The organism is Pseudomonas sp. Irchel s3b2, from assembly GCF_900187445.1.
Lineage (GTDB): Bacteria > Pseudomonadota > Gammaproteobacteria > Pseudomonadales > Pseudomonadaceae > Aquipseudomonas.
Map to the genome: position 1 here is coordinate 139,995 of NZ_FYEB01000007.1, position 57,671 is coordinate 197,665.

At 58.3% G+C, this 57,671-nt stretch carries 49 protein-coding genes and 2 pseudogenes (1 of these 51 only partly in view); 33 read left to right on the forward strand and 18 right to left on the reverse strand.

Translation table 11 applies throughout. From position 1 onward, the window contains the following. Nucleotides 1-61 precede the first annotated feature (61 nt). The 3 genes from CKW20_RS17125 to CKW20_RS17135 all read right to left on the reverse strand — a co-directional run bounded on the left by CKW20_RS17125 (nt 62) and on the right by CKW20_RS17135 (nt 2,719). The gene (locus CKW20_RS17125; RefSeq protein WP_095053984.1) at nt 62-682 is read right to left on the reverse strand and encodes a LysE family translocator; all 621 of its coding nucleotides are present in this window, start codon (nt 680-682) and stop codon (nt 62-64) included. Between the two features lie 361 nt (nt 683-1,043). After that, nucleotides 1,044-1,568: a cupin domain-containing protein gene (locus CKW20_RS17130; RefSeq protein WP_095053985.1), complete on the reverse strand. Its 525-nt coding sequence runs from the start codon at nt 1,566-1,568 to the stop codon at nt 1,044-1,046. Nucleotides 1,569-1,801: 233 nt separating this feature from the next. Then, a complete protein-coding gene (locus CKW20_RS17135; RefSeq protein WP_095054061.1) occupies nt 1,802-2,719 on the reverse strand; it encodes an AraC family transcriptional regulator in 918 nt (305 codons plus the stop codon). Nucleotides 2,720-3,060: 341 nt separating this feature from the next. Here CKW20_RS17135 and CKW20_RS17140 point away from each other — a divergent pair, with 341 nt between their 5' ends. Both CKW20_RS17140 and CKW20_RS17145 read left to right on the forward strand, forming a co-directional pair. After that, nucleotides 3,061-4,020, forward strand: a complete 960-nt coding sequence (locus CKW20_RS17140; protein ID WP_371857437.1) for an alpha/beta hydrolase — start codon at nt 3,061-3,063, stop codon at nt 4,018-4,020. Nucleotides 4,021-4,106: 86 nt separating this feature from the next. Further along, nucleotides 4,107-5,306 (forward strand): MFS transporter, encoded by a 1,200-nt coding sequence (locus CKW20_RS17145; protein ID WP_095053987.1) that lies wholly within the window; start codon nt 4,107-4,109, stop codon nt 5,304-5,306. A 70-nt stretch (nt 5,307-5,376) separates the two neighbouring features. On the opposite strand, the gene CKW20_RS17150 is transcribed toward CKW20_RS17145, so the two are convergent. Next, nucleotides 5,377-6,042: an SDR family NAD(P)-dependent oxidoreductase gene (locus tag CKW20_RS17150; protein ID WP_256585067.1), complete on the reverse strand. Its 666-nt coding sequence runs from the start codon at nt 6,040-6,042 to the stop codon at nt 5,377-5,379. Here CKW20_RS17150 and CKW20_RS17155 point away from each other — a divergent pair. Next, nucleotides 6,014-6,487: pseudogene (locus CKW20_RS17155) on the forward strand (dicarboxylate/amino acid:cation symporter); the annotation flags it as partial. The gene CKW20_RS17150 and the pseudogene CKW20_RS17155 sit on opposite strands and share 29 nt — an antisense overlap. A 10-nt stretch (nt 6,488-6,497) precedes the next feature. Next, nucleotides 6,498-7,988, forward strand: a complete 1,491-nt coding sequence (locus CKW20_RS17160; protein WP_095053988.1) for an amino acid racemase — start codon at nt 6,498-6,500, stop codon at nt 7,986-7,988. A 188-nt stretch (nt 7,989-8,176) separates the two neighbouring features. Here CKW20_RS17160 and CKW20_RS17165 read toward each other — a convergent pair whose 3' ends face one another. Beyond that, a complete protein-coding gene (locus tag CKW20_RS17165; protein ID WP_095053989.1) occupies nt 8,177-8,542 on the reverse strand; it encodes a histone-like nucleoid-structuring protein, MvaT/MvaU family in 366 nt (121 codons plus the stop codon). A 305-nt stretch (nt 8,543-8,847) separates the two neighbouring features. On the opposite strand from CKW20_RS17165, the gene potE reads away from it, so the two are divergent. Further along, nucleotides 8,848-10,188 (forward strand): putrescine-ornithine antiporter, encoded by a 1,341-nt coding sequence (potE, locus tag CKW20_RS17170; RefSeq protein WP_095053990.1) that lies wholly within the window; start codon nt 8,848-8,850, stop codon nt 10,186-10,188. 48 nt (nt 10,189-10,236) lie between these two features. After that, nucleotides 10,237-11,142 carry an amino acid ABC transporter substrate-binding protein gene (locus tag CKW20_RS17175; RefSeq protein WP_095053991.1) on the forward strand — a complete coding sequence of 302 codons (906 nt, stop codon included), beginning with the start codon at nt 10,237-10,239 and terminating at the stop codon, nt 11,140-11,142. 118 nt (nt 11,143-11,260) lie between these two features. Here CKW20_RS17175 and CKW20_RS17180 read toward each other — a convergent pair whose 3' ends face one another. Both CKW20_RS17180 and CKW20_RS17185 read right to left on the reverse strand, forming a co-directional pair. After that, a complete protein-coding gene (locus CKW20_RS17180) occupies nt 11,261-11,458 on the reverse strand; it encodes a YbdD/YjiX family protein (protein ID WP_008069978.1) in 198 nt (65 codons plus the stop codon). A 15-nt stretch (nt 11,459-11,473) separates the two neighbouring features. Then, nucleotides 11,474-13,531 (reverse strand): carbon starvation CstA family protein, encoded by a 2,058-nt coding sequence (locus tag CKW20_RS17185; RefSeq protein WP_095053992.1) that lies wholly within the window; start codon nt 13,529-13,531, stop codon nt 11,474-11,476. 311 nt (nt 13,532-13,842) lie between these two features. On the opposite strand from CKW20_RS17185, the gene CKW20_RS17190 reads away from it, so the two are divergent. Continuing rightward, entirely contained in the window at nt 13,843-15,204 is a 1,362-nt protein-coding gene (locus CKW20_RS17190) for a cache domain-containing protein (protein WP_095053993.1), read from the forward strand. A gap of 33 nt (nt 15,205-15,237) precedes the next feature. Beyond that, a complete protein-coding gene (locus CKW20_RS17195) occupies nt 15,238-15,870 on the forward strand; it encodes a response regulator transcription factor (RefSeq protein WP_018925859.1) in 633 nt (210 codons plus the stop codon). A 7-nt stretch (nt 15,871-15,877) separates the two neighbouring features. Here CKW20_RS17195 and CKW20_RS17200 read toward each other — a convergent pair whose 3' ends face one another. Beyond that, on the reverse strand, nt 15,878-16,399 hold the full coding sequence (locus tag CKW20_RS17200) for a transporter suffix domain-containing protein (protein ID WP_095053994.1): 522 nt from the start codon (nt 16,397-16,399) through the stop codon (nt 15,878-15,880). Nucleotides 16,400-16,691: 292 nt separating this feature from the next. Here CKW20_RS17200 and CKW20_RS17205 point away from each other — a divergent pair, with 292 nt between their 5' ends. The 3 genes from CKW20_RS17205 to CKW20_RS17215 are packed head-to-tail and all read left to right on the forward strand — an operon-like array spanning nt 16,692 to nt 20,405. Then, complete coding sequence (locus CKW20_RS17205) at nt 16,692-18,224, forward strand: efflux transporter outer membrane subunit (RefSeq protein ID WP_095053995.1); 1,533 nt, start codon at nt 16,692-16,694, stop codon at nt 18,222-18,224. Beyond that, on the forward strand, nt 18,221-19,369 hold the full coding sequence (locus tag CKW20_RS17210) for an HlyD family secretion protein (protein ID WP_095053996.1): 1,149 nt from the start codon (nt 18,221-18,223) through the stop codon (nt 19,367-19,369). Before CKW20_RS17205 ends, CKW20_RS17210 begins: the two co-directional genes overlap by 4 nt. Next, nucleotides 19,359-20,405 carry a DUF2955 domain-containing protein gene (locus CKW20_RS17215; protein WP_095053997.1) on the forward strand — a complete coding sequence of 349 codons (1,047 nt, stop codon included), beginning with the start codon at nt 19,359-19,361 and terminating at the stop codon, nt 20,403-20,405. Before CKW20_RS17210 ends, CKW20_RS17215 begins: the two co-directional genes overlap by 11 nt. Here CKW20_RS17215 and CKW20_RS17220 read toward each other — a convergent pair. Continuing rightward, nucleotides 20,399-21,313 (reverse strand): helix-turn-helix domain-containing protein, encoded by a 915-nt coding sequence (locus CKW20_RS17220; RefSeq protein WP_095053998.1) that lies wholly within the window; start codon nt 21,311-21,313, stop codon nt 20,399-20,401. The genes CKW20_RS17215 and CKW20_RS17220 overlap by 7 nt on opposite strands. A gap of 160 nt (nt 21,314-21,473) precedes the next feature. Between CKW20_RS17220 and CKW20_RS17225 the strand changes: the two genes are divergently transcribed. From CKW20_RS17225 to CKW20_RS17255, 7 genes are all read left to right on the forward strand, one after another. After that, complete coding sequence (locus tag CKW20_RS17225; RefSeq protein WP_095053999.1) at nt 21,474-22,832, forward strand: glutamine synthetase family protein; 1,359 nt, start codon at nt 21,474-21,476, stop codon at nt 22,830-22,832. Nucleotides 22,833-22,976: 144 nt separating this feature from the next. Continuing rightward, nucleotides 22,977-24,065: a polyamine ABC transporter substrate-binding protein gene (locus CKW20_RS17230; protein ID WP_095054000.1), complete on the forward strand. Its 1,089-nt coding sequence runs from the start codon at nt 22,977-22,979 to the stop codon at nt 24,063-24,065. After that, on the forward strand, nt 24,062-25,363 hold the full coding sequence (locus tag CKW20_RS17235) for an FAD-binding oxidoreductase (RefSeq protein ID WP_095054001.1): 1,302 nt from the start codon (nt 24,062-24,064) through the stop codon (nt 25,361-25,363). The genes CKW20_RS17230 and CKW20_RS17235 overlap by 4 nt, the downstream gene beginning before the upstream one ends. A 158-nt stretch (nt 25,364-25,521) precedes the next feature. Further along, the gene (locus CKW20_RS17240) at nt 25,522-26,118 is read left to right on the forward strand and encodes a paraquat-inducible protein A (RefSeq protein ID WP_095054002.1); all 597 of its coding nucleotides are present in this window, start codon (nt 25,522-25,524) and stop codon (nt 26,116-26,118) included. Beyond that, a complete protein-coding gene (locus CKW20_RS17245) occupies nt 26,115-26,771 on the forward strand; it encodes a paraquat-inducible protein A (RefSeq protein WP_095054003.1) in 657 nt (218 codons plus the stop codon). Before CKW20_RS17240 ends, CKW20_RS17245 begins: the two co-directional genes overlap by 4 nt. Continuing rightward, complete coding sequence (locus CKW20_RS17250; RefSeq protein WP_095054004.1) at nt 26,752-28,407, forward strand: intermembrane transport protein PqiB; 1,656 nt, start codon at nt 26,752-26,754, stop codon at nt 28,405-28,407. The genes CKW20_RS17245 and CKW20_RS17250 overlap by 20 nt, the downstream gene beginning before the upstream one ends. Nucleotides 28,408-28,424: 17 nt before the next feature. Further along, complete coding sequence (locus CKW20_RS17255; protein WP_095054005.1) at nt 28,425-28,982, forward strand: membrane integrity-associated transporter subunit PqiC; 558 nt, start codon at nt 28,425-28,427, stop codon at nt 28,980-28,982. Nucleotides 28,983-29,001: 19 nt separating this feature from the next. Here CKW20_RS17255 and xerC read toward each other — a convergent pair whose 3' ends face one another. Then, nucleotides 29,002-29,940 (reverse strand): tyrosine-type recombinase/integrase, encoded by a 939-nt coding sequence (gene xerC / locus CKW20_RS17260; RefSeq protein WP_030131372.1) that lies wholly within the window; start codon nt 29,938-29,940, stop codon nt 29,002-29,004. Nucleotides 29,941-30,077: 137 nt separating this feature from the next. On the opposite strand from xerC, the pseudogene CKW20_RS29910 reads away from it, so the two are divergent. The 4 genes and pseudogenes from CKW20_RS29910 to CKW20_RS17275 form a co-directional block, all read left to right on the forward strand. After that, nucleotides 30,078-30,249: pseudogene (locus CKW20_RS29910) on the forward strand (4-amino-4-deoxy-L-arabinose lipid A transferase); the annotation flags it as partial. Beyond that, entirely contained in the window at nt 30,246-30,590 is a 345-nt protein-coding gene (gene arnE / locus CKW20_RS17265; protein WP_095054006.1) for a 4-amino-4-deoxy-L-arabinose-phosphoundecaprenol flippase subunit ArnE, read from the forward strand. The pseudogene CKW20_RS29910 and the gene arnE, both read left to right, overlap by 4 nt. Next, complete coding sequence (gene arnF, locus CKW20_RS17270) at nt 30,587-30,991, forward strand: 4-amino-4-deoxy-L-arabinose-phosphoundecaprenol flippase subunit ArnF (protein ID WP_095054007.1); 405 nt, start codon at nt 30,587-30,589, stop codon at nt 30,989-30,991. The genes arnE and arnF overlap by 4 nt, the downstream gene beginning before the upstream one ends. Further along, nucleotides 30,988-32,367, forward strand: a complete 1,380-nt coding sequence (locus CKW20_RS17275) for a UDP-glucose/GDP-mannose dehydrogenase family protein (RefSeq protein ID WP_095054008.1) — start codon at nt 30,988-30,990, stop codon at nt 32,365-32,367. The genes arnF and CKW20_RS17275 overlap by 4 nt, the downstream gene beginning before the upstream one ends. A gap of 331 nt (nt 32,368-32,698) precedes the next feature. On the opposite strand, the gene CKW20_RS17280 is transcribed toward CKW20_RS17275, so the two are convergent. After that, the gene (locus tag CKW20_RS17280) at nt 32,699-33,664 is read right to left on the reverse strand and encodes a LysR family transcriptional regulator (RefSeq protein WP_095054009.1); all 966 of its coding nucleotides are present in this window, start codon (nt 33,662-33,664) and stop codon (nt 32,699-32,701) included. Nucleotides 33,665-33,960: 296 nt separating this feature from the next. Here CKW20_RS17280 and argH point away from each other — a divergent pair, with 296 nt between their 5' ends. The 11 genes from argH (at nt 33,961) to CKW20_RS17335 (ending at nt 46,125) form a co-directional block, all read left to right on the forward strand. Continuing rightward, a complete protein-coding gene (argH, locus tag CKW20_RS17285) occupies nt 33,961-35,388 on the forward strand; it encodes an argininosuccinate lyase (protein ID WP_095054010.1) in 1,428 nt (475 codons plus the stop codon). A 150-nt stretch (nt 35,389-35,538) separates the two neighbouring features. Next, on the forward strand, nt 35,539-36,417 hold the full coding sequence (locus CKW20_RS17290; protein WP_095054011.1) for an amino acid ABC transporter permease: 879 nt from the start codon (nt 35,539-35,541) through the stop codon (nt 36,415-36,417). A gap of 10 nt (nt 36,418-36,427) precedes the next feature. Continuing rightward, a complete protein-coding gene (locus CKW20_RS17295) occupies nt 36,428-37,192 on the forward strand; it encodes an amino acid ABC transporter ATP-binding protein (RefSeq protein ID WP_007900205.1) in 765 nt (254 codons plus the stop codon). A gap of 53 nt (nt 37,193-37,245) precedes the next feature. Beyond that, complete coding sequence (locus CKW20_RS17300) at nt 37,246-38,070, forward strand: ABC transporter substrate-binding protein (RefSeq protein ID WP_095054012.1); 825 nt, start codon at nt 37,246-37,248, stop codon at nt 38,068-38,070. Between the two features lie 138 nt (nt 38,071-38,208). After that, entirely contained in the window at nt 38,209-39,057 is an 849-nt protein-coding gene (locus CKW20_RS17305; RefSeq protein ID WP_095054013.1) for a polysaccharide deacetylase, read from the forward strand. Further along, nucleotides 39,050-39,937 (forward strand): polysaccharide deacetylase, encoded by an 888-nt coding sequence (locus CKW20_RS17310; RefSeq protein WP_095054014.1) that lies wholly within the window; start codon nt 39,050-39,052, stop codon nt 39,935-39,937. Before CKW20_RS17305 ends, CKW20_RS17310 begins: the two co-directional genes overlap by 8 nt. After that, complete coding sequence (locus CKW20_RS17315; protein WP_256585069.1) at nt 39,934-41,325, forward strand: MmgE/PrpD family protein; 1,392 nt, start codon at nt 39,934-39,936, stop codon at nt 41,323-41,325. The genes CKW20_RS17310 and CKW20_RS17315 overlap by 4 nt, the downstream gene beginning before the upstream one ends. Nucleotides 41,326-41,486: 161 nt before the next feature. Beyond that, nucleotides 41,487-42,665 carry an MFS transporter gene (locus tag CKW20_RS17320; RefSeq protein WP_095054015.1) on the forward strand — a complete coding sequence of 393 codons (1,179 nt, stop codon included), beginning with the start codon at nt 41,487-41,489 and terminating at the stop codon, nt 42,663-42,665. 158 nt (nt 42,666-42,823) lie between these two features. Continuing rightward, on the forward strand, nt 42,824-43,519 hold the full coding sequence (locus CKW20_RS17325) for an HPP family protein (RefSeq protein ID WP_095054016.1): 696 nt from the start codon (nt 42,824-42,826) through the stop codon (nt 43,517-43,519). 344 nt (nt 43,520-43,863) lie between these two features. Next, the gene (locus CKW20_RS17330) at nt 43,864-44,970 is read left to right on the forward strand and encodes an enoyl-CoA hydratase/isomerase family protein (protein ID WP_095054017.1); all 1,107 of its coding nucleotides are present in this window, start codon (nt 43,864-43,866) and stop codon (nt 44,968-44,970) included. A 3-nt stretch (nt 44,971-44,973) separates the two neighbouring features. Further along, a complete protein-coding gene (locus tag CKW20_RS17335; protein ID WP_095054018.1) occupies nt 44,974-46,125 on the forward strand; it encodes an acyl-CoA dehydrogenase family protein in 1,152 nt (383 codons plus the stop codon). A 56-nt stretch (nt 46,126-46,181) separates the two neighbouring features. Here the strand turns inward: CKW20_RS17335 and CKW20_RS17340 are convergent, their stop codons facing one another. From CKW20_RS17340 to CKW20_RS17370, 7 genes are all read right to left on the reverse strand, one after another. Beyond that, complete coding sequence (locus CKW20_RS17340; protein ID WP_052966350.1) at nt 46,182-46,955, reverse strand: enoyl-CoA hydratase; 774 nt, start codon at nt 46,953-46,955, stop codon at nt 46,182-46,184. 14 nt (nt 46,956-46,969) lie between these two features. Continuing rightward, nucleotides 46,970-48,097: an acyl-CoA dehydrogenase gene (locus CKW20_RS17345; protein WP_095054019.1), complete on the reverse strand. Its 1,128-nt coding sequence runs from the start codon at nt 48,095-48,097 to the stop codon at nt 46,970-46,972. A 134-nt stretch (nt 48,098-48,231) separates the two neighbouring features. Further along, on the reverse strand, nt 48,232-49,425 hold the full coding sequence (locus CKW20_RS17350) for an acetyl-CoA C-acyltransferase (RefSeq protein WP_095054020.1): 1,194 nt from the start codon (nt 49,423-49,425) through the stop codon (nt 48,232-48,234). Nucleotides 49,426-49,437: 12 nt separating this feature from the next. Further along, entirely contained in the window at nt 49,438-50,199 is a 762-nt protein-coding gene (locus CKW20_RS17355; protein ID WP_095054021.1) for an SDR family NAD(P)-dependent oxidoreductase, read from the reverse strand. Between the two features lie 16 nt (nt 50,200-50,215). Then, nucleotides 50,216-51,880 (reverse strand): AMP-binding protein, encoded by a 1,665-nt coding sequence (locus CKW20_RS17360; protein WP_095054022.1) that lies wholly within the window; start codon nt 51,878-51,880, stop codon nt 50,216-50,218. A 167-nt stretch (nt 51,881-52,047) separates the two neighbouring features. After that, nucleotides 52,048-53,064, reverse strand: a complete 1,017-nt coding sequence (locus CKW20_RS17365; RefSeq protein ID WP_095054023.1) for an AraC family transcriptional regulator — start codon at nt 53,062-53,064, stop codon at nt 52,048-52,050. A 75-nt stretch (nt 53,065-53,139) separates the two neighbouring features. Beyond that, on the reverse strand, nt 53,140-57,671 hold the 3' portion of the coding sequence (locus CKW20_RS17370) for a hypothetical protein (protein ID WP_141228958.1). It continues 778 nt past the right edge of the window; the window shows 4,532 of its 5,310 coding nt (coding positions 779-5,310); its start codon lies off the right edge, out of view — the gene reads right to left on this strand; the stop codon is at nt 53,140-53,142.

Below are 57,671 nucleotides of genomic sequence, written 5' to 3' on the forward strand. Positions count from 1 at the left end.
TGCCTCGGCAGGTATCACCCCAATCACTGATGGAAATGTGAAAGCAGGGGAGATGCCGTTCTCAACGCTTGCTGAACGCCAGCCGAGTGGCAAACAGAACAAAGACCATACCGGTGGTGCGATCCATCCACTTGGTCACATTTTCACGCCGCAAAATGCCAGCCAGTGGTTGAGTGGCGCTAATCAACATTAACGACCACAGTAAACCGAGCGCCACGTGGATGCTGACCAAGCCAAATGTCCAGGCAATCAAGGAGTGCCCTTGGGGAATGAACTGAGGGAGAAAAGAGACGTAGAAAATGCCAACCTTGGGATTAAGGACGTTCCCCATCATTCCCTTCAGAAACCAGTTTGCATTTGGCTTTCCGTCGGTTTCAGTGGGCGACAGTGAGGTACGTGGATGCAAAAGCATATTCAAACCAAGCCAGGCTAGGTAAGCGGCGCCACAGTATTTCAAGAGATTGAATGCCAGCTCAGAGACTGCAATCAACGCACCCAGACCAAAGGCGACGGCGGCGCCCCACAACAGGCAGCCAGCATTGATGCCCAACGCAGCTCGGAATGCCTGTTGTTTACCTTCCACAGTTGCGGTTCTCAAGACCAATGCGGTATCGAGGCCTGGCGTCAGCGTTAGTAGTGTGGCGGCGAAGGTAAACGCTAATAGATTTTCGGCGACGGACATGGGACTTAGAGGCTGCTAAGTGAACACTCGCGCACGTTAGCACATGATGCGGAGACCTACAGCGTCAGGTCCATAATGGCAGCCTCAAGTGCGATCTGGTTTTGATTGATCTTGAAGAGTAGGGAAGAGAGTAGGTCTGCATTCGACATCTTAGCGTGACTCTGAAGAGGGTTGTCTAATCTCATGAAAAACCAGTCAACACAGGTTCGTGAAAAAACCGACACAGAATCGCGGAAATGAACAGTTAGAGAAGTTCCATCCAGACACCTCGTTTAACATAATATACATTACACGTAACAATATATTTCAAGATTAGACCGGTTGTACGCAGATTTTGAAGCCCTGGATTCACCCAAGCCTCTCATCCTTGCGTCAGCTTTCCAAACAGCTCCGCATGCTCGGGAAACTGCTCTCTAAGCTGCTGCCGATCACCCAGCTCCATATCTGCAAAATCAAACCCTGGTGAAACCGCTTCACTGATCAAACCGTATTCAGCCAAACCATTCATTAGCTGCGAAGCTTTCCAGACACCACCAGGTACATGCAGCTGCAAACATTGCCCTGCGATAACGTCGCTGCCCATCACCACAGTATTCAACGTGCCGTCTGGAAAAATCAGTCTGTACTGAATCGGGTTTCCCAAATGGTAGTAATGAACGATGTCCGATTGATTCAGGTGGAAATGACCGATCGGCGAATCCTTGGTCAGCAAGTAATAAATTGAAGTCATCAAGTGACGTTGACCGCCATTGATCTCGACCATAGCGTGGAGATCAGATTGAAAGGTTCTTCGGTAGAAACCGCCTTCCATATGAGGCTCCAGAGCCAATGCGGCGATTACTGCTTCAGCGTTGGGAATTTGAATGTTGAGCTCACTGTTGGTCATATGGATTGCCCTCCTCAAAATACTATGGCTATTATTAAAATCGAATCGATAGATTATAACTATGCTAAATGGTTGTTTAGTCGTTTTATCTCAAAAGTGTTTAAAAGCGTGAGCAAGTGACCGCGCGCCAGTGCGAGAAATCATTACGCCTATGGAGCCTAATCTTGAAGAACCATCAGACCTCGATAAAAAGGCTCGTAATGAAGCCTGGATTCGTCGGCTTGACTCTATAGCTACCCCTGCCCTCGCAACACCGCAATATCCCGCTTGGGGGGGACGCCAAACAGACGGCTGTATTCGCGGCTGAACTGGGACGGGCTTTCATATCCGACCTTATAAGCCGCACTGGATACGTCCTGATGTTCATTGAGCATCAATCGCCTCGCCTCGTTCAGTCGCAGCCATTTTTGGTACTGCAATGGGCTCATTGTGGTGAGTTGGCGGAAGTGGTGGTGAAAGGTCGGAGTGCTCATCTGCACTCGGGCCGCAAGTTCATCGACGCGAAGCGCTGAGGTGTAATTCAACTTTAGCCAATCGATGGCTTTGGCGATCCGATAACCTTGGCCATCGACAGAAGTTATTTGTCGTAGCCGACTCGCCTGATCACTTTGCAAGAGACGGTAGTGAATCTCGCGTTGAATCAAGGGGGCCAGAACAGGAATGGACTCCGGCTCATCGAGCAGTGCCAATAAGCGCTCGAATGACGCCAGCATTGCAGGGGTCACTGAACCAATTCCTACCCCCTTCGCAACTGAGCGATCACGGGTTGGCGGCAGGTCACTTTGTGCTATCAGCTCAGCCAGCATGCGCAGATCGAGCTTCAAAGTCAGTCCCAGGCATGGCTGTTCCGGGCTTGCCGCCAGCACTTCTGAATTGGCAGGCAAGTCCAATGAGGTGATCAGAAATCGCGACGTGTCATACGGGTAGCCTTCGCCGCCTACCCAGAGCTGTTTCTCACCCCGGGCGACGAGGATGATGCTTGGCTCGACCATGCAGACGACGGGCGGCGATGGATGTTCGCGCCTGAAGAAGCCGAGGCCCGTAATGGGCGTTCCGTAATCACCTGGTTTCGGAATCTGCGCGCTGATGATCTGCGCAAGCGTTTCTTGCGGCGATGTCTGTTGAGGCGCGGTGTTGTGTTTGATCGTCATGATCGTCATGTTCGTCTTGTACCTCTTCGCTGAACTCTAACTCGCCAGTTCACGACCGTCCTGCAAAAAAACAGAGACTCATAGAATCAGGCAAGTAATCCAGCGGAATGCACTACAGGGAGTATGGGCAGAGCCGGAGAATGTTGATCCGACACACCCATTGAGGAATCTCCCATGACGTCAAGTATCGCTTCCTGATCGACAACGCCATGTTGGCTGATTAAGCACTTGGGTCAAAACACTCCAGCAAACTACAACTCAATCGAAAGGACTATCCGGTGAAAGGAATTTTTCTTGCCCTGGGGCTTCTCGTTACCTCTTTTTCTTCAATGGGAGCCGATATGTCAAACGGCGCGGACAACTTCTATAAAAGCGAGAAAGTGACCGTTGAAAAGGTCACCTTCAAAAATCAATACGGTATGAAGGTGGCGGGCAACCTGTTCACCCCGAAAGACCTCGCCCCCAAATCCAGGAACGCCGCCATCATCGTCGGCCATCCAATGGGGGCGGTGAAGGAGCAGAGTGCGAACTTGTACGCTACCAAAATGGCCGAACAAGGATTTGTCACACTGTCCCTGGATTTGTCCTTCTGGGGCGAGAGCGAGGGCACGCCTCGCCAGGCCGTCTCGCCCGATATTTACGCAGAAGACTTCAGTGCCGCCGTGGACTTTCTCGGCACTCACCCAATTGTCGATCCTGAGCGAATCGGCGTCCTCGGCATCTGCGGCAGTGGCAGCTTCGCTATCAGTGCGGCCAAGATTGATCCGCGCATGAAAGCCATCGCTACCGTCAGCATGTACGACATGGGTGCGGCCAACCGTAACGGTCTCAAACACGCAGTGACTGCGGAACAACGCCAGCAGATCATTCGCGACGCCACCGAACAGCGCTATGCCGAGTTCCAGGGTGGCGAAATCCGCTACACCGGCGGCACGCCGCTCAAACTGACCGGCAATGCCGTGGGTGACGAGTTCTACGATTTCTATCGCACCCACCGAGGTGAAGTCACTCCGGCCGGCGCATCACCGCAGACAACCACCATGCCGACGCTGACCAGCAACGTGAAGTTCATGAACTTCTATCCGTTCAATGACATCGAGACTATCCCCCCTCGCCCGCTGCTGTTTATTGCCGGCGCCCAGGCACATTCACGCGAGTTCAGTGAGGACGCCTACAAGCGGGCTGCCGAGCCTAAAGAGTTGCTCATTATTCCAGATGCCGGACACGTCGATCTCTACGACCGGGTCAACCTCATTCCATTCGCCAAGTTGACCACGTTCTTCAAAAGCAACCTGAAGTAGCCTGATCGGTGCCCTGGCCGGGCATCACTTCTCTCGTAGCCTCGTCCTCGGGGCTACGACGCTTCGCGCAATGCAGGATCCAACCAATGACTGATCACCTCCTCCCGGTGCCCCATAAATCATGGGGCGCCGTATTCGCCATGTCGCTCGCCGCCTTCGTGCTGGTGGCATCGGAGTTCATGCCCGTCAGCCTGCTGACACCGATTGCCGCAGATCTACACGTCACCGAGGGACAAGCCGGCCAGGGAATCTCCGTTTCGGGGCTGTTTGCCTTGTTCACCAGTCTTCTGATCGCATCGGTGGCTGCGCGGGTCGACCGCAAACCGCTGCTCCTTTCACTCGCACTGTTGATGATCCTTTCTGGAACAGTCGTCGCGTTCGCCCCGAACTACTGGGTGTTCATGATCGGCCGCGCGCTGATCGGTATTGCGATAGGTGGCTTCTGGTCATTGTCGGCGGCAACCGCCATGCGCCTGGTGCCTGACGACCAGATCACTCGCGCAATGGCAATCGTCAACGGCGGCAACGCTTTGGCGACGGTTATTGCTGCGCCATTGGGTAGTTTTCTTGGCGCCCTGATTGGCTGGCGCGGTGCATTCTTGTGCGTCATCCCAGTCGCGATAGTCGCTTGTATATGGCTGTTGTTAAGCCTTCCACCGATGAAATCGCAAAGCGGTTCAGGCACTGGCAACGTCTTCAAATTGATGAAAACCACGCCGGTCGCGTTAGGTATGGTGGCGGTCAGCGTGTTTTTCATGGGCCAGTTCATGCTGTTTACCTATTTGCGCCCGTTCCTTGAAACGGTCACGCACGTCAGTGTTTCCATGCTGTCGTTGATGTTGCTCGTCCTGGGTATTGCGGGCCTCGCAGGAACCTTCCTGATTGAAGCCTTCTTGAAAAATGGACTGCATCGAACCCTCATCGTCATCCCGATCTTGATGGCGGTGATTGCACTGGCGCTTGTTTCATTCGGTAGCTCGGCGGCCACCACGACTGTCTTGCTTGGCCTCTGGGGACTGGTTGCGACTGCAGCGCCCGTGGGATGGTGGACATGGCTGGCGAGAACGTTGCCAGACGCTGCCGAAGCGGGAGGCGGCTTAATGGTAGCGATCATCCAACTGGCAATCGCATCTGGCGCAACCGTTGGCGGGCTGGTCTTTGACTTGAGCGGCTATCGAGCGACCTTCGAGTTGAGCGCCGCTGTGCTGGGCGTGGCGGCCGTTCTTGCCTTCCTGGCTGCACGCGCAGCCTCGCGGGAGCCTCTTGCCGCGGCGAACATCGCTTGATAACCACAAGACACGCCAAGGCATATCTTGTGGTTCGGGGGAGCATGCGCACGCAGGTTGGACGTGACGATCACCGTGCGCTGTCGATGATTTGGCCACCGTCCGGCGTCAGGCTGTAACCCGTCAGGAGTTGTGCATCCTTGCTGGCGAGGAATAGCACGACCGGCGCAATGTCCTCTTCGGGTGATCCATAACGGCCAAGTACGTTAGTGGGTGCGGGCGCATTGGCCGCAGTACCCCAAGTGTCTGCAACCGGCATGACATTGTTTACCGTGATCTTGTCAGCGCCCCACTCCCTTGCCGCCGAGCGAGTCAAGGCGCGCACCGCCTCCTTCGCCATGTTGTAAGGGGCGTATCCCTGCAGGCCGATGACACCGGCCAGCGAGGCAAAGTTGATGACCCTCCCCTCTCCGCTGGCTTTGAGGTGTGGGTAGCAGGCTTGCATCGTCCGTAGATAGGCAATCGGCCCCATTTCTAAATTGCGTTGCAATTGCTCGGTCGACAGATCGAGAACCGATGAAAAGACAACCGAGGGGTCGAAGGCATTGTTCACAAGAATATCGATCCGCCCATACATAGCCACGACCTTTTCTACAGCAGCTTTGATCTGATCCGGATCGGCGATATCACAGACTACTCCGAGGGCGATGCCGCCCGCCGCCTGGATCTCAGCGACGACACCCGCGACATTTTCAGCCGTGCGTGAAAGTAGCGAGTCCGCGTATCCGAAAACCATGGAGGCACTGGAGAAGTTTGGTGCGCCGAAGCGCGTATCCAGCTTCGTTCTACCGCTGGGTTACTCATTCAACCTTGATGGTTCAATGATGTATCAAGCGTTCGCCATCATGTTCATTGCTCAGGCCTACAACGTTGACTTGAGCTTCACACAGCAACTGCTCATCTTGCTGACGCTGATGATTACCAGCAAGGGAATGGCCGGTGTAGCCCGAGCATCGGTGGTTGTGGTGGCGGCTACGTTACCCATGTTCAATCTTCCCGAAGCCGGTATTTTGCTAATCCTTGGCATTGACCAATTCCTTGATATGGCCAGGACTGCCACCAACGTAGTTGGCAATAGCATCGCGACGGCTGTGGTTGCCAAATCAGAACCACATGAAGAAGTTGAAGAAGCGCCCGGCACGAAATCTCCGCTCCCGATTCATACTGCAGCCACCGCCTGAGAACCTGAACATGAAAGGTAAATCGAAGCCGTCCAGCGGGTCATCGTTTGCTCGCAAACTAGGTATCGTCGGCGGACTTGGCTCACTGGCCGGCGGCGATCTTTTCTACAAATTGGTGAAGTCCAGAGCTGTTTTGGAGGATCAAGGTCGCTATCACTTTCTGTTTGAGCAGCACCCCTTCAAAGACGTCCTGATGCCCCTGGACCGGGGCGCTAACATGACCTCCAGGAAGTTCTACGTTTTTCAGGTTTGTCAGACATTCGAGGCAAGCGAAGTAAATGCCGTTTTACTACCTTGCTTTGCCAGTCACACCTTTCGGGAGGAAATTCAGGAGGAAATAGGCATACCCGTCCTGGATATGATGGCTGCGTTAAGCAAGCATATTGATCACGTCGCTGAACGCGGCAGTACGTTGGGAATTATCGCGTCCGACTATGTTCGGCACTCCGGGCTGTTTGAGCGCTATTTCGGCAATGACTTCAAACTCGTGTATCCAGATGATAGCGAGCAGTCCGGATTGATGGACGCGATGTATGGCGTCAACGGCATCAAAGACGGGTACCTCGACGGGGTGCCGCTAGAGTGTGCTTATCAGGCGTGCCTTTCGCTTCAGGATCAGGGAGCCACAGTCATATTGCCGGGTATGACTGAGTTCTCATTGATCTGTGGTGATCTGCAACGGCGAGGCATCACAGCTCTGGACATCAACGAGATTTATGCCGGTTTCGCGACGTCGCAAAGCGGGCAGTTGACTCGTCCGCCGTTCAAATTAGGGATAGTTGGCGGAGTTGGGCCGGCAGCAACAGTCGACTTCATGGGTAAAGTTGTTGCGCATACACCGGCAGGCCGAGATCAAGAGCACATTAAAATGGTGGTCGAACAAAACCCGCAGATTCCTGATCGCACAGCCAACCTGCTGTATGACGACACCGACCCGACAATGGCGATGTATGCAACATGCAAACGTCTTGAAAGCGCTGGAGCCAATGCCATTGCGATTCCGTGCAACACGGCTCACGCCTTCGTCGAGCGCATCCAGGCGCACCTGCGTGTACCCATAGTGAATATGTTGACCGAGACAGTTGAGGCTATCGTTCAGCGATACGGTGCTGGCAAAACCATAGGGCTGCTAGCGACGTCCGGCACAATCAAAAGTCAGGTCTATCACGAGGCAGCCCGGCGAGCAGGACTTCACGTCATCACCCCTGGCGTGGATTACCAAGTGTTGGTCATGGAGTCGATTTATGGGGATCATGGCGTTAAAGCGGGTTTCACTGAGGGCATATGCAAAGACCAGCTTCTAACCGCCGCAGAGCACTTATGTGAGCTGGGCGCTGATGTGCTGATCTTGGGATGTACAGAGTTGCCTCTGGTGCTCGAACATAGCGAAGCTTACAAGATAAAAAAACATACAGTGGCGTTGATCGACCCGACAACTATTTTGGCAATGAAGTGTATTGAGCTTGCCCGTGAAAATACGGTCAAGCCTCACAGGCACTAGCCCGTATGAGCTACAAAAAGCAATGCCAGTCAGTTAAGGGCAAATCGGACTTCGTAGGAGCCAGGCTTGCCGGCGAAGGCGTCCTTAAGAGCGCTTTCGCCGGCAAGCCTGGCTCCTACGAAAAGCGGTTTACTCGCTTAACTGACTGGCATTGCCCTCCTCGGGCCTTTTTTGTACTCAAATCAAACTCACTTGGTAAGCCAGGACTCGACAGTGGCGGAGCCGAATTTAGATTTCCATTCCCTCAGTGTCTTCTGGTTGCCGCCCTTGGTCTCGACGACTTCGCCAGTGTTTGGATTTTTGTAGATCTTCACCTGGCGCGGCTTGCGCGTGCCGGATTTCGGCGCGGTTGCTGATGCGCGACGGCCAGTTTGTGGCTCAAGAAGATTGATCACGTCTTTCAGGCTATAGCCGTATTTGGCTAGCAAATCACGCAGCTTCTTTTCGAAATCAATTTCCTTTTGAAGGCCTGCATCACCTTTTAGTGCTTCGAGCGCCTGGAGCTGTTTAGCCAGATGTTTTTCGAGTTGACGGAACTCTGCGAGCTTGGACATGTAAACCTCATATGTGTTTTGTATGTATGTACATGTGACAGAGCCAGCTAAGAAAAAGTCCCCCTGCAATGACCGTTGATTGATCTAAATCAGATGATTGAACAGCAAACAAAGTCAGCTTGTTGTCTCAAGTCTCCTGCTTTGGAGTCATACCATGTCGGCCATTTTTTTTTGCTGTTCAGAACCCCAAAAGCCATCTTCGATGAGCCTACCTGGCGATAAAACTGTTCGATGGGCACTTTCCGGACCTTGAGCATGACAATCAGGGCTATGGTCAATGTGTTGAGCAGATCAAGGGGTTTCCGATGGCCGACTCAAGCAAGAAAATGAGCCTCATGGGGCTTACCACACTGGTGACGGTGAACATGATGGGGTCGGGCATCATCATGTTGCCGACGAGCATGGCCCAACTCGGGGCTGTTTCGTTGCTGTCATGGGTCGTCACTGCCGTCGGTTCCATGGCCATCGCGTACTGCTTTTCCCAGTGCGGCATCTACTGTCTGCGCTCAGGCGGGTTGTCTGCCTACACCGAAGAGGCGCATGCCAAATCAGGCTTCTTCCTCTGTTCGTATCTGTACTTCCTCTCGCTGGGCATCGCCAACGTGGCCGTCGCCATCTCCGCGGTGGGCTACATGACATCGTTCGTGCCCTGGCTGGGCAGTGGCGCCATTCCTCTGTTCATCGGTACGGTTGGCCTGCTCTGGTTGACCACCGCGGCCAACTTCGGTGGCCCCGGTATCACCGGCAAGATCGGTGCGATTACCGTGTGGGGTGTGATCATCCCGGTGGCTGGCTTGAGCATCATCGGTTGGTTCTGGTTCAAGCCCGATGTGCTGATTGCCGCCTGGAATCCCAACGACCTGCCGATCTCCGACGCGATCAGTAAGGCGATTCCCCTGACCTTGTGGGCGTTCCTCGGCATGGAGTCGGCGGCGCAGGCCTCCGATGCCGTGGAAGATCCCAAGCGCACCGTACCGTTGGCCTGCCTGTTCGGCACGCTGGGTGCGGCAGTGGTCTATGTGCTGTCGACTACGGTCATTCAAGGCATCATACCCAATGCCGAACTGGCCAACTCTTCGGCCCCCTTCGCGCTCGTCTATGCACATATGTTCAACCCCACAGTCGGCAACATCGTCATGGCGCTGGCAGTGATGGCCTGTGTTGGTTCGCTACTGGGCTGGCAGTTCACCCTGGCGCAAACGGCCAAGATGACCGCTGACCAAGGGATGTTTCCGAAATTGTTCAGCAAGGTCAGCGCACAGGATGCGCCCATTGTCGGCATGCTCGTCTGCGGCGTCTTGCAGACCTTGATGGCGCTGTCGACCATCTCGCCCAATGCCAGCGCCCAGTTCGGAAAGCTCGTCAGCCTGGCGGCAGTGACCAACCTGATCCCATACGTGACAGCCGCCACCGGCCTGCTGGTCATGATGTACAAAGCCAAAGTCAGCGCAGGGGTCTACACCCGCAACACGACGCTATTGCTGATCGCCGTAGCCTATTCGTTGTACGCCCTTTATGCCTGCGGCAAGGATGCCGTATTCGGTGGCCTCATTGTCCTTACATTCGGCTACCTGCTCTATGGTTTCCTCTCCAAGCGTTTTGTCGATGCGTCTCCAACCGCTCAGACCAGGGCCGGCAATCCTTAGCTGTAATCTTCAGGACAGCACAGACATCCGAATGCGGGGCGCCAGGATATGAACGTACAACTGACCAAAGCCACTAACTTGCTGTTCGTCTGCCTGCTCACAATGGTGCCGGTACTGGCCGGTGCCAATACCCTTGAACGTGTGCGGGCGAGCAATACCTTCACCCTCGGTTATCTGCCGGACTTCGCACCTTTTAGCGTCCAGGAAGGCGACAAAGCCAGCGGTTATGCGATCGAGCTTTGTCTGAAGGTCGCCGACAAGATCAAGACCGAGCTGGGTTTGCCCGCGTTGCAGGTACGTTACCGCCCCGTCTCCATCAACGACGAGATGAGTGCCGTGAGCTCGGGCGAGATCGACATCCTCTGTACGCCGACGCCACCCACATTGGAGCGTCGCAAGCGTGTGAGTTTTTCGGTGCCGATCTACACGGCCGGCCTCTCGGCAGTGGTGCGCCAGGAAGCACCAGAAGCGTTGCTCAATGTACTAAACGGCAAAGTAGCCCATACCGGACCGACCTGGCGTGCGACCGTCAACCATGGGCTGTCCAACCAAACCTATGCTGCCACCGCTGGCGGAGTCACCGAGGCATGGATCCGTCAGAAAATGCGATTACTCGGCGTGGTGGCCACCCTGGTCACAGTCGAGAACACTGAAGCAGGCCTCAAACTGGTCGCCGAAGGCAAAGCCGATGCCTTCTTCGCCGAGCGCATGATGCTGAAAAATCTCCTCGCCAATAACCATTCCGCAGGAAATCTGGTCCTTCTGGATCGAGTTTTTGAGTACTCGCCGACTGCAATGGCGGTGGATCGAGACGATGAAGATTTTCGTTTGCTGGTCGACACCGCGCTGAGTGAAATGTATCGATCGGGCGAGATCGAGCAGGCATACGGCACCTACCTGGAAGGCATTACCGACACGGACAAAAAGCTGTTCAAGGTTTATGCGATACCTTAGAGCCGAGCCTGAAAAGCACAGCGACAAAAAAGCCCGGCTTGCCGACGGTAGCGTCTCGAAGATCGCTATCGCCGGCAGGCCGGGCTCCTAAAGCAAAATGCCGCTTAAATGTTTCGCATCAACAGCACTTCGGTCCCGCCTTGCTGCCGTAACGAGCTTCCTGACGTTCGCGAAAGAACACCTCGTAACTCATCAGCGGTTTGTCCGGGTGTTTGGTTTGCATATGCTCAACGTAAGTGTCGTAGTCAGGCATGCCAACCATCAAGCGTGCAGCCTGACCGAGGTATTTACCAAGGCGACTCAGGTCATTGAACATGGGCACCCTCCTCCATCAAGCATCCGGCAGAGCCTGGAATGGTGCTTCTTTATCCGTACGTTCCTTGGTGCCCCAGGCAGCAATGCCGACCTTGAGTGCAAAGAACAGGATGCTGAACACCACAAGCAAAAACAGTGCGGTCAACGTGGCGTTGGTGTAGGCGTTGTAGATCACATGCTGCATCTGCTCGATGCTTTTGGCCGGCGCCAGGACCTGCCCATTGGCCAACGCATCGCTGTACTTCTTCGCCAGCGCCAGGAAGCCGATGGCCGGGTTGGCGTCGAACAGTTTGATGAAGCCTGCGGTGGTGGTGCAGATCAGCAGCCACACCGCTGGCAGCATGGTCACCCAGACGTAGCGTTGGCGTTTCATTTTGATCAGCACAACGGTTGCCAGCATCAATGCGATACCCGCCAGCATCTGGTTGGAGATGCCGAACAGCGGCCACAAGGTGTTGATGCCACCCAGCGGGTCGATCACGCCTTGGTATAGCAGATAACCCCACATCGCCACGCAACCGGCGGTGGCGATCAGGTTGGCGGTCCAGGACTCGGTGCGTTTGAGCGCTGGCACGAAGGAGCCGAGCAAGTCCTGCAGCATGAATCGACCGGCACGGGTGCCGGCGTCGACGGCGGTCAGGATGAACAGCGCTTCGAACAGGATCGCGAAGTGGTACCAGAACGCCATGGTGTTTTCACCCGGCAGAAGTTGGTGCAGGATCTGTGCGATACCGACCGCCAGGGTCGGCGCACCGCCGGCACGGGCCAGGATGGTGGTTTCGCCGATGTCCTTGGCCACCGCTTGCAGCGCTTCCGGGGTAATTGCAAAACCCCAACTGCTGACCGTCTGAGCCACCGAAACAGCATCGGAGCCTACAAGGGCCGCCGGGCTGTTCATCGCAAAGTACACGCCGGGCTCGATCACCGACGCAGCCACCATGGCCATGATGGCGACGAAGGATTCCATCAGCATGCCGCCATAACCGATGTAACGGGCATGGCCTTCACTGGCGAGCAGTTTCGGCGTGGTGCCGGAAGCAATCAGTGCGTGGAAACCGGACACCGCGCCACAGGCAATGGTGATGAACAGGAACGGGAACAGACCGCCCTTCCACACCGGCCCGGTGCCGTCGATGAACTGGGTCAATGCCGGCATTTTCAGGTCGGGCATGGTGATCAGAATGCCGATCGCCAGCGCAACGATGGTGCCGATCTTCAGGAAAGTGGACAGGTAGTCACGCGGAGCGAGGATCAGCCACACCGGCAACACTGCCGCCACAAAACCGTAGCCGATCAGCATCCAGGTAATCTGGATTCCGGTGAAGGTAAAGGCTTTGGCCCACACCGGATCGGCGGCAATCTGCCCGCCCAGCCAGATCGAACCCAGCAGCAATGCCACGCCGATTACCGAGATTTCACCAATGCGACCCGGGCGGATGTAGCGCATGTAAATGCCCATGAACATCGCGATCGGGATGGTCGCCATCACCGTGAAAATGCCCCACGGGCTTTCGGCCAGGGCCTTGACCACGATCAGCGCCAGCACCGCGAGGATGATGATCATGATCAGGAAGCAGCCAAACAGCGCGATGGTCCCGGGGATGCGGCCCATTTCTTCACGGACCATGTCGCCCAGGGAACGGCCGTTGCGGCGGGTGGACAGGAACAGCACCATGAAATCCTGAACCGCACCGGCCAGCACCACCCCGGCAATTAGCCACAGCGTACCGGGCAGGTAGCCCATCTGCGCCGCCAATACCGGGCCGACCAGCGGTCCTGCGCCGGCAATGGCTGCGAAGTGGTGGCCGAAAAGCACGTGTTTGTTGGTCGGCACGTAGTCCAGACCATCGTTGTTGAGTACGGCGGGAGTGGCTCGATTGGGATCGAGTTGCATCACCTTGGTGGCGATGAACAGGCTGTAATAGCGGTAGGCAACGAGATAGATAGCGACTGCTGCGACTACGATCCAGAGGGCGTTGATGGCTTCGCCGCGGCGCAGGGCCACGACACTCAGCGCAAACGCTCCCAGGACAGCCACGGCAAACCAGGCGAGGTGTTTAGCCAGACGGGGCATAGCGTGTCTCCTGCCGACAGCCAGTGGCTGCGGCGGTAATTTTTATAATTGTGTCCGCTGTGCGGAGCGGGCCCAATATCCGCCCATGCTGTCGACAAATAAATCCGCGTTACTACGTACGTGGCATCTACGTAGTTCTACGTAGATGCCGCTGATCTCCTGTAGGAGCGAGCTTGCTCGCGAAGACGGCAGCACAGTCAACATAGACATCGCTGACACACCGCATTCGCGAGCAAGCTCGCTCCTACAGCGCGTATCTTTGGCATATGATGCCGGGCCTTCGCCTTCCCTCGGTCTGGCCAGGAGTAGAGATGCAGCTCAAACACAAAATCGTCGCGCTCGGGATTCTGCCGCTGGTGTTGGCGATCGCGGTCATTTGCGCGCTGGTGATTTCCCTGAACCGCCAACTGGGTGATCAACAGGCGCAGCTGATCGAAGACAGCATTCTGGCGAGCAAACGCGCAGAGCTGAAAAATTACGTCGAAATGGCGCAAAGCCTGATCGCACCGCTGTACGACGAAGGTCGGGGTGATCAGCGCGCGCAGCAACAAGTGCTGGAAGAACTGCGCAAGCTCAGCTTTGGCATCAATGGCTATTTTTTCGTCTACGACCACGAGGGTCGCAGTCTGATGCATGCGCGCCAGTCAGAGCTGGTGGGCAAATACCTGTGGGACATGACCGACCCTCACGGTTTACCAGTGATCCAGGCGTTGCTCAAAAGTGCGCAATCAGGCGAAGGCTTTCAACGTTACGCCTGGAACAAACCCTCTTCCGGCCAGGTGACCGACAAGCTTGCCTACGTGGTGATGCTGGACCGTTGGGGCTGGATGCTCGGCACCGGCATCTACCTTGAAGACGTTGAACGCGCCACCCAGCAAGCGCGTGCCGAGGTGGCTCAGGGCATCCGCAAAACCATGCTGGCGATTGCCGTGGTGGCCCTCGTGGCGGTGTTGTTTGTCTTCGCCAGCGGTATGACGCTGAACGTCAGCGAACATCGCCTGGCCGACAAAAAACTCCAGCGCCTGACTCAACGCATTGTCAGCCTGCAGGAGGAAGAACGATCCCGGGTTTCCCGAGAGCTACACGACGGCATCAGCCAGCTACTGGTGTCGATCAAGTTTCAGTTCGAACTGGCCAGCCATGTGCTGGAGAATGGACAAGACAAGGGATTGGGCATTTTAAGAGACGCCACGCAGCGTCTCGGAGACGCAATTGGCGAAGTTCGCAGCCTCTCTCATGATTTGCGTTCGTCGCTGCTCGATACCCTCGGCCTGCCAGCGGCAATCGGTCAACTCGCCGCAGAATTCGAGCAACGCAGCGGTCTGGTCGTGACCTTCAACGATAACGAATTCGACTGTCATTTGGTCGATGGCGCTGCTGTCTCGTTGTTTCGTATCGTGCAAGAAGGCCTGACCAATATCGAACGCCACGCACAGGCAAAACACGTCATTATTACCCTGCACGGCTCTGAAAAGTCCGTACGGTTGACGGTGGTCGATGACGGTATCGGTTTCAACGTCGCCCAGGTTGAACGTCGTCACGCCGGCATTGGCCTGCGCAATATTCGTGAACGTGTCGAGCATTTTGGCGGTCGATTCGACCTGACATCGATGCCGGGAAGAAGTGAGCTCGACGTGCTGCTGCCGATGAAGCTGCCCGGTACAGAACGCTGACTCACCCCATAACAATTAGAGTGAATGCCTGCGATGAACCTGCCCTACCCGATCCGCGTCGCCCTGGTCGACGATCACTCCCTGGTCCGTGACGGAATCAAATCGCTGCTGGCGGTCATGGCGCCGCTGGAAGTGGTGGGAGAAGCCGAGAATGGCGCCGATGCCATTGAAATGGTCGGCCGCTGCCAGCCGGATCTGTTGCTGGTCGATATCAGTCTGAAGGACATCAACGGCCTCGAGCTGACCCGGTTGTTACGCAGCCAGTACCCGTCGCTCAAAGTGCTGGTACTGAGCATGTACGACAACTATGAATACGTCAGTGAATCCGTTCGCTCGGGTGCCAGTGGCTATGTGCTGAAGAACGCGCCTTCACGGGAAATCATTGCGGCGATCGAAGCCATTGTCAGTGGTGGAACGTTCTACAGTGCCGAAATCGCGCAACGGCTCATCGCCGATAAAAGTACCGACAATGAGCTGACGCCGCGTGAAAGTCAGGTGCTGTATAAGATGGCCCAAGGTCTGAACAACAAGGAAATGGCTCGCGAACTGGATATCAGCGTCCGGACGGTAGAAACCCATCGCCTGAGCATCCGTCGCAAGCTCAACATCGACAAACCCGCGGCCCTCGTAAAGTACGCGATCGATCACGGGATCATTTCTCGTTAACCGCGATTCACACCGTACTCGTATTAACGACGCGTGCCGTGCGAATAAACAAGGCGCGTACCTTGTCCCAGAAATTGCCCCCCAGCACGAAAAAGCTGCCGATCAACATGGCATCGCCCAGCGCCTGGGCCTGCCACAGATTCGGTCTCAGCCCCGGCCAAAGAGTGTCTATGTAAGGTTCGAGAAATCCCGAGATCAGCGGCAGGCAAAACATCACGATGCCAATTTTGTGACGAGCCGGGCCTACTTCCTGGTCTGTCGGTGCAAGCGTGGAGACGTAACCAAACATGCTGCGCTTGAGTTGCTGAAAGCCGGATTTGCCCATGATCGCAATGGCGAGAATCAACAGAATCTTGTTACTGATAAACAACACGCCTGTCAGCGCCGCGATCTTTGAACCTGATACATCCGCAGCGGCAGCGAGAGGCACCATCAGCCAGGATCCCAGCATCAAACAGATAATCGCGATGCCCAGTTTGAAGCGCCAACCAGCGGAACTGGGTGCATTGTTGTCCTGAGGGTTGCTCATGGTCTTCTTAACCTTCTTTTCTGGCCGGGATTAATAGATCTTCAGAAGCGTAGCAGTTGGCCGATCCCATGATCATCCGACATCGCCTTGTATTTCTCCGGGCTGTACTAACCTAAGCGAAACCAAATCCTGTAGGAGCGAGGCTTGCCCGCGAAGAACGATGACGCGTAATACCTTAAAAACCGCGGTGCATTCTTCGCGGGCAAGCCTCGCTCCTACAGAATCTTGCCCAGGCATTCAATATTGGGGATGTTCGGATGACGTTTTCCCAAGATCTACTATCAGTGCAACGATGCTGACGCGCTCGGGTCGGCTGCTTCTGCTGGTCGCCCTTGGCCTTGGCGGCTGTGTCCGTCTGGGGCCGGATTTTCAGGCCCCAGGCGAGGCCTGGACAAAACTCTGGAGCAGCCCTGCGCTCGAGCAGGCCAGCCAACGAAGCCTGAATCCCGACCTTCGCCAGTGGTGGCAAGTGTTCGCCGACCCGGTCCTCGACGCGCTGATCGCCGAATCGGACGCTCACAATTCAGACCTGAAAATCGCCGGCCTTCGCGTCATGGAAGCCCGTGCCCGGTTGGGTATTGCGCAAAGCGGGCGCTATCCGCAACTGCAACAGGCCAGCGCCGACAGCCTGTACTTCAACCGCAAGCAGTCCGGCGGCAACAACCCGCAAGACAGCCACTTCTGGCAACACAGCGCGGGCTTTGACGTCGGTTGGGAACTGGACTTCTGGGGGCGTTTCAGTCGAGCCATCGAATCGTCCGATGCCAGTTACTTCGCGGCTCAAGCCAACTATGAAGACATACTTGTACTGCTGCGTGCTCAGGTGGCCGACACTTACTTTTCGTTGCGCACCACCGAAGCGCGTTTGCGCGTCGCCCGAGAAAACGCCGAGCAGCAAAAGCGCAACTTTGAAATCACTGAAAAATTGTTCAACAGTGGCCAGAGCGCCGAACTCGACCTGCAACAAGCCAAGACCCAGTACCTGGGCACCTTGAGCAGCATTCCGGATTTTGAGGCGCAAGTACTGCGCACCCGTAATGCCTTGGCTGTGCTGACCGGACAACCGCCCAGCGCCCTGCCCCAACTGCTCGAGAACCCGGGGTTGATCCCGCTGGTTGACCGAGCTGTGCTGCAAGACGTACCGGCCAGCCTGCTGTTGCGTCGACCGGATATACGTGCAGCCGAACTGAATGTCGCCGCCCAGTCGGCTCTGATCGGTGTGGCGGAAACCGACTTCTATCCGTCGCTGACCTTGCTGGGCAGCATCGTCTGGACGACCGACACGCTGAGCGGCACCTCCAACAGCCTGGACCTGATCGGCGGCCCCAGTTTGCGCTGGAACCTGTTTGACCACGGCCAGATCAGCAACAACGTGCGTGTACAGGATGCGCGGTTGCAGCAGCTGATCGAGGTGTATCGCGACAAAGTCCGCCAGGCCGCACGGGAGGCCGATGATGCCGCCAGCAGTTTGATCAAATCACTGGAACGCGAGCGCATCCTGGGTGAAGCGCAGATCGCGGCCAAGCGTTCGTTGAGCCTGGCCAGCACCCAATACCGGGAAGGTTACTCGGACTTCCAGCGCGTGCTGGATGCTCAACGCGCACTGCTCGAACAGCAGGACAATTACCTGGTCAGCCGCAGCAATGCCGTAAGTAACCTGATCGCTCTGTACAAAGCCCTTGGCGGTGGGTGGTACAGCGCCCAGCCGACAGTCGATAAAAACACTCGCCAGCAAATGGAACAACGCACCGATTGGGGCAACCTGCTGAAAGAGTCGGCCCCTTCGCAAGCCTCCTATCCCGAACCAGAAGGTCAAAGTCGATGACTGAACCCTCGCCGCCCGTCACTGAGGCGCCCTCCCCCAAGACGCCCGAGCCTGCTGCCGATCCTGCAAAGAAAGGCATCAGATGGGTGATGCTGCTGATTGTCCTGAGCCTGGCCTGGTATTTGTTGGCTGACCATTTCACCCCGTATACGCAACAGGCTCGGGTGGGTGCCTTTGTCATTCCGGTGGCCTCCGAAGTGGCCGGCCGGGTGACCCGTGTGAATGTGCGCAACAATCAGGACGTCAAGGCGGGCGATGTGCTGTTTGAAGTGGATCAGCAGCCCTATCAAATAGCCGTCGACCGTGCACGCGCGGACCTCGAATCGACACGCCGACAGATCGGTGCCAGCACCGCCGGTATTGCTTCGGCTCAAGCCAATTTGCGCGCCGCCCAGGCCAATGAACTCAAGGCGCGGCAGGACAATCAGCGTCTTGAAGGCTTGTACCGCGAAGACCCCGGCACCATTTCCGTGCGTCTGCTCGAAGTCTCTCGAGCCAGCCGTGAACAGGCCGTCAGTCAGGTCGCCGCAGCCCGTGCCGAAGTCCAGCGGGCCCGGGAACAGGAAGGCGGCAGCGAAGAAGACAACGCGCTGTTGCGTAGCGCCGCCACGGCATTGTCAAAAGCCGAACTGGACTTGTCCAACACGCAGATACGCGCACGGTCGGCGGGACTGATCACCGATCTGCGCACCGATGTCGGACAGTTCGCCGCCGCCGGCGGCCCGGTCATGACCCTGATTGCCATCCACGATGTATGGATCAGCGCGGACATGACCGAAAACAACCTCGGCCTGGTCGAGGTCGACACCCCTGTTTCGATTGTTCTGGATGCCATGCCGGGGAAGGTTTTCGAGGGCCGTGTGCGCAGTGTCGGCTACGGTGTCAGCGTCGGTCAGCCCACTGCACCCGGTAGCCTCCCCTCTGTGCAGAACAGCCGCGATTGGTTGCGCCCGGCCCAGCGTTTTCCGGTGATCATCGAGTTTTCCGAGGACTCCATGAACACGCTGCGCGACAGCCGCGCCATCCGAGCCATCCGTGCCGGTGGGCAGGCTGAAGTGATGGCGTTCCCTACCCAAGGCAATCCGCTGAACCTGCTTGGGCGTTTGTTTGTGTGGCTAATGAGCTGGCTGAGCTATGCCTATTAAGGGCGTGCCTGCCAAGCGCACGCCTCGGGTACAGCGCGCGCTACGTCTGGCCACAGGCACGGCGCTGTGCCTGGCCATCAGCTTCGGCCTGGGGTTGCCGATCCCGTTTCTCGCGCCGGTGCTCGCCGTGTTGCTGTTGGCCTCGCTCAATCGGCCTCTGCCCTTCAGGACCGGACTGATACTGGCTCTGGTCGCCATGCTGACTACCGGCATCGGCTTGTTGCTGATCCCTGTCCTGCGTTACTACCCCTTCAGTGGCGTGCTGCTGATCGGTGTGTGTCTGTTCCTGGCCTTTGGCTTTGGGTTGCGTGGTGGTAATAACTTGATCATGACCTTTCTGATCATCGGCCTGACCATGATTTCCTCGGCCGGTGTCGCCGAGTTCGATCTGGCGTTGATGGTCATCGGTGCCTTGGTCAAGAGTTTGATCCTTGTCGTCATCGTCTTGGCGTTCAGTCACTGGCTATTTCCCGACCCGCCCAATGCACCTTCCCCACCCGCGGCCGCCGCTCTATCGGCGCAGGAGGTGAGCAGGATTGCACTACGTGCCACCCTGATCGTGTTACCTGCGTTTCTGCTGGCGTTGATCGACCCGACCTATCTGCCGATCATTTTGAAAGCGGTCAGCCTTGGCCAACAAAGTTCGACGACAACGGCGCGCAACGCTGCTCATGAACTGGTCGGTTCGACCTTCATGGGGGGGCTATTGGCGATTGTGTTCTGGTGCGCGCTCAGCCTGTTTGTCCACCTGTGGATGTTCTTTCTGTGGATGCTCCTGTTCGGCTTACTGTTGGCACGCAAGCTCTATGCCCTGAGCCCGACCCGGCAAACCCCGGGGTTCTGGCTCAACAGTCTGGTCACGCTGATCATCCTGCTGGGTCAATCGGTTCAGGACAGCCTCGCCGGGAAGGACGTCTATACCGCCTTCGCCGTGCGCATGGGGCTGTTTATCCTCCTCACGCTCTATGCCTGCCTGATGGTTTATCTAATCGATCAGCGGCGGCGAAATCCAGGCGTCAGTCAACCCGATCACTGACACTCACTGTATTTGCGGGCCAGCGTTTGACTGGGAAGCTCCTGGAACAACGCTCGATAACTGCTGGAAAACCGTCCCAAATGCCAGAACGACCAATCCATCGCCACTTGCGCGACCGTCGTTTCCCCGGCCGTTCGCCTGAGCAACTCACGGCGCGCGCTGTTGAGCCGACGCAAGCGCAACCAATGCGTGGGTGTCATTGCGGTATACGCCTTGAATGCATGCTGCAACTGACGCAGCGAAACCCCGGCCACTTGGGACAGCTCCAGCAAATTGAGGGTCTCTTCCGGTGTATCGGCGGCCCATTCGGCGACGCGCTTCATGATCGTTCGCTCGTCCGCCCGGCGCTGCAAGCCTGCGCGATCAAGGCACACACAAGCGTTATCGAGAATGTACAAACAGTCCTCTAACAGCTGCTGGGTCAACGCCTCTTTGCTCGGCGGATCCAGCGTCTGCGTCAGCCGCGTCAACGTCCCGCTCAACCAGCGGCTGAACAGCGCGTTCTGGCCTGAATTGAGCGGCGACATGAACAAGCCTTCGAGCCGCGCCACGTCCAGGCGATGCCGCTGAACGAATTCCGGACCGAACACCACGGCGATTTCCTGGTAGTTCTCCGGGGTGATCCAGATGTTGCGGCTTTCACCGTTCAACACGTACAGCGAGTTGTCGTTGCGATCGAAACAGAACGCCAGCGCACCTTCCGGGGCACTGAAATTCTGCTCGACCCGGGTGTTCATCTGTTCCTCGTAAATCTCTACGCCTTGCAAATCCAGATAGCGCACCCGCCCGGCGAAATGCCCCGGGGACATCTGCTGATAGTGCTGCACCCAACCCGGTGTGGCGCGGATTTGCTCAGCCACGTCGGCGGTGTTGAAGGCTTGAACCTGTAACGGATTGCACGCTGTCATGGGGCGCCCTACGCACTCTTTTGGTGCGCTTTGTGCTGTTTAAAGTGGATAGATGGAACGGCAAGGCTCGCCCAAGATAGTCGTCAACGCGCCACAGGGGAAGTGTCCGGAGGATGAAGCCGCCCTCCCCGGCGTTAATCAAACCAACAACGAGGTCTTTATGAATGTCCCTTTCGATCAGCTGTTCACGTGGCTGAAAGATCACAAGATTACCGAGGTCGAGTGTGTGGTCAGCGACTTGACCGGCATCGCTCGCGGCAAGATTGCACCCACCAACAAATTCCTGCATGAGCGAGGCATGCGCCTGCCGGAAAGTGTGCTGTTGCAAACGGTAACCGGGGACTTTGTCGACGACGACATCTACTACGACCTGCTCGATCCGGCCGACATCGACATGGTCTGCAAGCCCGTTTCCGACGCGGTTTACGTCATTCCATGGGCCATCGAGCCGACCGCCATCGTGATCCACGACACGTTCGACAAGTTCGGCAATCCCATCGAACTGTCGCCACGCAACGTGCTGAAGAAAGTCCTGCAGCTCTACACCGACAAAGGCTGGCAGCCGATTGTCGCGCCGGAAATGGAGTTTTACCTGACCCAACGCTGCGAAGACCCGGACTTGCCGCTCAAGGCACCACTGGGACGCTCGGGCCGTGCGGAAAGCGGTCGTCAGTCGTTTTCCATTGACGCCGCCAACGAGTTCGACCCACTGTTTGAAGACGTCTACGACTGGTGCGAACTCCAGGGCCTGGACCTCGACACGCTGATCCACGAAGACGGCCCGGCGCAGATGGAAATTAACTTCCGTCACGGCGATGCGCTCGACCTGGCAGACCAGATCACCGTGTTCAAACGCACCCTGCGCGAAGCGGCACTCAAGCACAACGTCACCGCGACCTTCATGGCCAAACCCATCGGTGACGAACCCGGCAGCGCCATGCATATCCATCAAAGCGTGGTGGACATCGCCACCGGCCAGCCGATTTTCGCCGATGCCGACGGGCAAATGAGCGAGCTGTTCCTGCACCACATCGGCGGCTTGCAAAAGTACATTCCCAAAGTGCTGCCGATGTTCGCGCCCAACGTCAATTCGTTCCGCCGCTTCCTGCCCGACACCTCGGCGCCGGTCAACGTTGAATGGGGCGAAGAAAACCGCACCGTCGGCCTGCGCGTACCGACCTCCACCCCGGACGCCATGCGCGTGGAAAACCGCTTGCCGGGCGCCGATGCCAACCCTTATCTGGCAATTGCCGCGAGCCTGTTGTGCGGTTATCTGGGCATGGTCGAGAAGGTCGAACCGAGCGCCGCGGTGCAGGGCCGCGCCTACGAGCGGCGCAATCTGCGCCTGCCGATCACCATCGAGGACGCCCTGACGCGCATGGAAGAGTGCGAAACCATCGAGCGTTATCTGGGGAGCAAATTCGTCCGCGGTTACGTCGCGGTCAAGCGGGCCGAACACGAAAACTTCAAGCGCGTGATCAGCTCCTGGGAGCGGGAGTTCCTGCTGCTTAGTGTCTAGCACTCGATCGTTCCCATGCTCTGCGTGGGAACGCAGCCCGGGACGCTCTGCGTCCCAGAAGCGGACGCGGAGCGTCCGTTGAGGCATTCCCACGCAGAGCGTGGGAACGATCAACATCAAAAAACAATTAAAAGAGGTGTCGATATGCATCTATTGAAATCCGTGGTTCCGGTCTCGCTGGCCTTGCTGTTCAGCGCCACTGCACAAGCTCAGCCAAGTGTGAACGTCTACAACTGGACCGATTACATTGGCGAGACCACCCTCGTCGACTTCCAGGCGAAAACCGGGATCAAGGTGATCTACGACGTGTTCGATTCCAACGAAACCCTGGAGGGCAAACTGCTCGCCGGCCGCACGGGTTATGACGTGGTGGTGCCCTCCAACCATTTTCTCGCACGTCAGGTGAAGGCCGGCGCGTTCCTGAAACTGGATCGCTCGCAGTTGCCCAACTGGAAAAGCCTCGACCCGAAACTGCTGGCCTTGCTGGAAAAAAACGATCCGGGTAATGAACATTCGGTGCCGTACCTGTGGGGCACCAACGGTATTGGCTACAACGTCGACAAGGTCAAGCAGGTGCTGGGCATCGATCGCATCGATTCCTGGGCAGTGTTTTTCGAACCGGAGAACCTGAAGAAGCTCAGTCAGTGCGGCGTGTCGATGATGGATTCGGCGGATGAAGTGTTCCCGGCGGTCCTGAACTACATGGGCATGGACCCACTCAGCGAGAACCCCGAAGACTTTAAAAAAGCCGAGGCTAAACTGCTGACCCTCCGGCCTTACATCACCTATTTTCATTCGTCCAAGTACGTGTCGGACTTGGCCAATGGCGATATTTGCGTCGCGTTCGGCTATTCGGGCGATGTGTTCCAGGCCGCAAACCGGGCCAAGGAAGCGAAGAATGGCGTGAACATCGCCTACTCGATTCCCAAGGAAGGCAGCAACCTCTGGTTCGACTTGCTGGCGATTCCTGCCGACGCCAACAACCCGAAAGAGGCAAATACCTTCATCAACTACCTGCTGGACCCGCAAGTGATCGCCAAGGTCAGCGCCTCGGTCGGTTACGCCAATCCGAACCCGGCGGCCAAGCAATACATGGACCCGGAGCTGGTCAATAATCCAGAGGTCTATCCTCCTCAGGAAGTCCTCGACAAACTCTACATCTCAACCACCCCGCCTCAGGCGATCATGCGGCTGATGACCCGGTCCTGGAGCAAAGTGAAGTCCAACCAATGAACCAGTATGACAACGAACACGCTCATTCCTATTACGCCGCATCGGCCAAGGGCATGACACCCTACCCCACGTTGGACGCCGATCTTGAGGCCGATGTCTGCGTGGTGGGCGGCGGCTTTACCGGGGTCAATACCGCGATCGAACTGGCGCAACGCGGGCTCTCGGTGATTCTGCTCGAAGGCCGGCGAATCGGCTGGGGCGCCAGCGGGCGTAACGGCGGGCAGCTGATTCGCGGCATCGGCCATGACGTCAGCGGTTTCGCCCGATATGTCGGTCAGGACGGCGTTCGATATTTGGAGCGTGCGGGCATCGAATCAGTCGAACTGGTGGGCAATCGCATCCGCGAGCATGGGATCGATTGCGACCTGCGTTGGGGTTTCTGCGAACTCGCTAACACCCCGGCGCAGTTCGCGGCGTTCAAGGCTGAACTGCAAAGCCTCGCCGAACTGGGTTACGCCCATGAAACCCGACTTGTCGGCCCCGAGCAGATCCGCCAGCAAGTGGTGGGCTCCGATGTTTATGCCGGCGGCCTGATCGACATGGGTTCGGGGCATTTGCATCCGCTGAACCTGGTGCTTGGCGAAGCGCGCGTTGCCGAGTCCCTCGGGGTGCGAATATTCGAGCAAAGCCCGGTGCTGGAGTTGATTCACGGCAGCACCGTGCAGATTCGCTGTGCCGGCGGCACGGTACGCGCCGGCAGTCTGGTGCTGGCCTGCAACGCGCACCTGGAAGAACTCGAACCACACCTGAGCGGCAAGGTTTTACCGGCGGGCAGCTACATCATCGCCACCGAGCCTTTGGCTCCTGAGGTTGCCGCGCAATTGATCCCGCAGAACCTGGCGCTGTGCGACCAGAAAGTCGGCCTCGATTACTATCGGCTCTCGGCGGATCGACGCTTGTTGTTCGGCGGTGCCTGCCATTATTCCGGGCGCGATCCAGAGGATATCGGCGCTTATATGCGGCCAAAAATGCTCAAGGTCTTCCCGCAGTTGGCGGATGTGCGCATCGACTATCAATGGGGCGGCATGATCGGCATCACGGCCAACCGTTTCCCCCAGGCCGGGCGCTTGAGCCAGTACCCGAACGTATTCTACGCCCAGGGTTACTCCGGTCATGGCCTGAACGTGACCCATTGGTGCGCACGGCTGCTGGCCGAAGCGATTCATGCCGGACACAGCAAGGGGCTGGACGTTTTCAGCGCCGTGCCGCACATGACCTTCCCCGGTGGAAAAGTCCTGCGTTCACCACTGCTGGCCCTCGGCATGTTCTGGTATCGCCTGCGCGAGTTGCTCGGTTGAAAACCCTTACAGGAGCTGCCGCAAATTGTCCGGCTGACTACCTCCCCTCGTAGGAGCTCATTGCCTCCCCTTGATCAGTCTTTTAATTTGCTCAATCCCAAGTCACTTCTATATTGAGGGAGTGCTCTGACTTTCCTGTCTCCTGGCGAGTGCGGCCTATGGCTACGACTGACCAACTGATTATCTGCGAGCACTGCGACTGCGTGTATGAAAAAGTCACGCTCGCCAAACATCAAAAAGCCCTGTGCACATGCTGCGGCGGTGTGCTCCAGCGTTATAACGGACTGTCGGTGGAGCAGCGTCTGGCCTTGGCCTTCACGGCAACAATGCTGTGGATTTTCGCCAATTTCTATCCCGTCATGAGCATCAGCATGAAGGGCCTGAAAAACAGTGCGACGCTGTGGGATTCGGTATTGGCATTAAGCCAGGGACCTATCACTTTTATTGCGCTGGTGGCGGCGATATCCATCATCATTGCGCCGCTTTTTCAACTTGTGTTGCTGATCTGGGTCCTGAGCTTCGCCCTCGTGCATCGGCGCTCGCCCGGTTTCAAAGTGTGCATGCGCTGGCTGGAAACCCTCAGGCCCTGGAGCATGCTCGAGGTCTGTCTGCTGGCCGCCATGGTCGCGGTGTTCAAACTCGCCGGGTTGCTGGATGTCATACCCGGCATCGGCCTGTTTGCCCTGGCCGTTCTGAGTCTGCTGTTGATCCGCATCGCCGGGCGCGATGTGCGTGATTTGTGGGACGTCCTATGAACAGGCCACCACTCGCCAGCGAACTCAACCTGTGCCTGTGCCATAGCTGTGGCCTGGCCTGCGACATAACCGACAACCCTCACGAATGCCAACGTTGTGGCGCGCCATTGCATGCCCGTAAAGCCAACTCATTGACCCGGACATGGGCCTACCTGCTGGCCTCACTGGTGTTTTATATCCCGGCCAATCTGCTGCCGGTCATGAACACCAGTCTGTTCGGCAGCGGGTCCGACAGCACCATCATGAGCGGTGTGCTGGAGTTCTGGGCGCACGGTGCGTGGGATATTGCCCTGATCATTTTCATCGCCAGTATCGCGGTTCCGGGCATCAAGTTCGTTGCCCTTTCCCTGCTGCTGATCACGGTGCAACGCGGCAGCCTTTGGGCGCGCAAGGAGCGTTCGAAGCTTTATCGATTCGTCGAGCTGATCGGCTACTGGTCGATGCTCGATGTGATTGTGGTCGCGCTGGTCGCGGCGCTGGTGAAATTTCAGGCTCTGGGCGATATCGAACCACGCGTGGGCATTCTGTTTTTTGGTCTGGTGGTGGTGTTCACCATGCTGTCGGCAATGAGTTTCGACCCGCGACTGATCTGGGATAAGGCGCGGGACAACCCACCAAACGAGGAGCTCACGGATGAAATCGCAAGCCACTGATGGGCCGCAACCCCCCGGCCAGGCCAGTATCAAGACCCGTCGCTTCAGCGTTTCGCTGGTGTGGATCGTGCCGATTGTCGCAGTGCTCGTGGGGATTTCCCTGGTGGTGCACAGTTGGATGCAGGAAGGCCCGACCATCACCGTCACCTTCAAGACCGGCAGTGGCCTCACGGCCAACAAGACCGAGGTCAAGTATCGCAACGTGGTCATCGGCCATGTCTCGGACGTGAAACTGAGCAACGACCAGAAAAGCGTCAACGCCACGATCAAACTCGACAAACAGGCTGAGAGCTTCACCCGCGAAGATTCGCAATTCTGGGTCGTGCGCCCGCGTATTGGTGCCGGCGGCGTCTCGGGCATCGATACGCTGCTGTCGGGTGACTACATTGGCGCCGACATCGGTCAGGCCAATGCCCGTTCCAAACACTTCACGGGGCTGGAAAATCCGCCACCCATTACCTATGGCGAGCCGGGTAAACGCTTCATGCTGCACACTCAGGACCTCGGCTCGCTGGATATCGGCTCCCCCCTCTACTACCGCAAGATTCCGGTCGGGCAAGTGGTGGCGTATGCACTGGATGCCGATGGCAAAGGGGTGAACATCGAAGTCTTCGTGCATTCGCCCAATGACGTCTTTGTCACGGAGAACACCCGGTTCTGGAACGCCAGTGGTATCGATGTGAGCGTGGGTGCCAACGGTTTTGCGGTGAGTACCGAGTCCTTGTCGTCCTTGTTGGTGGGTGGCATTGCGTTTCGCGCACCGGAATACAGCCCCAACGATCAGCCAGCCAGCGAGAATAAAACCTTCGACCTGTTCGTCGATCAGCAAACCGCCCTCGCTCCCCCCCACGGTAAAGGGCAGTACTTGAGCCTGCGTTTCGATCAGGCCTTGCGCGGGCTCAAGATCGATGCGCCGGTGGAGTTCCTCGGCGTGGAATTCGGCAAAGTCGTGTCGATCAATCTGGATTTCGACGCGAAAAAACGCAGTTTTCCGCTCAATGTCGGCATCATGATCTACCCCCAACGACTCGGCCAGGCCCACGCCAAGATGCTTAAGGCCTTGAACCATGATCCCAATGATGAAGCCGCTGGCATAAGACTGATGGGCAGCTTCATCGAGAACGGCCTGCGGGCTCAGGCCCGTAGCGGCAATCTGTTGACCGGTCAGCTCTACATCGCGCTCGACTTCTACCCCAAAGCCGAGAAAGTCGTATTCGATCCGACCGCCCGTCCCGTCAGTGTGCCCACCATACCTGGCAGCCTCGAGCAGTTGCAGGAAAAACTCGAAGGCATGGTCAACAAGATCAATCAGCTGCCAATCGAGCGCATTGCCGGCAACCTCGACAGCAACCTCGTCGAGTTGCGTAAAGGCCTCGCGCAGTTCAACGCCAAAACGTTGCCTGGCGTGCAGACCACCCTGTCGGACGTCAGCAAAACGTTGCAATCAGCGAGTTCGACCCTCGCCGACGATTCGCCGCAACGGGAACAACTGAACGACACTCTCAACGAACTCGGGCGCATGTCGCGCTCGTTGCGTGAGCTCTCGGATTATCTGGGCCGGAACCCTGAATCGCTGATTCGCGGCCGTCCCGACAACGCCGCGCCGATAGACTTGCAGCCGCCACCGCGCAACTGACCACAGGAGCAACACCCATGGCTTTTTCGCTAAAGATCACGCTGGTCACCGCGTTGTTGTTGCTCACCGCGTGCAGCAGCGACCCGATTCGGTTCCACACCCTGACCCCGGCCCAACCGGGCGTCGCAAGCAGCAGCGGCGCGGAAATTCAGATCGAAGCGATCACCGTGCCGCCCCAGGTCGACCGCCCGCAGATCGTCATTCGTCAGGGCAACGCCGGCCTCGCAATTCTCGAAACAGAATGGTGGGGTGCGAGTCTGGTGGACGAACTACGCAGCGCCCTTGTCGATCAACTGGTCAACAATAACCTGCAACGCAGAGTGTCGTTGCGTCTGGACGTTCAGCGCTTTGATTCGATTCCCGGCCAATATGCGTTGATCGACGTCAGATGGCGCTTGCGCAGTCTCGGCAATGGCGATGCGGCACTGATCAGCTGTCGCAGCACGTTGCAGACTCCTTCGGGCCCGAACATCGACGATCTGGTGGTAGCCCATCAGAACAATGTGAAACGGTTAGCTGCCGCCATCAGTCAGACCGTAATGGGCGCTTCGCGGGGCTGTCCGTCAGCAAAATAGCGACAGCGGCATGACATCGTCAAAGATCAAAACGATCAACCGCCCGACGGCGTTCATTATCGTCGCGCACATCATAATTGGCGGTGGTCTGGATGTTGCTGTGGTGGGCCAGTTTCTGCGCGATCGACAGGTCGTGCTCTTCAATCACTCGGGTAATGAACGAACGCCGGAAATCGTGCGGCATGATTTTCACCCCGACCTGCGCACCGCGTTGCCGGGCGATGTAGTAGATCGCATGCTTGGTGATGCGCTCGCGGGTAATGTGGCTGCCACGGCGGATACGGTTGAACAGGAACGGGTCGTCCGTTTCGCCCTCCTTTAACTGCGAACGCCGCAACTCCAGCCACGCATCCAGTTTGGCGAAGGCCCAGGCCGGCGCGTACTTGATCAGCTGTTTGTTGCCCTTGGCGGTGACGCACAAGCTGCGCTCGGTGAAATCCACCTGGGCGAGATCGAGATTCACCGATTCCGATTTGCGCATCCCCGAACCGTACAGAATCCCGATGATGGCCGCGTCCCGTAGCCCTTGTGGCCGTGGGTCGGCGGCACACACCTCCATCAAGTCGCGAATCAAAGTGCGCTTGAGGTTGCGCCCCTGGGACAGTCGCGTACCGGCAATGCCTTTGACCGAGCGCATTTTCAGCAGGTGCTCCTGACTGATCAGGCTCATGCGCCACGCTTCGTTCATCACTCCACGTACCGCATTAACGTAGAGCGACGAGGTATTTGGCGCGTAGCCGTCTTCGCGCAAGGTCGCCACCAGTGCAACGACATCCTCGGGCTGCAGTTGATGCCAGGGAATCTCTTCGATGTTCATGTCTTCGAAGTCCAGACGGTCGGCGGCGTCCTGCAACACATAACGCATGGTCAACTGGCTGGATGGTGCCAGACGCGCCAGGTACAGGGTCAATGGGTTGGCTTTTGAAACGAGGGATTCAGTAGCAGGTAAGTCAATCAATGAAACGGGCCTTGAAATGAATAAATACGCAGGCTCCCGTCATCCATTGAGCCAGCCGGGCCGTCACGCTGCCGACCATGGACTGGAAAGTCAATGGTGGCTTCTTGGGTTGTCGGCGAAACCAGGCATCGCCAATACCGAACGTCTGCTTGACTGGAAACAACACGATAGACGAATTGAAACATGGCCTGGCCTATCCTGATTCAGCAACCGCGGCTGCTCGAAGCCCACCAGCGACTGCCCAAGGATGGCAAACGTTATGAACAAGGCAATCTGATGATGCTGATTTTGCCTCAGGAGGCCTCATGAGCCTGCTGCTCGTATTGGCTGCCTGCCTGCTGACCTGCCTGGGCCAGATCGCCCAGAAGTACGCCGTGGAAAGTTGGCGCGGCAAGGCGTCGACCTGGGGCGAGAAACTGCGCTCACCGTGGCTGTGGCTGGCACTCGCCGCTCTGGGATTGGGCTTGCTGGTCTGGCTGCTGGTGTTGCAGCGCCTCGAAGTCGGCGTCGCCTATCCCATGCTCAGTCTGAATTTCGTGTTGATCACACTGGTCGCGCGCTTCGTCTTCCACGAAACCATCGACCGCCGTCACTGGCTGGGCGTGGCGCTGGTGATCGCCGGCGTGGCGTTGCTGGGGCAACACGCATGAGCCTGCATCGCGGACTCGCCTTCGCCCTGATCAGCGTATTGCTGGGCAGCGCCGCACAGCTTGGCATGCGCTGGAGCATGACCCGCTTGCCCCATCCCGAACAATTGATATCCGCCTTGAGTAACGGCAGCGTCGATGTGTCCGCCGTGGCCGTCGTGCTGGCCGCCATCCTCGCCTATGCCGTGTCGATGTTCACCTGGCTCGCCGCCCTGCGGGATTTGCCCCTGGGTCGGGCCTATTCGCTGCTGAGCATCAGCTATGCGCTGGTGTACGTGCTGGCCGCCAGCCTGCCGCTGTTCAACGAAGCCTTCAGTCTTTCGAAAACACTTGGGGTGGCGCTGGTCATCCTTGGTGTCATCACGATCAATGCTCACGCGCCCCCTCTCAGGAGAGCTCCATGAAAATCAGTGTATTTGGCAGCGGTTATGTTGGCTTGGTGCAAGCCGCTGTCCTGGCTGAAGTTGGCCACGACGTGGTGTGCATGGACATTGACGAGAACAAAGTCGCGTTGCTGCAACAAGGCCACGTCAGTATCTTCGAGCCGGGGCTGGCCAGTCTGGTGCGCGAAAGCCTGGAAGCCAGACGGCTGCAGTTCACTACGGACGAAAAATTCGCGGTGCAGCACGGCCAGGTGTTGTTCATCGCCGTCGGCACGCCTTCGCGGGATGATGGTTCGGCGGACCTGAAATACGTGCTGTCGGTGGGTGAAGCAGTGGCGCGTCACCGTGAACAACCGGTGATTCTGGTGGAGAAATCCACGGTGCCGGTGGGCACGGGCGATACGCTGCGCGCGCATATCGAAAAGTGCCTGCTCAAGGTCGGTCGGCTGTTGCAGTTCGATATTGTCTCCAACCCCGAGTTTCTCAAGGAAGGTTCGGCCGTGGCCGATTGCCGGCGCCCGGACCGCATCGTGATTGGCTGTGAACGCGATGACGTACGCGACGTGATGCGCGACCTTTACTCGCCGTTCAACCGCAACCATGACCGCATCATGTTCATGGACCTGCGCAGCGCCGAGCTGACCAAATACGCCGCCAACTGCATGCTGGCGACCAAGATCAGTTTCATCAACCAGATCGCCGAGCTGGCCGAACATTTGGGCGCCGATATCGAATCGGTGCGACTGGGCATCGGTGCCGATTCGCGCATCGGTTACCACTTCATCTATCCCGGCTGCGGATACGGTGGCTCGTGCTTCCCCAAGGACATGCGCGCGCTGATTCACAGTGCCGAACAGGCCCATTGCTCCAGCGACCTGCTGCAAGCGGTGGAAGCCATCAACCAGCGGCAGAAACACAAACTGTTCGAACGCATCAACGCCTTCTACCAAGGCGATTTGCGCGGCAGGACCTTCGCCGTGTGGGGCCTGGCCTTCAAGCCCAACACCGACGACATGCGCGATGCGCCGAGCCGGGTGCTGCTGGAGTCGCTATGGGCCGCCGGGGCCCATGTGCGAGCGTTCGACCCGGAAGCGATGCAGGAAACCCAACACCTTTACCCCGACGAATCGAAACTGATGCTCATGGGCACGCCGGAATCGGTGCTCGCGGGGGCCGACGCGCTGATCATCTGCACCGAATGGCAGCAGTTCAAGGCGCCTGACTTCAACCTGATCCAGCAACGTTTGAATGCACCGGTGATCTTCGACGGGCGCAACCTGTACGACGCCGAACGCCTGGCCCGCAGCGGCTTCCTGTACTTTCCGATGGGCCGCGGTGAATCGCGCAACCTGCCGATTCCCCATCAGCAATGGCCAGCAGCCTCGGTCGTGGCGTGACGCGCCGCTAGCTGCCGAAGGCCGCGATCTTTCGCGGCCTTGAAGTTGCTGAAGATCAAGATCAAAAGATCGCAGCCTGCGGCAGCTCCTACATAAAGCTCGGTGTACGCAGGCCTATAGCAGTTACCGAAGGCTACGTCGCCGGTATTTCGATCAAACGATTATCTGGCGCCGCACCACGCCCTTGTAGGAGCTGCCGAAGGCTGCGATCTTTTGGCGGCTTCGAAGTTGCCGAAGATCAAGATCAAAAGATCGCCGTCTGCGGCAGCTCCTACATAGAAGTATTGTCTGTTGGTTATTGTTAGCCATGCTTGAACACTTACGCTTGACGTCAAACCGGCGCCTTCAAATCCACCCCTAGCGCCTGGGCAAACGCCTTTACCAGCGGACTGCGCACGGTGTTGTGGCGCAGGATCAGATTGAACGGCGTGACGATGTTGATCAGGTCCGGACGCACTGCCCGAAACTGTCCCTGAGCCACCAAAGTTGCTGCGTAATGCTCGGGCAGAAAACCCACAAAACGGCCGGTCTTGACCAGCAGCGCCACGGCTTCCACTTGAGTCGCCGAGGCGGAAAAACTGTCATAGCGGGCAAAATCCAGTTTGTCCCGATGGATCGCATAGCGGTGGTTGATGCACTCGTAATCCAGCAGCACATTGCTGCCCATCTCCGTCTCCGCCATCGAGAACAGTGGATGGCCGACGGCGCAATACACGTACGAGCGTTCTTCATAAAGCGGGAAGTAATCGAACTCTTCCCTTTTCTGATAAACCGGCACGATCCCGGCCACTAAACGCCCTTCGACTACGCCTCTTTCCACCTCATCTAACTGAGACGCCTGAAGTTGAAACCTTACTTTCGGCGACACTTCATTTATCTTTCTAAGCGCCGCAACTAACGGCGAATTATCGTCGGTGATCGTATTATCAATAACGCCCACCCCAAGGTCGCCAATAAGTTCGTTCTGCGCTGAACTAAGCCGATCACGAAAGTTATCGACCGAGGCAAATAAATCGATTGACGCCTGGTACACCAAACGCCCTTCTTCGGTCAGGTGAAAACCTTCCCGTCCTCGGGTGCACAGGCGCATACCGATGCGAATCTCCAGGTCGGAGATTTGTTTGCTGATGGCCGCCAGGCCCACATTCAGCTCATTTTGCGCTGCGCTGAAGCCGCCGGCCTCGACCACAGCCTTGAACACTTTGAGCAGTTTGAAGTCCAGACCACTGAGGGCCAGCGGAGCCCGATGCACCGTTTTTGGCGGCGGGTTTCCGGAATTGGAAAGTGGGGTTTCCATAATGCTTATTTACCTCTGGCGCCCTATTCAACAATCTGTGTCCAACAACAAAAACATAGCCGACCAATAATAATGAACACAGAAAACAAGGCTTGGCAACCGTTAATAAATCCCGCAGATCAGTGCCAACTCACTGATTTCGAACTATTAAAAGCTGACACTTCGATCAGCTCTCGCAACGATGCAACTGCCCTCTTGAAAACTGCTTTGGCCTAACCACGCCCAATTGATTTGCGGCGGGTGCTTCGGGCTCGGCACATCGATTTCAGTTCGCTTTACCGACGAGGAAAACAACAATGTCTCAAACCACCGACCGTCTCTGGGGTGCCCGCTTCAAGAGCGGCCCGTCCGAAGCCCTGGCGGCCCTGTCCCGTTGCCCCGAGCGCTACTTTCGCCTCACCCCGTATGACCTCGCCGGTTCCAAGGCGCATGCCCGGGAATTGCAGCGCGCAGGGCTGTTGAGCGAGCAGGAAGCCCAGACCATGCTCGACGCCCTGGAGCGTATCGGTGATGACTTCCGTGCCGGCAGCATCGCGCCGACGCTGGACGACGAAGACGTCCACACCTTCATCGAACGCCTGCTGACCGAACGCCTCGGCGCACTGGGCGGCAAGCTGCGCGCCGGCCGCTCGCGCAACGACCAGACCGCCAACGACCTGCGCCTGTTCCTGCGTGATCACGTGCGTACCCTGGCTGTCGAAGTGCTGGCGTTGCAACAAGCGCTGGTGGATCAGGCCGAGCAACACATCGAGAGCATCTGCCCGGGTTTCACTCATCTGCAACAGGCCCAGCCGATCGTCTTCGCTCACCACTTGCTGGCCCACGCCCAGTCGATGCTGCGCGACGTGCAGCGTCTGGTGGATTGGGACGTGCGCACCTCGCTGTCGCCACTCGGCGCGGCGGCCATGGCCGGTTCCGCCATTGCTCGCCTGCCGCAGCAGTCGGCCAAGGAAATGGGCTACAGCGGTGTTTGCGAAAACTCCATCGACGCCGTGGCCAGCCGCGATCACGTTGCCGAGTTCCTGTTTATCGCCAGCATGCTGGGGATCAACATTTCCCGCCTCGCCGAAGAATTCTGCCTGTGGTCGTCGCGGCAATTTCGCTGGGTGGCGCTGGACGATGCCTACGCCACCGGCAGTTCGATCATGCCGCAGAAGAAAAACCCCGACATCGCCGAACTGGCCCGGGGCAAGGCTGGCCGCCTGATCGGTAACCTGACGGGTTTGCTGTCGACCCTCAAATCCCTGCCGCTGTCGTACAACCGCGACTTGAGTGAAGACAAGAACGGCGTGCTCGACAGCGTCGACACCTTGTTGCTGGTGCTGCCGGCCATGGCCGGAATGGTCGCGACCATGAAGGTCAACGTCGAAGAACTGCGTCGTCAGGCACCGCTGGGCTTCACCCTCGCCACCGAAGTGGCCGACTGGCTGGCGGTGCGCGGCGTGCCATTCAAGGAAGCACACGAAATCACCGGCGCACTGGTCCAGGCCTGCGAGAAGCACGACATCGAATTGTGGGAAGCGTCCCCGGCGCTGCTGGCCGAGATCGATCCACGTCTCACGCCTGAAGTGCGCGACAGCCTGACCCTTGAAGCCGCCATCGCCGCCCGCAGTGGCTGGGGCGGCACCGCACCGCAACAAGTGCGCGAGCAGATCGGCCGACTGAAGACTGCCCTCGCAGCCCAGCAGCAATGGACCGAGAACTATCAGGGTTTCCGTCTCTGATTCACGGCGAACTCCTGTAGGAGCGAAGCTTGCTCGCGAAGGCAGTGGGTCAGTCAACACTGATTACAACTGACCCACCGCCTTCGCGAGCAAGCTTCACTCCTACAGGGACTGTGCATGACTTGAAATACCAGCGTACGGAGAAACAACATGAGCCAGACTCAGGCAGAACGACTCCAGGCGGAGCGCAAACTGGCGGAAAACCAGTTCGATATCACCCAGTACCAGCATGTGCCACGGCGTTACTACGGGCGGATTTTCTTCGCCACGGTGATCGTGATTGCGATTGTCGGCCTGGTGCGGGCCTTCGCCGAGGGCAAGATCGAATGGTCGTACATCGGCCAGTTCCTCACCTCTCAGGCAATTATGTGGGGCCTGGTCAACACCATCGTCATGGCGGTGCTGGCGATGGCGCTGGGCATCGTGTTCGGGGTAATCACGGCGATCATGCGCATGTCGGCCAACCCGATCCTGCGCTACGTAGCGCTTATCTACACCTGGCTGTTCCGCGGTACGCCGCTGATTTTGCAGCTGCTGCTGTGGTTCAACCTGGCGCTGATTTTCCCCACCATCGGCATTCCCGGTCTGTTCGAAATGGACACCGTGAGCCTGATGACGCCCTTCGTGGCCGCCCTCCTCGGCTTGAGCATCAACCAGGGCGCCTACACCGCCGAAGTGGTGCGCGCCGGCCTGCTCTCGGTGGACACCGGGCAGTACGAAGCCGCCAAGTCGATCGGCATGCCGCGCTTGCAAGCATTGCGCCGGATCATCCTGCCCCAAGCCATGCGGATCATCATTCCTCCGGTGGGCAACGAGTTCATCGGCATGGTGAAAATGACTTCCCTGGCGAGTGTCATTCAGTACTCGGAACTGCTCTACAACGCCCAGAACATCTACTACGCCAACGCCCGCGTGATGGAGCTGCTGATCGTCGCCGGTATCTGGTACCTGGCCACCGTCACTGTTCTGTCCTTTGGTCAAAGTCGTCTGGAGCGTCGTTTCGCTCGCGGCGCCGGCAAGCGTTCTTGAGGAGTTCAACATGAGAAGCATCGTCAAGGCCGTGAGCCTGAACAAGTACTACGACCATTTCCACGCGCTCAAGGACATCAACATCGAGGTCGAGCAAGGCGAAGTGCTGTGCATCATCGGCCCGTCCGGCTCCGGCAAAAGCACCCTGCTGCGCTGCGTGAATCAGCTGGAAAAAATCGACAAGGGCGGGCTGTGGGTCGACGGCGAACTGGTGGGTTACCGCATCGTCGGCAACAAACTGCACGAACTCAACGAGTCGCAGATCGCCCGTCAGCGCCTGGCCACTGGCATGGTGTTCCAGCGTTTCAACCTGTTCCCGCACATGACTGTGCTGCAAAACATCATCGAAGGGCCATGCCAGGTGCTCAAGCGTTCGCCCAAAGAAGCGCACGAAGAAGCCTTGGAATTGCTCGCTCGCGTCGGCCTGGCCGACAAGCGCAACAGCTACCCGATCGAACTGTCGGGCGGTCAGCAACAACGGGTGGCGATTGCCCGCGCGTTGGCCATGCGCCCCAAGCTGATGCTGTTCGATGAACCCACTTCGGCACTCGACCCGGAACTGGTCGGTGAGGTGCTGTCGGTGATGCGCGATCTGGCGCAGACCGGCATGACCATGATCGTCGTCACCCATGAACTGGGCTTCGCTCGCGAGGTTTCCAACCGCATGGTGTTCATGGACGAGGGACAGATCGTGGAGGCTGGAAGCCCCGAAGAAATACTAATAAGTCCACAAAACCCACGCACCCAAAGCTTCATTTCTGCCGTTCGAACCTAAGCGCTAGCCTCGGAAACCAAGAGCTGCGTAACAACACTCATAAGAGAACGACCATGAAGAATTTCGTTATTCCAGCAGTACTCGCAGGCGTTATGGCTTCCAGTTTCACTTGGGCCGCCGAGCTACCGGCCAGCATCAAGGACAAGGGTGAGGTCGTTGTGGCAATCATGCCGAACTACCCGCCGATGGATTTCAAGGACCCGGCCACCAATACCCTCACAGGTCTCGACTATGACCTGGGCAACGCCCTCGCCGAGCGGCTGGGCGTGAAGATCAAATGGCAGGAAACCGGCTTTGAGCAAATGATCAACGCGCTGACCACCGACCGCGTCGACATGGTGATGTCGGGCATGACCGACACCGCCGAGCGTCAGGCCAGTGTGACCTTCGTCGACTACTTCACCAGCGGTCCGCAGTTCTACACCTTGCAGAAAAACAAGGACACCAACGAGATCATCGACCTGTGCGGCAAGAAAGTCGGCACCAGCCGACGTACGACCTTCCCGGCGGAAATCGCCGAGTGGAGCAAGGCCAACTGCGAAGCCGCCGGCAAGCCTGCGATCAACGTGATCGGCACCGAAGGCTCGGCCGACGCCCGCGCGCAACTGCGTCAAAGCCGTATCGACGCGGCCATGCAGGGCAGCGAAACCCTGCCGTACCTCAAGACCCAGGAAAAGGACATGTACAAAACCGTGGGCCTGCCGATTTCCAAGCAGTTCACCGGGCTGGGCGTGAGCAAGAAAAAGCCTGAGCTGAGTGAAGCGGTGAAAGTGGCGATGCAGAGCATGGTCGATGACGGCAGCTACCAGGCGATCCTGAAAAAATGGGACCTGGAACTGGGCGCGATCAAGACCGTGACCATCAACGCCGGCAAGTAATGCTTGCCCCGTAGGAGCGAGGCTTGCCCGCGAAAGCAATCTGACAGGTGACATGGATGTTGAATGTACCGCCCTCTTCGCGAGCAAGCTTCGCTCCTACATGGACTGTGTTTTACCTATAAATAGCTGGAGCACCACATGTCCTCCTCACCCCAACCCGCCTGGCCCGACCAACATAAGGCCTGCCTCGCCCTGGCCTTCGACCTTGATGGCCCGACCGGCGATGCCATGCTCAACGGCTCGATCTGGCGTAAACCCGAGTATTTCGGTTTCGGTGGTTACGGCCCCTATCGGGCGCTGCCGCGGATTCTCGATTTGCTGGATGAGTTCCGGATCCCGACGACGTTTTTCGTCCCGGCCTGGGTCGTGGAGAACTGGCCGAAACAGTGCCAGGCAATCGTCGAGCGCGGGCATGAGGTGGCGTACCACGGCTACAAACACGAATCCTTTTACGCCCTGACGCTGGACCAGCAGAAGGACGTGATGCACAAATCCCGTGAGGTGTTCTGGAAACACCTGAACATCCGCGCCGAAGGTTTCCGCACGCCATCCGGCGACTGGCGGGCCGAAACACCGGCCATGCTGGTGGACGCCGGCGTGACTTATTCCAGCAGCATGCGCGGCGATGACCGGCCGTATCTGGTCAACGTGCCGGGCTTCGATACGCCACTGGTGGAAATCCCCGGCCGCTGGGAAATGGACGACTACGCCTCACTCGCCTACACCCGCGCGCCGGACTTTCCTTCGGGACTGGACCGCACCGCCAGCTACGCGCTCACCCTCGACAACTGGTGCCGCGAGTTCGACGGTGCCATGGATGAAGGGTTGTGCCTGACCACCTTGTTCCACCCCAAGATCACCGGCAAACCGGGACGCATCCTATTGCTGGAAAAACTCTTCGAGCACATGCGCCAACGCGACGACGTCTGGTTTGCCATCTGCCGCGACGTCGCCCACTGGTGGCTGAAGGAGCATCACCATGGCTGATTCCACTGTCTGGCCCAACGGCTACCGCTGCGCCGTGGTGCTGACCGTCGATTACAACGACATCCACGGCATCCTCACCCAGGCCCCGGAAGTCGCCGGGCGCGACAAGACCTTATCGGTGTGGCGCTACGGCACTCAGCGCGGTGTCGAGCGTTTGCTCGGTTTGTTCGAAGAACTAGGCGTTTCCAGCAGTTGGTGCATCCCCGGCATCGTCGCCGAGGAAAACCCGCAGCACATCCGAGCGATCCAGGCCGGCGGGCATGAGATTGCCTGCGCCGGGTATCGCCATCAGAACTACGACAACCTGACGCTGGCCGAACAAAGCACCGAGGTCGCCAAGGGTTGCGCGGCCTTGAGCGCGTTGACCGGTCAGCGTCCGACAGGCTTTCGTATCCCCGCCGGCAATGGTGCGCCGGGTTTCATCGAGGCCTTGAGGGATCACGGCATCCGCTGGTCTTCGTCATGGCGCGGTGATGACTTGCCTTTCGCTCACCCGACGGCGCCCGAAGTGATCGAGCTGCCGTTGCACTACGAGTTGGAAGACGAACCCTACTTCGCTTTCAACCTCAGCCCGGCAGTGCCTCCCGCGCAATCGCGTATCGCCTCCTACAGCCATACCTTGGGCAACTTGCAAATGGACTTCGCCGGGTTTCATCGATTCGGGCTGTGTTACGTGCTGCGGCTGCACCCGGAGATTATCGCCACGCCCGGGCGGATCGGCGTGTTGCGCGAATTGCTGCAAAGCATCCAACGGCATGACGACGTGTGGATCGCCACCGGTGCCGAGGTCGCTCAATGGTGGGCCGAATCAGCAGCGCCCGTGACCGAGGATCATCCGGCGGCCGTATATGAACGTCATTACCGGGATTACGGCGTATGAAAGATCAAGGGATCGCAGCCTTAAGTAGCGCCTACGATGGGGTCATGCGGATGGAGCGGTTGGCGCAATTCTGCGTCGATACTCGCTTCGAAGATTTGCCACCCGCATTGGTCGTGCAAGCCAGGCGACACATCCTCGACACCTTCGGCGTAACCCTGGCCGGGTCTGGCAGCGATGTGGCGAAGCAGGCGCGTCAGGTTTTCGTGGGTGAAGCCGGCAGCACGTTGGTTTGGGGCACCGATCAGCGAGTCGGCGCAGCGCAGGCCGCCATGCTCAACGGCATCGCCGCGCATGCCCTGGAGCTGGACGACACCGGCGGCTGCGACCACTCCGGCGCGGTGGTGCTGCCGGCGGTGATGGCCGCAGTGTCGATGTCTGAAGCACCGGTAAATGGCCGCGAGTTGATTACCGCTGTAGTGATCGGCTACGAAATCGGCCGTCGGGTACTCGAAGCCTGCGGCAGTTACTCGGCCCACAACGGCGCCGGTTGGCACTCCACGGCGACGTGCGGGGTGTTTGGTGCGGCGGCGGCCAGTGCGCGAATTCTGGGGCTGGATGCACAACAAACCCTGGCGGCGCTGGGCATCGCCGGTAGCTTCAGCGGCGGTCTTTGGGCCTTCATTCATGACGGCTCGCAAAGCAAAAAACTCCACAGCGGTCGGGCCGCCGAAGGTGGATTGCTGGCGGCGCGGTTTGCTCAACAAGGGATCACCGGGCCGACCAAGCTGTTCGATGATGTCTGGGGCGGTTTTCTCAAGACCCTCGCGGCGGATACCGCCGTGCCCGAGGCGCTGGATGCCGAACTGGGGCATGTGTGGAAACTCTCCCGCTGCTCGATCAAACCCTACGCGGCATGCCGGGGTACGCATTCGGCGATCGATGCATTGGGCCTGTTGCTGGATCAATTGCAGGTCAGCGCGGATCAGGTCGAGAGCGTTCAGGTTTCTTTGTGCGGATTCCTTCAGGACATGTGTGGCGGTCAGGACATTAACACCCTGCCGGCGGCACAGATGAGTTTGCGTTATGCCCTCTCGGCTCGATTGGTCCATGGTCATTGCCGGTTGGAAGCCTATGACGATGAACAACGCCACCACCCGTGGATTGCTGATTGGATGTCGCGCATTCGCCTTGAAGTCGACCCGCTACTGTCGGAGGATGGCGAGCCTGTGGTCAGCCTGCAGACCGTGGATGGTCGACACGCGAGCCTGTGTGTTGAGGTTCCGTTGGGTGCGCCGGGCAATCCGCTGAGTGATGAGGCGCTGGAGGAGAAATTCTTCAGTCTGGCTGGGCGGGTGATGCCGCGACAGCAGGCGCAAGGATTGATTGAGCAGTTGTGGCGGCTGGAAGAACTGGAATCGGTTCGGTTGCTTGACCGGTGGCTGGCTTGAGTATGGCGTTGTCTGTGCGGGCCTCTTCGCGGGCAAGCCTCGCTCCTACAGGTTTTGTGTCGATACGCGAACCCTGTAGGAGCGAGGCTGGCCCGCGAATGGCAAGCAACTCGGTATCACGTCGATCACTACAGAAACTGAATAAGGACATTTGCCCCACCGTGGCCACTTACTCCCTCGTCATCCGCCGCTTGATGATCGTTTCGCTGACCATCGTCGTCAGCCGCGCCATTACCAGCCCGTTGCTCACCCTGTTTCTGAGCAACAAACTCGGCCTCAACCAACAAGACGTCGGCCTGCTGCTGGGCATCGCGGTGTTTATCGCCACCCTGCTCGCCCTTTACGGCGGCTATATCATCGACCGCCTCGAAAAACGCCGGTTGCTGATTCTGACCATGCTCTCCAGCGCCATCGGTTTCGTGCTGCTGACCTTCGCCGAAAATCTTTACCTGACCACCGCTACCCTGGTGATCACCGAAACCGCCTCGGCGCTGTTCCTGATCGGGTCCAAGGCGATCCTCAGCGAAAACCTGCCCGTGGGCCAGCGCGCCAAGGCTTTCTCACTGCGCTACACCCTGACCAACATCGGCTACGCCACCGGCCCCATGCTCGGCGTGGTAATCGCCGGGGTGCAACCAACAGCGCCATTCCTGATTGCCGGCGGCATCGCGTTCTTCAGTATTTTCCTGATGAGCGGGATTCCCAAAGACCCGGCCCAGATACCCGCCATCGGCCAGCCCCAGAGTTTCCTCAAAACCCTGATCACCCTGAAGAACGACCGCACGCTGATCATGTTCACCTGCGGCTGCCTGCTCAGCACCGTGGTGCACGGTCGTTTCACCCTGTACCTGTCGCAATACCTGCTGGTCACCCAAGACACCAAACGTGCCCTGGAAACCATGGCCGCCCTGCTCGCCTGCAATGCCATCAGCGTGATCCTGCTGCAATACCAGATCGGCCGGTTCCTTAAACGCGAACAACTGCGCTACTGGATTGCCGGCGGCACCAGCCTGTTCATCCTCGGGTTGATCGGTTTCAGCCTGGCTGACAGCCTGGTGAGTTGGTGCGTGGCGATGTTCATTTTCACCCTCGGCGAAATGATCATTTACCCGGCCGAATTCCTCTTCGTCGACACCCTGGCCCCGGAAGAACTGCGCGGCAGCTATTACGGCGCGCAGAATCTCGCGGCCCTCGGTGGCGCGCTGAGCCCGGTGATCTGTGGCTATCTGCTGTTGCACACGCCGGCGCCCACTATGTTCTATGCCCTGAGTGCGTTGACGGCGATGGGTGGTTTACTGTGCTTCATGAGCGGACGGCGCGTGGCAATACTGCAAAAATAGTGCACTGAAGCAGCATTAATATGAATTTGTCAGCATAAGGATTGATCGGCACACTGTGCGGCGTTCCTCCCCCAATAGTTGGAACCACTTCAAGGGCTTTCTGGGTATCCCAGCTAAGCCTTTTTTTTGCCTGGATTTTTATACGGACCGTTTGCCTCATGTTTGCTCGCTGGTTACCTGCCGCCATCAATACCCGTCCTTCAGAATGGAGCCGCGCCGCTATCGGCATGGCCCTGGGGACGATGTTCAGCGTCTGGCTCTGCGGCAAGGTGTTCGGCATCGACGTGGCGCTGCATCTGATCGGCCCGTTGGGCGCCTCGGCGGTGCTGTTGTTCGCCGTGTCCTCGGGCGCGCTTGCCCAACCGTGGTCGATTCTTGGCGGTTACCTTTGCGCGGGGGTGGTCTCGCTGCTGGTCGCTCATGTACTCGGACGCACCCTTGGCAGCGCCTGCCTCGCGGCGGGCATGGCGCTGATTCTGATGTGCTGGCTGCGTTGCCTGCACCCACCGGCCGGTGCCTTGGCGTTGCTTATGGTGGTGGCAGACCCGGCAACCATCGCCCTGGAGTGGAAAGCCCTCGGCCCGGTGATGCTCAGTGCCTCGACGATGCTGCTCAGCGCACTGGCGTACAACAATCTGACGCGCATTCGTTACCCAAAACGTCCCGCTGAACCGGCGCCGATGATGCCCGCCCCCGACAGCCAGGCGATCACCGCCGCGGATCTGAAACTGGCCCTCGCCGACATGGAGGCCTTCTACGACGTCACCCCCGAAGATCTCGAACAACTGATCCATGCCAGTGAGTTGCATGCCAAGCGGCGTAGCATCGGTGAAGTGCTGAGTAGCAGAACCTGAGTTTATCAACGGCAGCAGCAGGTTTTGTGGCGAGGGAGCTTGCTCCCGCTTGAGTGCGCAGCACTCACAAAACCTGCGCTCGTATGAAGAATTTTGGGACTGCTTCGCAGCCCAGCGGGAGCAAGCTCCCTCGCCACAGCAAGCCCCCTCGCCACAAATTCAAGGTTGATTCAAAACAGTGTCAGGCTGCCAAAGGTTGCGATCTGTTGATATTGCCCTAAGGTAAAAATGCAAACAGCACCTGCACGTATCCCGGTTGTACATCACAAATTTGCACTGATACGATCCAGCATCGCTCGCGCGCGAGCTTCTCTATAAAGAACAATAAAAGCAGGGAGTTAGTGATGACTGCTCAGGTTTCATCCCCGACAACACAGCCCATGGATGCCACGCAAAACGAAGTGTTGGCCGAGGTTCGCAATCACATCGGTCACTTGACCCTCAATCGTCCCGCCGGCCTCAACGCCATTACCCTGGACATGGTTCGCAGCCTGCAACAGCAGCTCGATGCCTGGGCACAGGATTCGCAGGTGTACGCGGTGGTGTTGCGCGGTGCCGGTGAGAAAGCGTTCTGTGCCGGCGGCGATATCCGCTCGCTGTACGACAGTTTCAAAAGTGGCGACACCCTGCACGAAGACTTCTTCGTCGAGGAGTACGCCCTCGACCTCGCCCTCCATCACTATCGCAAACCGGTCCTGGCCTTGATGGACGGCTTTGTGCTGGGCGGTGGCATGGGGCTGGTGCAAGGCGCCGATTTGCGGGTGGTCACTGAGCGCAGCCGTCTGGCAATGCCGGAAGTGGCCATTGGTTATTTCCCGGACGTGGGCGGCAGCTACTTCCTGCCGCGCATTCCCGGTGAGCTGGGTATTTATCTCGGCGTCACTGGCGTGCAGATTCGCGCCGCCGATGCGCTCTATTGCGGCCTCGCTGACTGGTACCTGGAAAGCGAAAAACTGGGCACGCTGGACGAGCAACTCGATCACCTCGAATGGCACGACACGCCGCTCAAAGACCTGCAAGGCATGCTGGCGAAACTCGCCGTGCAGCAACTGCCCGATGCGCCACTGATCGCGTTGCGCCCGGCCATCGATCACTTCTTCGCCCTGTCCGACGTGCCGAGTATGGTGGAGCAAATGCGCGAAGTGACGGTCGCCGATAGTCACGATTGGGCGAAAACCACGGCGGATCTGCTGGAAAGCCGTTCACCGCTGGCCATGGGCGTGACCCTGGAAATGCTGCGGCGCGGTCGGCACCTGAGCCTGGAACAGTGCTTCGCCCTCGAACTGCACCTGGATCGCCAGTGGTTCGAACGCGGCGACCTGATCGAAGGCGTGCGCGCCTTGCTGATCGACAAAGACAAGAACCCGCGCTGGAACCCGCCGACTCTGCAGGCGCTGGACGCCGAGCACGTGGCGAGTTTTTTCACCGGGTTCGACCAGAGCGGGAGCTGAGCCATGCACGATATCGAATTGAGCGAAGAGCAAGTGATGATCCGCGACATGGCCCGGGATTTTGCCCGTGGCGAAATCGCGCCCCACGCACAAGCCTGGGAAAAGGCCGGCTGGATCGATGACGGTCTGGTGGCGAAGATGGGTGAACTGGGTCTGCTGGGCATGGTGGTGCCCGAGGAATGGGGCGGCACTTATGTCGACTACGTTGCCTACGCCTTGGCGGTGGAAGAGATTTCCGCCGGTGACGGCGCCACCGGTGCGCTGATGAGCATCCACAATTCCGTGGGCTGCGGGCCGGTGCTCAACTACGGCACCGAAGAACAGAAACAGCAATGGTTGCCAGACCTCGCCAGCGGCCAGGCCATCGGTTGCTTCTGCCTCACCGAACCCCAGGCCGGTTCCGAAGCGCATAACCTGCGTACCCGCGCCGAACTGCGCGACGGCCAGTGGGTGATCAACGGCGCCAAGCAATTCGTCAGCAACGGCAGGCGAGCGAAACTGGCGATCGTCTTCGCCGTGACCGATCCGGAGTTGGGCAAGCGCGGCATCTCGGCGTTCCTGGTGCCGACCGAAACCGCGGGGTTCATCGTCGACCGCAGTGAACACAAGATGGGCATCCGTGCTTCCGACACCTGCGCCGTCACCCTGAACAATTGCACCGTTCCCGAGGCCAATCTGCTGGGCGAACGCGGCAAAGGCCTGGCCATCGCCCTCTCCAACCTCGAAGGCGGCCGCATCGGCATCGCCGCGCAAGCCTTGGGCATCGCCCGGGCAGCATTTGAAGCGGCGCTGGCTTACGCGCGGGATCGGGTGCAGTTCGACAAGCCGATCATCGAGCACCAGAGCATCGCCAATATGCTGGCCGACATGCACACCCGGCTGAACGCCGCGCGTTTGCTGATCCTGCACGCCGCGCGGTTGCGCAGTGCCGGCAAGCCGTGTCTGTCGGAAGCTTCACAAGCCAAACTGTTTGCCTCGGAAATGGCCGAAAAGGTCTGCTCGTCGGCGATACAGATTCATGGCGGGTATGGGTATCTGGAAGATTACCCGGTGGAGCGTTACTACCGGGATGCGCGGATCACGCAGATTTATGAAGGGTCGAGCGAGATACAGCGGATGGTGATTGCCCGGGAGCTCAAGCACTACCTGGTCTAGAGAGTCGCCGCAGACATGATCATTCCCACGCAGAGCGTGGGAACGATCAGTGTGGGTTACTTGCCGACGAACTCCGCCTCACGCTTGGCAATAAACGCCGCCATCCCTTCCTTTTGATCCTGCGTCGCAAACGCCGCATGGAACACCCGACGTTCAAACCGCACGCCTTCCGACAGGCTGACTTCAAAAGCGCGGTTGACGCTTTCCTTGATCATCATCGCAATCGGCAGCGACTTCTTGGCAATCAGCGCCGCGACTTTCAATGCTTCTTCCAATAGCTCATCCGCCGGCACGATGCGCGCCACAATGCCGCAACGCTCCGCTTCCACCGCATCGATCAAACGCCCGCTCAAGCACATTTCCATGGCCTTGGCCTTGCCCACCGCGCGGGTCAGGCGCTGGGTACCGCCCATGCCCGGCAGTACGCCAAGATTGATTTCCGGTTGACCGAATTTGGCGTTGTCGCCCGCCAGAATGAAGTCGCACATCAGCGCCAATTCACAACCACCGCCCAAGGCAAAACCGTTGACCGCGGCAATGATCGGCTTGCGGCGGTTGGCCACGCGATCGCTGTCACTGAACAAGTCGTCGAGGTAGATCTGCGGGTAAGTCAGCTCGGCCATTTCCTTGATGTCGGCACCGGCGGCAAAGGCTTTTTTCGAGCCGGTCAGCACGATGCAGCCGATGTTCGAATCGGCTTCCAGGCCATCGAGGGCATGGTTCAGTTCGCTGACAATTTGCGCATTCAGCGCGTTCAAGGCTTGCGGACGGTTGAGGGTAATCAGGCCAACGCGACCGTGAGTTTCCAGCAAAATCGTTTCGTAGTTCATAGGTGGATTCCTTCTCAAAGATTGCGCGAAATGACCATGCGCTGAATGTCGCTGGTGCCTTCGTAGATCTGGCATACCCGCACGTCGCGGTAGATCCGCTCCAGCGGGAAGTCGTTCAGGTAACCGTAACCGCCAAGGGTTTGCAACGCCGAGGAGCAGACCTTTTCGGCCATTTCCGAAGCGAACAGCTTGGCCATGGACGCTTCGACCAGCGCCGGCTTGCCGCTGTCGCGCAATGCCGCCGCGTAATGCACCATCTGCCGGGCGACGGCAATCTGGGTTGCCATGTCCGCAAGCCGGAAGGCTACCGCCTGGTGTTCGATGATCGGCCTGCCGAAGCTCTCGCGCTCACGGGCATAGTCGCGGGCCACTTCGAACGCGGCGCGGGCCATGCCCACCGATTGCGAGGCGATGCCGACACGGCCGCCTTCGAGGTTGGCCAGGGCGATCTTGTAACCTTCGCCCTCCTCACCCAGTCGATTGGCCACCGGGACTTTCACGTCCTCGAAGAGGATCTGGCAGGTGTCGGAGGCGTGCTGACCGAGTTTGTCTTCGACTCGCGCGACTTTATAGCCCGGCGAATCGGTGGGCACGATCAGCGCCGTGATCCCACGCTTGCCGGCACTCGGATCGGTCACCGCGAACACGATCACAATTCCGGCGTTCTGCCCGGAGGTGATGAACTGCTTGCAGCCGTTAAGCACGTAATGATCGCCGTCCAACCGAGCACGGGTTTTCAAGCTACTGGCGTCGGAACCGGCTTGCGGTTCGGTCAGCGCAAACGCACCGAGCATCGCGCCGCTCGCGAGTGGCTTGAGAAAGCGTTCTTTCTGGTCGTCATTGCCAAACTTGAGGATCGGCACGCAACCCACCGAGTTGTGCACGCTCATGATGGTCGAGCAGGCGCCGTCGCCGGCAGCGATTTCTTCCAGCGCCATGGCGTAGGCCAGGTAACCGGTGTCGCAACCGCCCCACTGCTCCGGCACCAGCATGCCGAAGAAACCCAGGTCGGCCATCTCGCGGATGGCTTCCTTGGGGAAGCGATGTTCGCGGTCCCATTCGGCGGCGAACGGTTTCAGCCGTTCCTGGGCAAACTGCCGGGCCGCGTCGCTGATCTGAAGTTGTTCGTCATTGGGAATCATGCCAAGTCCTTAAAATGTAATGGCCCCGTAGGAGCTGGCGAAGCCTGCGATCTTTTGATCTTGATCTTAAAAAACAGGATCAAAAGATCGCAGCCTCGTTTCACTCGACAGCTCCTACAGAAACCATGCGGGCCTCAATACAGGCATTCAACGGCCATGGCCGTGGCTTCGCCGCCGCCGATGCAGATCGCTGCAACGCCGCGCTTCAGACCTTTCTGGCGCAGGGCCGAGAGCAAGGTCACGAGGATCCGCGCGCCGGACGCACCGATCGGGTGGCCCAAAGCGCAGGCACCGCCGTGGACGTTGATCTTCTCGTGAGAGATTTCCAGTTTACTCATGGTCACCAGACTGACCACCGCAAAGGCTTCGTTGACTTCGAACAACTCGACTTCGTCCAGGGACCAGCCAGTTTTCTTCATCAGCTTCTTGATCGCGCCCACCGGTGCGACCGGGAACAGCCCCGGCGTGTCGGCGAATGCAGCGTGACCATGAATCACCGCCAACGGTTTCAGGCCTTGTTTCTCTGCTTCGGAACGGCGCATCAGCACCAGTGCCGCCGCGCCGTCGGAGATCGAACTGGAGTTCGCCGCGGTCACGGTGCCGCCGTCGCGGAACGCTGGTTTCAGCGAGGCGATCTTGTCCAGTTTGGCTTTCGGCGGCTGTTCGTCGTGGCTGATCAGCATCGGCTCTTTGCCGACCATCACCTGCACGGACACGATCTCGGCGGTGAAGCTGCCGTCCTTGATCGCCTGCTGGGCGCGGGTGGTCGAAGCAATGGCAAACGCGTCCTGATCTTCACGGCTGAAGCCGTTGGTTTCAGCGCAATCCTCGGCGAAGGTGCCCATCAGACGGCCCTTGTCGTAGGCGTCTTCCAGACCGTCGAGGAACATGTGATCGAGTACCTTGCCGTGGCCCATGCGGTAACCGCTGCGGGCGCGGTCCAGCAGGTACGGCGCGTTGGACATACTTTCCATGCCCCCGGCGACCACCACATCGGCACTGCCGGCGATTAGCATGTCGTGGGCCAGAATCGTGGCTTCCATGCCCGAGCCGCACATCTTGTTCAGCGTGGTGCAACGGGTCGATTTATCCAGCCCGGCGCCCAGTGCCGCTTGCCGTGCCGGAGCCTGGCCGAGACCGGCGGAGAGTACGCAGCCGAACAGCACTTCTTCCACGGTGTCAGGGGCGATACCGGCACGTTCGACGGCAGCACGAATCGCCGCGGCGCCCAATTGCGGCGCGGTCAGGCTTTTCAGTTCACCCTGGAAACCGCCCATCGGAGTACGGACGGCGCTGACGATAACGATTGGATCGTTGGTAATAGTCATGACAAATCCTCCTTATTTGGCGGCCATGCGCAAGGCACCGTCGAGACGGATCACCTCGCCGTTGAGCATGCTGTTTTCCATGATATGCCTGACCAGCGCGGCGTACTCGCTCGGCTTGCCCAGACGCGGCGGGAACGGCACGCCAGCGGCCAAGGACTCGCGCACTTCAGGGGTCATGCCAGCCATCATCGGCGTTTCGAAAATGCCCGGGGCGATGGTCATCACCCGGATGCCGAAGCGCGCCAGTTCACGGGCGGCGGGCAAGGTCAGGCTGGCAATCGCGCCTTTTGAAGCCGCATACGCGGCCTGACCGATCTGGCCGTCGAAAGCAGCGACCGAAGCAGTGTTGATGATCACGCCACGCTCGCCATCTTCATCGGCTTCGGTTTCGGCAATCGCCGCCGCCGCCAGGCGCAACATGTTGAAACTGCCAATCAGGTTGACGTTGATCACCTGGCTGAAACTGTCCAGCGCATGGGGGCCGTTCTTGCCGAGGATCTTCTCGCCGCGGACGATGCCGGCGCAATTGACCAGGCCATTGAGGCCGCCAAACGCTTTGACCGTCGCCTGCACCGCCGCTTGCGCAGCTGCTTCATTGCTGATATCCGCTACCACGCTTTGCGCGCCGAGACGTGCAGCCTGCGCCGCGACGGCTTCGGCATTCATGTCCACCAACATCACCTTGGCGCCAGCCGCCACCAGCATTTCAGCGGTGGCGGCACCGAGGCCGGACGCGCCGCCGGTGACGAGAAAAACCTTGTTTTCGATCTGCATCATTGTTTCCTTGGATTCAAGCTGAAACGTTCTTCGCGGCGGCCTCTTGAGCCTTGGCGATTTCCTGGTTGCGCAAGATAAAGCGCTGCAATTTGCCGCTTGGGGTTTTCGGCAATTCGCTGACAAATTCGATTTCACGGGGGTACGCGTGCGCCGCCAGACGCTTGCGTACGTGTTGGCGCAGCTCTTCTGCCAACTCTGGCGCGGCGCGGTATTGCGGGCTGAGCACGATGAAGGCTTTCACCAGCTCGGTGCGCTCCGGATCGGGCTTACCGATCACCGCGGCTTCGACCACTGCCGGGTGTTCGATCAGCGCGCTTTCCACGTCAAACGGGCCAACGCGGTAGCCCGAGGTAGTGATCACGTCGTCGCTGCGGCCGACGAAGCTGATGCTGCCGTCCGGGTTCCACTCGACGGTGTCGCCGCTCAGGTAATAGTTGCCGACGAAGGCCTTGGTCGGTGCGCCTTCGTAACCGCCGAACCAGCACATCGGCGACTGAGTACGGTCGATAGCCAGAATCCCCGGCTGGCCGACGCCCAGTTCTTTGTATTCGTCGTCGAGCACCACGATGCGGTGGCCCGGCGAGGCGAAACCCGCAGCGCCGACGTGTACTGGATGATCGAGGCCGTGGTGATTGCACAGAACCATGCCCAGTTCGGTCTGGCCGTAATGGTCGTGAATCACCACGCCGAGGTTATCGGCGAACCAGCGAATCACTTCCGGGTTCAGCGGCTCACCGGCGCTGCTGACGATGCGCAGCTTGCCCTTGATCAAACGGGCGAACTCATCGCCACCGGCGATCAACAGGCGATATGCAGTCGGCGAACCGGTGAGGTTGGTGATCCCGTACTTGTTGATCACCCGGCAGGTGCTTTCGAGGGTGAAGGGGCCATCGTAAAAAGTGATCGGATGCCCCATGGACATCGGCCCGGTGACACCGAAATAAATGCCGTAGGCCCAGCCCGGATCGGCGACGTTCCAGAACGCGTCTTCGGGACGCAGGTCTACCGCGTCACGGGTGTAACTCTGGAACGCGACGATGGCCTTGAGCGGCACCGACAGCGCTTTCGACGGGCCGGTGGTGCCCGAGGTGAACATCAGCAGGAACGGGTCTTCGCCGGTCAGCAATACCGGTTCGCACTCGGAAGAATAATTGGCCAGTTCGGCCCAGAAACTGAAGTCGCCACGCACGATGCCTTGGCCCTTGGGACCGCCAACGGTGACGATGGTCGGGCAGTCGGCCACTTCAGCGAGTTTCGGGCGATTGACCGCGTCGGTGACTACGACGGCGGCGCCGGAGCTGTTGAGACGATGTTCGATGGCTTTCGGGCCGAAGGCGGTAAACAGCGGCTGATAGACCGCGCCGATGCGCCAGGTGGCGAACACAGTGATCAGTAATTCGATGTTGCGGGGCAAAAGACCGGCGACTTTATCGCCCTTCTTCACGCCTTGGGCCTGCAGGAAATTGGCGAACCGCGCGGCTTTGTCCTGCAAGTCGCTAAAGGTGTAGGTCGCGCTGGCGCCGTCGCGGCCTTCCCAAAACAGCGCGATGCGTCCCGGCAAGGCATGTCGGTCGCAGCACTCGACGCAGGCATTGAGCGCGCTCAACGACCCTGTGAGCGCAGCATCGACGGTGTGCTGATAATTGAACTGTGACGTGGCAGACAAGTAATCGCGCATTGCCAGAATCCCTGTGTATTTTTATTAGGTTGGGGGAACCGTAAATAACAGGGAAATACTCGCTCTGCGCGGGGAGCGGGACAATGGTCAAAGTTATCAAGTTGCGTGACTGGTTTGGCCAAGGTCACTACCTACCTCGTTCCCACGCTCTGCGTGGGAACGATCGATCAATCGGCTTCGTTAAGAATCAAACTCCGATAATGCCCCGGATTAGACCCCGACCACTTGCGAAACGCCTTGTAGAACGAGCTGGTATCGGCAAATCCCAAACGGGTGGCGATCTCGGCAAAGCTGATGGCAGGCTCGGCCAGCCAGACGATTGCCAGTTCCTTGCGCACACTGTCCTTGAGGCCTTGATACGTCTGGCCCTCTTCGGCGAGTCGTCGGCGCAGGGTCGAGGCCGACATGCACAGTTGCTGCGCCAGCGCCTCGGTTTCCGGCCAGTGTTCGGCGGGCAGCTGCCTTAAGTCGTGCTTGATCCGGCTGGCCAGGCTCTCGGGGTCGCGGTACTTGACCAGAATGTTCGCCGGCGCATGGGCGAGGAAGCGCTTGAGCTCTTCGGGGCTGCGTTTGATCGGCAAATCCAGGCAATCGGCAGAGAAAATCATCCGCGTGCGCGGCCGGCCGAATCGCAGGTTCTCGGAGAACATCACCCGATAGTCATCGCAAAAATCCGGCGCCGGGCAGCGCAACTCGATGGCCAGGATCGGAATCCGCCGCCCCGCCAGCCAGCAGGCAACGCCGTGCACGATCATCCAGTAAGTGAAATAAGTGAAGGCTCGGCGCGGTTCTTCGCCGTCCTCCAGCAGGACTATTTCGGCCAGGCTTTGCTGACGAACCAGTTGCGCAGGCATGCGTTCGAGCATCAATGATAGAAAGCTCAGGCCCGAAGTCAGCCCGGCAGCCAGGCTCGGCTGGACCATGGAACTGCGACAGAGAAATTCCAGGCTGCCGGACTTGAGCTTGCGCGGGTCCATGCCAAAAAACTCATCGTCCCTGCGCCGTGCCAGCAGACGCCACAGCCGAGCGTAAGCCGTGGCTGGAACGCGGGCAGCGGGCGTTTGCAGCAGAGCCGGGGCGATGCCGACCTTGTGCAATACCTCGTCGGTGGCGGCACCCGACGTGCAACTTTGCAACAGCGCTTCACGGACCAGGTGAATGGAGATGGTGTCTTTTTCCGACATGGAGCGAGCAAAGCCCTGTTGTTCGAGTGTCGGGCATAGTAGCTCAATCCGCTCTGGTTTTATGCTCGGTGCGCCTCAAGGGTTGTTGGCAGGCAAGGCTATGAAATTATTGATGGGTGGCCCCATGGGATTGCCGTTGTTATCCAGTGTGTACCATTTTCTGCCCACACGAGAGGCAACTACGCGGGTGCCGTTGAAAGTGCCCTCGACACCATTGGCCACTTTATTGACTCGATTGGACAGTTTGATCGTAGCAGCACCAGCGGCCGTCCCTCCAAAGAAGCACCTGAGTCGGTCGAGACATGTTTGCAGGCGCCCAATTCCGGCTTGAGTCAGGGTGAACACCCCGCTTTTCAATATTTTGCCGAAGGACTGTACGGCTCGTGCTCCACCCGCCACCAGGTCCGGCATTCCATCCAGGGGATTTACGGCAGCGACAATGGTAGTTCCGGTAATTTTAATGGCCTCGAAGGCCTTGACACGGATGGGTGCGACGGACTTCACCAAGGTGGACAGTTTCCCTGCCCCGCCAGCCAGGGTGCTCAAGCCTGAAACAAGGTCTGTAAAACAGCCAAAGGCGCCATTGATGAAGCGGATTCGATCCCCGGACATTAAATCCTGGGTGCAGCCCACAAAAGGAATGAGCTGTAATAAGTAATTTTCGATTTTTTCCCGGTAAGCGCGGTTTTCCTCAGAGGTAGTCTGCCCTTTCGCCTTTTTTAGCAGAAATTCCTGCTCCCCTTCCAGAAGGTTATCGATGACGATGCAGTTGGTTATCCGCGCAGTCTTGTTCGAAAAATAGGTGTCTGGAACATGAACATTTTGCTCATTACGTTGCGCTGTGCCGCCAGGCGCGCTATGACCCAGCCGTTCGATAATAAGTTTTTCAGATTGAGCGCCGGCTTTTGGTTCGGTCCCTTGCGCGTAAGCGGCAAAGTCGAATGGAAGTGTCGTGCCACGTTGTACGTCAACGTTGACGGGTGAACCCTTGCTGATTTTAGCCTTTTCGATCTTGATGACGCCGTTCAATGGCAGATCATTAGGCAAGTCCGTCCGTTTGATGATTGACATGCGACCGGGAAAGACTTCGAAGTAACTCACTGTCGGCCCATACTCACAGCGCAATAGTGTTCCCTGTCGTCCACGGAGTGTCGCGCGCATCGAGGGCGTTTCGTCTTCCTTGAGTTTTCCTGTTTCTTCACGGAGGGTGAACAGCTTCACCTCCCCCCATTCCAGGCACTGGCGATCGTCCAGTGGCAAAGTCGCGAACAACGCTTTGGTGGCGGTCATGAAGCTTTGCTTTCTTTCGTTAAAAAAACTGTCTACAGATGCCGTCAAAAGAGCATTCAAGTCAGGCAACTTTGCCAGGCACCCGTCAAATCCACCGTCCCACAGCAGGATTGTTTCGTCTGACAGCTGCCAACTGGTCTTGAACAAATCGCCATCCATATAGGCCTCGACAAGCGACTTTTGAATGCTTTCAGAATTTGGAAATGCATCCAGCCAAGGTTTATAGGTTTCGATCATCAATTGATCTATCGGAACCTGTGTGAATCGAGAAAAGACCTTGCCAAGCTCCAGCGTGGCGAGCTGTCTACGCGTCACCAGCTCACGCTTGAATCCATCCAGCGCTTGAGAAAGTTCCGCCCTTTGGGTAGCAAACTTGCTCGCTGCAGTTGAATAGTCCTGCGGTGAATAGGCGGATTCGTCGCGCTGTTGAATCACGCCGTTCATCACCCCCCATGTCGTCACAATATCGACCGCTAACGTCTTGAACAGCAGTTGCTGCTCTGGTGTGGTGGGCGCAAGCAGCGCCAGGGCCATCAACTGGTCAGTGGTCATCGCTCTGGAACATCCCGGCGTAGTGGCCTCCGCGATGGCAACGCCCAACCGTAGAGTCATCCACTTCGCGGTGCCCACCCGGACCTGCGCAGCATCCTGTGCCAGAAACTCTGGTGCTGCGTCAGCCAACAACAAGTGCGCCACCAACGGCGCTGCCTGCGCACTGACGCCCTTGTGTTCGATCAAGTGAAATTCGATTTCTGATCGCAGCACGTCAAGATCGCGGCCGAGGTTGGCTGGCTGGTAAATGTCATAACCTGCGATGGTTCCAGGCTTGCCGGGTGCGTCAGGGTCGATCGCGAGTTTGATCGCTGTCAGCAACAACTTCTCGTAATGCTCCGGCACAGCCTCCTTGTCCGCCCCGTACCAGTTCAACGCCTGCAGCAGCAGGTGTCCCCAGGAAACCGCGAGGTCTTTTTCAAACAGCTCACCCAGCAACTCATCGGCGTTGTTGCGGCGGTATTCGACGGTTGTGTGAAGCAGCCGTTCGACGCCCAGCGCGCCTATAATCGACGCGGAACCGTTGTGAAACCCGGCGGCCAGGTCAATGATTTTCGTCCTGTCAAAGGATGTCAGCGACACCGGTGAGCCGGTGTCCATCAGCAATTGCGCACCGAAGTCGCCTAATGCCATGGCTGGCGGCAACGAAGTCTGTAGCCATCGGATGACATTACGAACTTCACCAGCGGTTTGAGGTGCGCCAAATCCCCCTAAGACGAGTAATTGTTGCAAGTCGAAAGACAACGGTGAGTACAGCGCACCTCCCGTGTCCTTCACCATTTGCAGTAAGTCTTTGAACGGAGCTTTCAGCGCAGGTTGCTCTTCAACCAGGTCCGTTAAGTCATACCAATGCCCGGATTGCAGGCGCGCCTGAATTCTGTTGTCGCTAACCCTGACCGGCATCGAGCCGCAGTCCAGATTTTGGGCGTTACAAACTTGCGCCATTTCCGGCAAATCGAAAAAATTATTCAAATGATGAAGTATGGCCAGGCTTTTGTAGGCCAACGGGGAACCATCAGCACTTTCACTCAGTTGACCGGACAATGAAACCGTCTCGTTATCTGCTTTTTGCTCGACAATTCTCCCCAGTTCTCCGATCAGCAGAACACGTGCCTTGGCCTCTCGCATCAACTCCTTGACGTCCTCGACTTCTTTGTCCAGTTCATCTTTTTCAGCGGCGGTGATGTCAGGCCATCCTTTTGATTTCAGACGTTGGACTATGACGCTCGCCTCCTCATCAGTTTTCGGCTGCGCCTCGCGATAAAAATCAAGAACGACATCACGCGGAATGAGCCTGCGGTTTTCACTGACATACGGCAGGCCGACATTGGTCGGATCAAGCAATTCGCTGGCAGCACGCACTTGCGCGCAGACCTGCCACCATCCCGAGGTATCCCACACACTGAATGTCTGGAAACCGCTGACGCCGTCCCGAGTGAAATTTCCTGAAACCGAGTCCTGTTCAATGATCAATGTATCCAGCACCAGCCCTTTGGATTCGAACCACGAAAGCACTTTGGGATCATTCAAGGTTTGTCGGTAAATCTCGAATGATGCCTCGATCAGGCTGCCTGAGGTCACGGGCAGCGGAGTGTTCTGGTTGCTTTCCAACTGCCGCAACACAGCTGCTTGCATCGTTCGATCAGCCTGGGAGGTGCTGCCTGAATCAATGATTTTTTCAAGTACTAGATGATGCGTGCCTTGATCGACAGGTTCCGCTTGACTCAGACCTTGAGAGTTTGCCGGTGGATATTCGACTTCGATGTACCCGTTCCCGCTGATGTCAACCATGTGCTCCGACATTTGCAGGTGAGCAGAGTACTCATGGGCGGACGAACCGGGTTGCTCGATCCATTCCGCTTCCGGGCCAGCCGAGTCGGGAAACCAGCGGGCATAAAATTCATTCACCGCGGCATGAATCGCGACCAGCGCTACGGTTGCGGCGGCACGAGGACGATGCTGAACCAACCCCGCGGCACCGGACAGTAGGGTTGCGCCTGTTGCGCCCAGATAACCGGCTGCCGTGGACAGCCATGTTCCCAAACGGGCGCCAAGCGTTTGCAGGTCCGCGATGCCAGACGTCTCGTCGCTCGAAGTATCAACCACGGTCGTTGCGGCATATGGATTGCCCGGGGCTCCGTATGACGATTGGGGAATGCTTATACCTACTTCCTGCACTGACGCCAGGATTTGCCTGAGCAGTGGTCTAGGATCAGGAACATCGTTAGCTTCAACGGGACTCCAACCCGTTAACGTCTGCGTGACCTTCGTCAGCAAGGCATCGGCATGCCGGGCGAGCTGTCCAAGCTGCTCCTTTGCACTGGAGGCGAAAGATGTTTTCTCATCCACGGGAGTATCGAGTGCCGGATAGCGAGAGGTGTGACGAGAGTCGGGCCCGGATGCAGGCGGCGACAGCTTCTGTGCAACATCGACAACATTGAGTGCGTACACCAGTTTTCCCGCAAGCCCTTGTGGTACCCGGGGGCCGCTGGCGACGACGGAGTCGTGGAAGTCAGACTTGCGCTCGATTTCCTCAAGCACCTTCAGCAATCGAAAGCTTCTGTCTTGCCAATCGAGGGATTTCAGGAATTTGAATCGTGCTGTCTCCCTGACGTTGTGCCCGTTTTCCAGGGGCTGATCGGTTGCCTGCGTGATGCAGCGCATAAGCTGGCGAATCTTATCCTCGTGCGCGTCCGGTATCGGCTCATGTGCGACATGCTCTCTTATGATCTGCAAACTATTGCTCAGCATAAACTGCGCTGTAT

What these genes read in the sequence shown, in the direction of transcription:
- CKW20_RS17150 (WP_256585067.1), bottom strand. Translation starts at nt 6,042, where the DNA reads ATGGTTTTCGGATACGCGGACTCGCTACTTTCACGCACGGCTGAAAAT.
- arnE (WP_095054006.1), top strand. Translation starts at nt 30,246, where the DNA reads ATGAGCCTGCTGCTCGTATTGGCTGCCTGCCTGCTGACCTGCCTGGGC.
- CKW20_RS17335 (WP_095054018.1), top strand. Translation starts at nt 44,974, where the DNA reads ATGCACGATATCGAATTGAGCGAAGAGCAAGTGATGATCCGCGACATG.
- argH (WP_095054010.1), top strand. Translation starts at nt 33,961, where the DNA reads ATGTCTCAAACCACCGACCGTCTCTGGGGTGCCCGCTTCAAGAGCGGC.
- CKW20_RS17220 (WP_095053998.1), bottom strand. Translation starts at nt 21,313, where the DNA reads ATGACAGCGTGCAATCCGTTACAGGTTCAAGCCTTCAACACCGCCGAC.
- CKW20_RS17125 (WP_095053984.1), bottom strand. Translation starts at nt 682, where the DNA reads ATGTCCGTCGCCGAAAATCTATTAGCGTTTACCTTCGCCGCCACACTA.
- CKW20_RS17350 (WP_095054020.1), bottom strand. Translation starts at nt 49,425, where the DNA reads ATGACTATTACCAACGATCCAATCGTTATCGTCAGCGCCGTCCGTACT.
- CKW20_RS17160 (WP_095053988.1), top strand. Translation starts at nt 6,498, where the DNA reads ATGAAAGGTAAATCGAAGCCGTCCAGCGGGTCATCGTTTGCTCGCAAA.
- CKW20_RS17310 (WP_095054014.1), top strand. Translation starts at nt 39,050, where the DNA reads ATGGCTGATTCCACTGTCTGGCCCAACGGCTACCGCTGCGCCGTGGTG.
- CKW20_RS17280 (WP_095054009.1), bottom strand. Translation starts at nt 33,664, where the DNA reads ATGGAAACCCCACTTTCCAATTCCGGAAACCCGCCGCCAAAAACGGTG.
- CKW20_RS17215 (WP_095053997.1), top strand. Translation starts at nt 19,359, where the DNA reads ATGCCTATTAAGGGCGTGCCTGCCAAGCGCACGCCTCGGGTACAGCGC.
- CKW20_RS17235 (WP_095054001.1), top strand. Translation starts at nt 24,062, where the DNA reads ATGAACCAGTATGACAACGAACACGCTCATTCCTATTACGCCGCATCG.
- potE (WP_095053990.1), top strand. Translation starts at nt 8,848, where the DNA reads ATGGCCGACTCAAGCAAGAAAATGAGCCTCATGGGGCTTACCACACTG.
- CKW20_RS17185 (WP_095053992.1), bottom strand. Translation starts at nt 13,531, where the DNA reads ATGCCCCGTCTGGCTAAACACCTCGCCTGGTTTGCCGTGGCTGTCCTG.
- CKW20_RS17190 (WP_095053993.1), top strand. Translation starts at nt 13,843, where the DNA reads ATGCAGCTCAAACACAAAATCGTCGCGCTCGGGATTCTGCCGCTGGTG.
- CKW20_RS17355 (WP_095054021.1), bottom strand. Translation starts at nt 50,199, where the DNA reads ATGCAGATCGAAAACAAGGTTTTTCTCGTCACCGGCGGCGCGTCCGGC.
- CKW20_RS17210 (WP_095053996.1), top strand. Translation starts at nt 18,221, where the DNA reads ATGACTGAACCCTCGCCGCCCGTCACTGAGGCGCCCTCCCCCAAGACG.
- CKW20_RS17180 (WP_008069978.1), bottom strand. Translation starts at nt 11,458, where the DNA reads ATGTTCAATGACCTGAGTCGCCTTGGTAAATACCTCGGTCAGGCTGCA.
- CKW20_RS17360 (WP_095054022.1), bottom strand. Translation starts at nt 51,880, where the DNA reads ATGCGCGATTACTTGTCTGCCACGTCACAGTTCAATTATCAGCACACC.
- CKW20_RS17195 (WP_018925859.1), top strand. Translation starts at nt 15,238, where the DNA reads ATGAACCTGCCCTACCCGATCCGCGTCGCCCTGGTCGACGATCACTCC.
- CKW20_RS17140 (WP_371857437.1), top strand. Translation starts at nt 3,061, where the DNA reads ATGTCAAACGGCGCGGACAACTTCTATAAAAGCGAGAAAGTGACCGTT.
- CKW20_RS17165 (WP_095053989.1), bottom strand. Translation starts at nt 8,542, where the DNA reads ATGTCCAAGCTCGCAGAGTTCCGTCAACTCGAAAAACATCTGGCTAAA.
- CKW20_RS17250 (WP_095054004.1), top strand. Translation starts at nt 26,752, where the DNA reads ATGAAATCGCAAGCCACTGATGGGCCGCAACCCCCCGGCCAGGCCAGT.
- CKW20_RS17340 (WP_052966350.1), bottom strand. Translation starts at nt 46,955, where the DNA reads ATGAACTACGAAACGATTTTGCTGGAAACTCACGGTCGCGTTGGCCTG.
- CKW20_RS17200 (WP_095053994.1), bottom strand. Translation starts at nt 16,399, where the DNA reads ATGAGCAACCCTCAGGACAACAATGCACCCAGTTCCGCTGGTTGGCGC.
- CKW20_RS17325 (WP_095054016.1), top strand. Translation starts at nt 42,824, where the DNA reads ATGTTTGCTCGCTGGTTACCTGCCGCCATCAATACCCGTCCTTCAGAA.
- CKW20_RS17305 (WP_095054013.1), top strand. Translation starts at nt 38,209, where the DNA reads ATGTCCTCCTCACCCCAACCCGCCTGGCCCGACCAACATAAGGCCTGC.
- CKW20_RS17175 (WP_095053991.1), top strand. Translation starts at nt 10,237, where the DNA reads ATGAACGTACAACTGACCAAAGCCACTAACTTGCTGTTCGTCTGCCTG.
- CKW20_RS17255 (WP_095054005.1), top strand. Translation starts at nt 28,425, where the DNA reads ATGGCTTTTTCGCTAAAGATCACGCTGGTCACCGCGTTGTTGTTGCTC.
- CKW20_RS17245 (WP_095054003.1), top strand. Translation starts at nt 26,115, where the DNA reads ATGAACAGGCCACCACTCGCCAGCGAACTCAACCTGTGCCTGTGCCAT.
- CKW20_RS17300 (WP_095054012.1), top strand. Translation starts at nt 37,246, where the DNA reads ATGAAGAATTTCGTTATTCCAGCAGTACTCGCAGGCGTTATGGCTTCC.
- arnF (WP_095054007.1), top strand. Translation starts at nt 30,587, where the DNA reads ATGAGCCTGCATCGCGGACTCGCCTTCGCCCTGATCAGCGTATTGCTG.
- CKW20_RS17275 (WP_095054008.1), top strand. Translation starts at nt 30,988, where the DNA reads ATGAAAATCAGTGTATTTGGCAGCGGTTATGTTGGCTTGGTGCAAGCC.
- CKW20_RS17365 (WP_095054023.1), bottom strand. Translation starts at nt 53,064, where the DNA reads ATGTCGGAAAAAGACACCATCTCCATTCACCTGGTCCGTGAAGCGCTG.
- CKW20_RS17315 (WP_256585069.1), top strand. Translation starts at nt 39,934, where the DNA reads ATGAAAGATCAAGGGATCGCAGCCTTAAGTAGCGCCTACGATGGGGTC.
- CKW20_RS17240 (WP_095054002.1), top strand. Translation starts at nt 25,522, where the DNA reads ATGGCTACGACTGACCAACTGATTATCTGCGAGCACTGCGACTGCGTG.
- CKW20_RS17130 (WP_095053985.1), bottom strand. Translation starts at nt 1,568, where the DNA reads ATGACCAACAGTGAGCTCAACATTCAAATTCCCAACGCTGAAGCAGTA.
- CKW20_RS17330 (WP_095054017.1), top strand. Translation starts at nt 43,864, where the DNA reads ATGACTGCTCAGGTTTCATCCCCGACAACACAGCCCATGGATGCCACG.
- CKW20_RS17135 (WP_095054061.1), bottom strand. Translation starts at nt 2,719, where the DNA reads ATGACGATCAAACACAACACCGCGCCTCAACAGACATCGCCGCAAGAA.
- CKW20_RS17295 (WP_007900205.1), top strand. Translation starts at nt 36,428, where the DNA reads ATGAGAAGCATCGTCAAGGCCGTGAGCCTGAACAAGTACTACGACCAT.
- CKW20_RS17145 (WP_095053987.1), top strand. Translation starts at nt 4,107, where the DNA reads ATGACTGATCACCTCCTCCCGGTGCCCCATAAATCATGGGGCGCCGTA.
- CKW20_RS17345 (WP_095054019.1), bottom strand. Translation starts at nt 48,097, where the DNA reads ATGATTCCCAATGACGAACAACTTCAGATCAGCGACGCGGCCCGGCAG.
- CKW20_RS17230 (WP_095054000.1), top strand. Translation starts at nt 22,977, where the DNA reads ATGCATCTATTGAAATCCGTGGTTCCGGTCTCGCTGGCCTTGCTGTTC.
- CKW20_RS17205 (WP_095053995.1), top strand. Translation starts at nt 16,692, where the DNA reads ATGCTGACGCGCTCGGGTCGGCTGCTTCTGCTGGTCGCCCTTGGCCTT.
- CKW20_RS17225 (WP_095053999.1), top strand. Translation starts at nt 21,474, where the DNA reads ATGAATGTCCCTTTCGATCAGCTGTTCACGTGGCTGAAAGATCACAAG.
- CKW20_RS17290 (WP_095054011.1), top strand. Translation starts at nt 35,539, where the DNA reads ATGAGCCAGACTCAGGCAGAACGACTCCAGGCGGAGCGCAAACTGGCG.